General features: G+C 67.7%; 60 protein-coding genes (1 of these 60 only partly in view). 21 read left to right on the top strand and 39 right to left on the bottom strand.

Going from position 1 to position 55,398, the window contains the following annotated elements; translation table 11 throughout:
• The first annotated feature begins 737 nt into the window (after positions 1–737).
• Positions 738–1,391, top strand: coding sequence for a hypothetical protein (locus C5B97_RS03235; protein ID WP_104310731.1), 654 nt, complete (start codon positions 738–740; stop codon positions 1,389–1,391).
• 9 nt (positions 1,392–1,400) lie between these two features.
• Here the strand turns inward: C5B97_RS03235 and C5B97_RS03240 are convergent, their stop codons facing one another.
• A complete protein-coding gene (locus C5B97_RS03240) occupies positions 1,401–2,777 on the bottom strand; it encodes an Imm61 family immunity protein (protein WP_104310732.1) in 1,377 nt (458 codons plus the stop codon).
• 1,034 nt (positions 2,778–3,811) lie between these two features.
• Between C5B97_RS03240 and C5B97_RS03245 the strand changes: the two genes are divergently transcribed.
• Positions 3,812–4,123, top strand: a complete 312-nt coding sequence (locus C5B97_RS03245; protein ID WP_258067893.1) for a helix-turn-helix transcriptional regulator — start codon at positions 3,812–3,814, stop codon at positions 4,121–4,123.
• Positions 4,120–4,416: a hypothetical protein gene (locus tag C5B97_RS17870; protein ID WP_181026891.1), complete on the top strand. Its 297-nt coding sequence runs from the start codon at positions 4,120–4,122 to the stop codon at positions 4,414–4,416. Before C5B97_RS03245 ends, C5B97_RS17870 begins: the two co-directional genes overlap by 4 nt.
• A 271-nt stretch (positions 4,417–4,687) precedes the next feature.
• Here C5B97_RS17870 and C5B97_RS03255 read toward each other — a convergent pair whose 3' ends face one another.
• Complete coding sequence (locus tag C5B97_RS03255) at positions 4,688–5,407, bottom strand: CPBP family intramembrane glutamic endopeptidase (protein ID WP_181026892.1); 720 nt, start codon at positions 5,405–5,407, stop codon at positions 4,688–4,690.
• 130 nt (positions 5,408–5,537) lie between these two features.
• On the opposite strand from C5B97_RS03255, the gene C5B97_RS03260 reads away from it, so the two are divergent.
• Positions 5,538–6,011 (top strand): hypothetical protein, encoded by a 474-nt coding sequence (locus C5B97_RS03260; RefSeq protein ID WP_104310735.1) that lies wholly within the window; start codon positions 5,538–5,540, stop codon positions 6,009–6,011.
• Positions 6,008–7,048, top strand: coding sequence for a hypothetical protein (locus C5B97_RS03265; RefSeq protein WP_104310736.1), 1,041 nt, complete (start codon positions 6,008–6,010; stop codon positions 7,046–7,048). The genes C5B97_RS03260 and C5B97_RS03265 overlap by 4 nt, the downstream gene beginning before the upstream one ends.
• 85 nt (positions 7,049–7,133) lie before the next feature.
• On the opposite strand, the gene C5B97_RS03270 is transcribed toward C5B97_RS03265, so the two are convergent.
• The 11 genes from C5B97_RS03270 to C5B97_RS03320 form a co-directional block, all read right to left on the bottom strand.
• The gene (locus C5B97_RS03270) at positions 7,134–8,102 is read right to left on the bottom strand and encodes an alpha/beta fold hydrolase (RefSeq protein WP_104310737.1); all 969 of its coding nucleotides are present in this window, start codon (positions 8,100–8,102) and stop codon (positions 7,134–7,136) included.
• A gap of 15 nt (positions 8,103–8,117) precedes the next feature.
• Positions 8,118–8,930, bottom strand: coding sequence for a FadR/GntR family transcriptional regulator (locus tag C5B97_RS03275; protein WP_104310738.1), 813 nt, complete (start codon positions 8,928–8,930; stop codon positions 8,118–8,120).
• Between the two features lie 142 nt (positions 8,931–9,072).
• A complete protein-coding gene (locus C5B97_RS03280; protein WP_104310739.1) occupies positions 9,073–9,837 on the bottom strand; it encodes an MIP/aquaporin family protein in 765 nt (254 codons plus the stop codon).
• A gap of 145 nt (positions 9,838–9,982) precedes the next feature.
• Positions 9,983–10,738, bottom strand: coding sequence for an SDR family NAD(P)-dependent oxidoreductase (locus tag C5B97_RS03285; protein WP_104310740.1), 756 nt, complete (start codon positions 10,736–10,738; stop codon positions 9,983–9,985).
• A 51-nt stretch (positions 10,739–10,789) separates the two neighbouring features.
• Entirely contained in the window at positions 10,790–12,352 is a 1,563-nt protein-coding gene (locus tag C5B97_RS03290; RefSeq protein WP_104310741.1) for an FGGY-family carbohydrate kinase, read from the bottom strand.
• 99 nt (positions 12,353–12,451) lie between these two features.
• Positions 12,452–13,900, bottom strand: a complete 1,449-nt coding sequence (locus C5B97_RS03295; protein ID WP_104310742.1) for an aldehyde dehydrogenase family protein — start codon at positions 13,898–13,900, stop codon at positions 12,452–12,454.
• A complete protein-coding gene (gene rpiA, locus C5B97_RS03300) occupies positions 13,897–14,676 on the bottom strand; it encodes a ribose 5-phosphate isomerase A (protein WP_104310743.1) in 780 nt (259 codons plus the stop codon). Before rpiA ends, C5B97_RS03295 begins: the two co-directional genes overlap by 4 nt.
• A complete protein-coding gene (locus C5B97_RS03305; RefSeq protein WP_104310744.1) occupies positions 14,673–15,350 on the bottom strand; it encodes an HAD family hydrolase in 678 nt (225 codons plus the stop codon). Before C5B97_RS03305 ends, rpiA begins: the two co-directional genes overlap by 4 nt.
• A complete protein-coding gene (locus C5B97_RS03310) occupies positions 15,347–16,780 on the bottom strand; it encodes an aldehyde dehydrogenase (protein ID WP_104310745.1) in 1,434 nt (477 codons plus the stop codon). Before C5B97_RS03310 ends, C5B97_RS03305 begins: the two co-directional genes overlap by 4 nt.
• Complete coding sequence (locus C5B97_RS03315) at positions 16,777–17,745, bottom strand: C-terminal binding protein (RefSeq protein WP_104310746.1); 969 nt, start codon at positions 17,743–17,745, stop codon at positions 16,777–16,779. Before C5B97_RS03315 ends, C5B97_RS03310 begins: the two co-directional genes overlap by 4 nt.
• The gene (locus C5B97_RS03320) at positions 17,742–18,917 is read right to left on the bottom strand and encodes a fumarylacetoacetate hydrolase family protein (RefSeq protein WP_258067897.1); all 1,176 of its coding nucleotides are present in this window, start codon (positions 18,915–18,917) and stop codon (positions 17,742–17,744) included. Before C5B97_RS03320 ends, C5B97_RS03315 begins: the two co-directional genes overlap by 4 nt.
• 280 nt (positions 18,918–19,197) lie before the next feature.
• Here C5B97_RS03320 and C5B97_RS03325 point away from each other — a divergent pair, with 280 nt between their 5' ends.
• Positions 19,198–19,950, top strand: coding sequence for an SUMF1/EgtB/PvdO family nonheme iron enzyme (locus C5B97_RS03325; RefSeq protein ID WP_104310747.1), 753 nt, complete (start codon positions 19,198–19,200; stop codon positions 19,948–19,950).
• Between the two features lie 58 nt (positions 19,951–20,008).
• On the opposite strand, the gene C5B97_RS03330 is transcribed toward C5B97_RS03325, so the two are convergent.
• Positions 20,009–20,503 (bottom strand): small multidrug efflux protein, encoded by a 495-nt coding sequence (locus tag C5B97_RS03330; protein ID WP_104310748.1) that lies wholly within the window; start codon positions 20,501–20,503, stop codon positions 20,009–20,011.
• A 181-nt stretch (positions 20,504–20,684) separates the two neighbouring features.
• Here C5B97_RS03330 and C5B97_RS03335 point away from each other — a divergent pair, with 181 nt between their 5' ends.
• Positions 20,685–21,959 carry a sensor histidine kinase gene (locus C5B97_RS03335; RefSeq protein ID WP_104310749.1) on the top strand — a complete coding sequence of 425 codons (1,275 nt, stop codon included), beginning with the start codon at positions 20,685–20,687 and terminating at the stop codon, positions 21,957–21,959.
• Positions 21,956–22,558, top strand: coding sequence for a response regulator transcription factor (locus C5B97_RS03340; RefSeq protein ID WP_104310750.1), 603 nt, complete (start codon positions 21,956–21,958; stop codon positions 22,556–22,558). Before C5B97_RS03335 ends, C5B97_RS03340 begins: the two co-directional genes overlap by 4 nt.
• A 292-nt stretch (positions 22,559–22,850) precedes the next feature.
• Here C5B97_RS03340 and C5B97_RS03345 read toward each other — a convergent pair whose 3' ends face one another.
• Complete coding sequence (locus C5B97_RS03345; RefSeq protein ID WP_104310751.1) at positions 22,851–24,974, bottom strand: FtsX-like permease family protein; 2,124 nt, start codon at positions 24,972–24,974, stop codon at positions 22,851–22,853.
• Positions 24,971–25,762 (bottom strand): ABC transporter ATP-binding protein, encoded by a 792-nt coding sequence (locus tag C5B97_RS03350; RefSeq protein WP_104310953.1) that lies wholly within the window; start codon positions 25,760–25,762, stop codon positions 24,971–24,973. Before C5B97_RS03350 ends, C5B97_RS03345 begins: the two co-directional genes overlap by 4 nt.
• A 133-nt stretch (positions 25,763–25,895) precedes the next feature.
• Here C5B97_RS03350 and C5B97_RS03355 point away from each other — a divergent pair, with 133 nt between their 5' ends.
• Entirely contained in the window at positions 25,896–27,098 is a 1,203-nt protein-coding gene (locus C5B97_RS03355) for a sensor histidine kinase (RefSeq protein ID WP_181026893.1), read from the top strand.
• Complete coding sequence (locus C5B97_RS03360; protein ID WP_104310753.1) at positions 27,095–27,739, top strand: response regulator transcription factor; 645 nt, start codon at positions 27,095–27,097, stop codon at positions 27,737–27,739. The genes C5B97_RS03355 and C5B97_RS03360 overlap by 4 nt, the downstream gene beginning before the upstream one ends.
• Positions 27,740–27,977: 238 nt before the next feature.
• Here the strand turns inward: C5B97_RS03360 and C5B97_RS03365 are convergent, their stop codons facing one another.
• Positions 27,978–28,874, bottom strand: a complete 897-nt coding sequence (locus C5B97_RS03365; RefSeq protein ID WP_104310754.1) for a LysR substrate-binding domain-containing protein — start codon at positions 28,872–28,874, stop codon at positions 27,978–27,980.
• A 125-nt stretch (positions 28,875–28,999) separates the two neighbouring features.
• Here C5B97_RS03365 and C5B97_RS03370 point away from each other — a divergent pair, with 125 nt between their 5' ends.
• Positions 29,000–29,995 (top strand): DMT family transporter, encoded by a 996-nt coding sequence (locus C5B97_RS03370; RefSeq protein WP_219819758.1) that lies wholly within the window; start codon positions 29,000–29,002, stop codon positions 29,993–29,995.
• On the opposite strand, the gene C5B97_RS03375 is transcribed toward C5B97_RS03370, so the two are convergent.
• The 4 genes from C5B97_RS03375 to C5B97_RS17710 all read right to left on the bottom strand — a co-directional run bounded on the left by C5B97_RS03375 (position 29,936) and on the right by C5B97_RS17710 (position 32,786).
• The gene (locus C5B97_RS03375) at positions 29,936–30,748 is read right to left on the bottom strand and encodes a tyrosine-protein phosphatase (RefSeq protein ID WP_104310755.1); all 813 of its coding nucleotides are present in this window, start codon (positions 30,746–30,748) and stop codon (positions 29,936–29,938) included. The two genes, C5B97_RS03370 and C5B97_RS03375, sit on opposite strands and share 60 nt — an antisense overlap.
• Positions 30,749–30,999: 251 nt before the next feature.
• Positions 31,000–31,197 (bottom strand): hypothetical protein, encoded by a 198-nt coding sequence (locus C5B97_RS03385; protein ID WP_104310757.1) that lies wholly within the window; start codon positions 31,195–31,197, stop codon positions 31,000–31,002.
• A gap of 91 nt (positions 31,198–31,288) precedes the next feature.
• The gene (locus C5B97_RS03390; RefSeq protein WP_104310758.1) at positions 31,289–32,266 is read right to left on the bottom strand and encodes an AraC family transcriptional regulator; all 978 of its coding nucleotides are present in this window, start codon (positions 32,264–32,266) and stop codon (positions 31,289–31,291) included.
• A gap of 211 nt (positions 32,267–32,477) precedes the next feature.
• Entirely contained in the window at positions 32,478–32,786 is a 309-nt protein-coding gene (locus C5B97_RS17710) for a hypothetical protein (RefSeq protein WP_146080707.1), read from the bottom strand.
• On the opposite strand from C5B97_RS17710, the gene C5B97_RS03395 reads away from it, so the two are divergent.
• Genes C5B97_RS03395 through C5B97_RS03415 form a run of 5 tightly spaced genes read left to right on the top strand, consistent with a single transcriptional unit; the run spans position 32,776 to position 34,982 of the window.
• The gene (locus C5B97_RS03395; protein ID WP_104310759.1) at positions 32,776–33,228 is read left to right on the top strand and encodes an Asp23/Gls24 family envelope stress response protein; all 453 of its coding nucleotides are present in this window, start codon (positions 32,776–32,778) and stop codon (positions 33,226–33,228) included. The two genes, C5B97_RS17710 and C5B97_RS03395, sit on opposite strands and share 11 nt — an antisense overlap.
• Positions 33,225–33,425, top strand: a complete 201-nt coding sequence (locus C5B97_RS03400) for a DUF2273 domain-containing protein (protein ID WP_104310760.1) — start codon at positions 33,225–33,227, stop codon at positions 33,423–33,425. Before C5B97_RS03395 ends, C5B97_RS03400 begins: the two co-directional genes overlap by 4 nt.
• Positions 33,422–33,802, top strand: a complete 381-nt coding sequence (locus C5B97_RS03405; RefSeq protein WP_104310761.1) for a hypothetical protein — start codon at positions 33,422–33,424, stop codon at positions 33,800–33,802. Before C5B97_RS03400 ends, C5B97_RS03405 begins: the two co-directional genes overlap by 4 nt.
• The gene (locus C5B97_RS03410; RefSeq protein ID WP_104310762.1) at positions 33,799–34,380 is read left to right on the top strand and encodes a DUF6286 domain-containing protein; all 582 of its coding nucleotides are present in this window, start codon (positions 33,799–33,801) and stop codon (positions 34,378–34,380) included. Before C5B97_RS03405 ends, C5B97_RS03410 begins: the two co-directional genes overlap by 4 nt.
• Positions 34,377–34,982, top strand: coding sequence for a hypothetical protein (locus tag C5B97_RS03415; protein ID WP_104310763.1), 606 nt, complete (start codon positions 34,377–34,379; stop codon positions 34,980–34,982). Before C5B97_RS03410 ends, C5B97_RS03415 begins: the two co-directional genes overlap by 4 nt.
• Positions 34,983–35,174: 192 nt before the next feature.
• Here C5B97_RS03415 and C5B97_RS03420 read toward each other — a convergent pair whose 3' ends face one another.
• The 6 genes from C5B97_RS03420 to C5B97_RS03445 are packed head-to-tail and all read right to left on the bottom strand — an operon-like array spanning position 35,175 to position 38,136.
• A complete protein-coding gene (locus tag C5B97_RS03420) occupies positions 35,175–35,585 on the bottom strand; it encodes a type II toxin-antitoxin system VapC family toxin (RefSeq protein ID WP_104310764.1) in 411 nt (136 codons plus the stop codon).
• Entirely contained in the window at positions 35,582–35,809 is a 228-nt protein-coding gene (locus tag C5B97_RS03425; RefSeq protein WP_104310765.1) for an Arc family DNA-binding protein, read from the bottom strand. Before C5B97_RS03425 ends, C5B97_RS03420 begins: the two co-directional genes overlap by 4 nt.
• 54 nt (positions 35,810–35,863) lie before the next feature.
• Positions 35,864–36,625: an ABC transporter permease gene (locus C5B97_RS03430; RefSeq protein WP_104310766.1), complete on the bottom strand. Its 762-nt coding sequence runs from the start codon at positions 36,623–36,625 to the stop codon at positions 35,864–35,866.
• Complete coding sequence (locus C5B97_RS03435) at positions 36,622–37,401, bottom strand: ABC transporter ATP-binding protein (protein WP_104310767.1); 780 nt, start codon at positions 37,399–37,401, stop codon at positions 36,622–36,624. The genes C5B97_RS03430 and C5B97_RS03435 overlap by 4 nt, the downstream gene beginning before the upstream one ends.
• Positions 37,402–37,403: 2 nt before the next feature.
• The gene (locus C5B97_RS03440) at positions 37,404–37,766 is read right to left on the bottom strand and encodes a DUF1048 domain-containing protein (RefSeq protein WP_104310768.1); all 363 of its coding nucleotides are present in this window, start codon (positions 37,764–37,766) and stop codon (positions 37,404–37,406) included.
• Between the two features lies 1 nt (position 37,767).
• Positions 37,768–38,136: a PadR family transcriptional regulator gene (locus C5B97_RS03445; protein ID WP_104254615.1), complete on the bottom strand. Its 369-nt coding sequence runs from the start codon at positions 38,134–38,136 to the stop codon at positions 37,768–37,770.
• A gap of 187 nt (positions 38,137–38,323) precedes the next feature.
• Here C5B97_RS03445 and C5B97_RS03450 point away from each other — a divergent pair, with 187 nt between their 5' ends.
• Both C5B97_RS03450 and C5B97_RS03455 read left to right on the top strand, forming a co-directional pair.
• Complete coding sequence (locus C5B97_RS03450) at positions 38,324–38,860, top strand: PadR family transcriptional regulator (RefSeq protein ID WP_249312289.1); 537 nt, start codon at positions 38,324–38,326, stop codon at positions 38,858–38,860.
• Positions 38,861–39,036: 176 nt separating this feature from the next.
• Complete coding sequence (locus C5B97_RS03455) at positions 39,037–40,707, top strand: AarF/ABC1/UbiB kinase family protein (protein ID WP_104310955.1); 1,671 nt, start codon at positions 39,037–39,039, stop codon at positions 40,705–40,707.
• Positions 40,708–40,727: 20 nt separating this feature from the next.
• Here C5B97_RS03455 and C5B97_RS03460 read toward each other — a convergent pair whose 3' ends face one another.
• Positions 40,728–41,354 (bottom strand): YdeI/OmpD-associated family protein, encoded by a 627-nt coding sequence (locus tag C5B97_RS03460; protein WP_104310769.1) that lies wholly within the window; start codon positions 41,352–41,354, stop codon positions 40,728–40,730.
• A gap of 85 nt (positions 41,355–41,439) precedes the next feature.
• Between C5B97_RS03460 and C5B97_RS03465 the strand changes: the two genes are divergently transcribed.
• Positions 41,440–43,146: an FAD-dependent oxidoreductase gene (locus C5B97_RS03465; RefSeq protein ID WP_104310770.1), complete on the top strand. Its 1,707-nt coding sequence runs from the start codon at positions 41,440–41,442 to the stop codon at positions 43,144–43,146.
• A gap of 81 nt (positions 43,147–43,227) precedes the next feature.
• Here the strand turns inward: C5B97_RS03465 and nhaA are convergent, their stop codons facing one another.
• From nhaA to rpsF, 10 genes are all read right to left on the bottom strand, one after another.
• Positions 43,228–45,069, bottom strand: coding sequence for a Na+/H+ antiporter NhaA (nhaA, locus tag C5B97_RS03470; RefSeq protein WP_218854853.1), 1,842 nt, complete (start codon positions 45,067–45,069; stop codon positions 43,228–43,230).
• 135 nt (positions 45,070–45,204) lie between these two features.
• Positions 45,205–45,957 (bottom strand): S9 family peptidase, encoded by a 753-nt coding sequence (locus C5B97_RS03475; RefSeq protein ID WP_146080708.1) that lies wholly within the window; start codon positions 45,955–45,957, stop codon positions 45,205–45,207.
• A gap of 10 nt (positions 45,958–45,967) precedes the next feature.
• The gene (locus C5B97_RS03480; protein ID WP_104310773.1) at positions 45,968–46,447 is read right to left on the bottom strand and encodes a cupin domain-containing protein; all 480 of its coding nucleotides are present in this window, start codon (positions 46,445–46,447) and stop codon (positions 45,968–45,970) included.
• A 71-nt stretch (positions 46,448–46,518) separates the two neighbouring features.
• Positions 46,519–46,743: a hypothetical protein gene (locus C5B97_RS03485; RefSeq protein ID WP_104310774.1), complete on the bottom strand. Its 225-nt coding sequence runs from the start codon at positions 46,741–46,743 to the stop codon at positions 46,519–46,521.
• Positions 46,744–46,869: 126 nt separating this feature from the next.
• Positions 46,870–48,255, bottom strand: coding sequence for a replicative DNA helicase (dnaB, locus tag C5B97_RS03490; RefSeq protein ID WP_104254411.1), 1,386 nt, complete (start codon positions 48,253–48,255; stop codon positions 46,870–46,872).
• Positions 48,256–48,613: 358 nt separating this feature from the next.
• The gene (mptB, locus tag C5B97_RS03495) at positions 48,614–50,182 is read right to left on the bottom strand and encodes a polyprenol phosphomannose-dependent alpha 1,6 mannosyltransferase MptB (RefSeq protein ID WP_104310775.1); all 1,569 of its coding nucleotides are present in this window, start codon (positions 50,180–50,182) and stop codon (positions 48,614–48,616) included.
• A gap of 179 nt (positions 50,183–50,361) precedes the next feature.
• Positions 50,362–50,814 (bottom strand): 50S ribosomal protein L9, encoded by a 453-nt coding sequence (gene rplI, locus C5B97_RS03500; protein ID WP_104254413.1) that lies wholly within the window; start codon positions 50,812–50,814, stop codon positions 50,362–50,364.
• Between the two features lie 12 nt (positions 50,815–50,826).
• Entirely contained in the window at positions 50,827–51,087 is a 261-nt protein-coding gene (rpsR, locus tag C5B97_RS03505) for a 30S ribosomal protein S18 (RefSeq protein ID WP_068482210.1), read from the bottom strand.
• Positions 51,088–51,125: 38 nt separating this feature from the next.
• Positions 51,126–51,719: a single-stranded DNA-binding protein gene (locus tag C5B97_RS03510; protein WP_104254414.1), complete on the bottom strand. Its 594-nt coding sequence runs from the start codon at positions 51,717–51,719 to the stop codon at positions 51,126–51,128.
• A 2-nt stretch (positions 51,720–51,721) separates the two neighbouring features.
• Positions 51,722–52,111, bottom strand: coding sequence for a 30S ribosomal protein S6 (rpsF, locus tag C5B97_RS03515; RefSeq protein ID WP_104244003.1), 390 nt, complete (start codon positions 52,109–52,111; stop codon positions 51,722–51,724).
• 227 nt (positions 52,112–52,338) lie between these two features.
• Between rpsF and C5B97_RS03520 the strand changes: the two genes are divergently transcribed.
• A complete protein-coding gene (locus tag C5B97_RS03520; protein WP_104310776.1) occupies positions 52,339–53,727 on the top strand; it encodes a DUF308 domain-containing protein in 1,389 nt (462 codons plus the stop codon).
• A gap of 98 nt (positions 53,728–53,825) precedes the next feature.
• Here the strand turns inward: C5B97_RS03520 and C5B97_RS03525 are convergent, their stop codons facing one another.
• The gene (locus C5B97_RS03525; protein ID WP_104310777.1) at positions 53,826–55,256 is read right to left on the bottom strand and encodes a CCA tRNA nucleotidyltransferase; all 1,431 of its coding nucleotides are present in this window, start codon (positions 55,254–55,256) and stop codon (positions 53,826–53,828) included.
• Between the two features lie 92 nt (positions 55,257–55,348).
• Between C5B97_RS03525 and C5B97_RS03530 the strand changes: the two genes are divergently transcribed.
• Positions 55,349–55,398: the 5' portion of a DUF6049 family protein gene (locus tag C5B97_RS03530; RefSeq protein ID WP_104310778.1), read on the top strand. It continues 2,374 nt past the right edge of the window; 50 of the gene's 2,424 nt are visible here — the first part of the coding sequence; its start codon is at positions 55,349–55,351; the stop codon falls past the right edge of the window.

Raw genomic sequence — 55,398 nt, forward strand, 5'->3', positions numbered from 1 at the left:
GCAGGGAACGCCGAGAGACGAAGCCAGGAGTCCGCGAAAACGTCGCATCGTAGAGAGCCACACCCCAGCATCCCAGGCCTGCGAGCCTGCTGCCTGAGCAGGCCGATCGGAAGATGCGCGGTCAATTGCTCGTAGCGGGAGGGACTCGCAGGCGTGACGTTGGTCAGCGCTCTCGCACTGGCGTGATCAGGACTCCGCCGAATCGCGCCTCGGAGTAGTCCCGCTCGCGTCCATCAACCCACACCCGCGCCGAAATGCAGGGCAGTGGTTCGTGCTCGCCGTTCGGCCAGTGCAACACGAACCCGCCGCCGTACGACGCGTTCGATCCAGCCACGCGTGCACCGTTCGCATCTACGGCGCGAGCCTCGCATTCGAGGCACAAGTATTCGGTGTAGCGATCGGATTGGGCGACGTGGGTGCCGCAGTTCGGGCAGGGCTGCATTCCGCGGGCACCAGGGAGGAACGGACTCATCTGACGAGCGTATGCCGAACGGCGCGCGAGCTGTTCGCGTACGGCCGGCTGATTGCCATCGGGCACGGCCCGGAATGGTGGAGCTGGGTTCGGAGTGTCCCGCTCCCCCAGCCTGGCCCGCTGAGGCATCGCAAAACCCGCGGGTTGTGAGAGTGAGGGTGATCCCCACGAGTACGGGATTCCTCGCCCGCCTTCCGCTAGTCGTCGTGGACACGCCGCCGGACCGTGTCCGCCCTAGGCCAGCTGGAGGGGAGAGTATGGGGCGGTGAGCACCCATTTCGACAAAACGTTCCGGGCCGATCCGCGGTTTGCGCGCAAACGAGTCGCAGGTCTCACCTGGTTCGGGATCGCGCTCATCCTGGCGGGCTTCGTCTGCATCGTGTTCACTGCGCAGAACTTCATCCCTCTCGCCGAGTGGGCCCGCGAGGGAGGCGAGGACTCGGCACTGGTTCGCAATCGCATGGCGGGCATCACGCCGCTTGTCATGATCGCGATCGAACTCGTTGGCATCGCTTGGGGGGTGTACCTCCTCATCGTCGGCGCTCGCCCGTGGCATGTCGCTGCGACCGGGACCCGGCTGCGCAAGCGCTACTACGGCTTCCATCTCAGCGATCAGACCTTCTCTCACGAGGCGCACCGGCGATTCGCGACCGGTGATCCGTCAGTGTTCGCGCCCTTTCCTCACCAAGTAGATGGCGGGCAGACGGTCGTGATGATCTGGACAGCCGACGCCGACCAGACCGCGTTCGTCGGCATCTCCTGGGACCAGAATCGGCGACGCACGCACAATCTGCCACTCATCTCGCACACTGGCCCGCGCTATCAGGCACTCGACGCCGCGCTCCGGAACAAGCTGTACAAGCCGCTGCCCGACGAGCACAATCCACTGCTGCGCCCCGGCACTCGACCAGCAGACTGAGCGAGCCGATCAGCCGCCGAACGAGTCCAGCGGTGTCCGCTGCCCTTCTCGAAACTCGTCTAGGGCCCGCTCGAAGGAGTACGACGAGGACCGGTAGAGCACGGATCCATCGTGCGCGACGAGGATCATGCCGCCGCCGCGAATCGATCGGAACACCGCGACTCCCCCATCGAACGGGGCCGCGGACACGGGATCTTCAAAGACCTTCCCCCGCTTCTCGTTGACGGTGCAGAAGAGACGAAATCCCGAGTCCGCGAGTCGGCGGTCCGATGCCGAGAGCCGTCCCCAATCGACCGAGGGTGGCACGGCATCCCCACGGCTGACGGGAACGAGGATGGGCGATAGGGCCGGTGATCCCGCCGCGTCGAGGTACGACTCGCGGATCTCCTGCGGCGTCGAGCGCAGCAGGTGGGTGAAGTCGCGGGCATCCCTTGCTGCGGTGATTCCAGCATCGGCGATCTCGATGCCCCGTTCGGAGCCGTCTGTCCCGCGCACGGACACCCACCCGGGTGCGACGGGCTCAAACCGCAGGCCTTCCGCGATCTCGACGGGAGGAGCGGGCTCGACGAGGAGGGGGAGCCTGAGCTGGGGAGCGTGCCGGGCAGCCGGACCGAACTGCAGCAGCAGATAGCGCTCAACGTCCTCGGCGCCGCGAACTCGCATCCTCGTGTCATGTAGGCCACGGGAGTACCGGCGGACGCACCACCATCCGTCAGCGTCCGAGACTTCATAGCCGGTCTCGAAGTCACCGACGAGCACCGTGTCGCCACGTGCGGTCACCTCGGCGCCGCCGAGCGCGACGAACTCCCGGAAGGCCGTCGAGAACAGCCACTCGGGCGACCACGACAGAACGACGGGCGGGTTCACCTGGGGTTGACCGACGTCGAAGACGGGAGATCCGTGTGGGTCCAGCAGTGCTCGTCGAAGGGTCCCGAGGGGCACGGCCATGAGGTGACTGAACGTTTGGGGCTCCCAGGGAACCCCGCGAAGGAAGGTCACTGTTCGGCTCGGATCGGCCACGCTCCAGAGACGAACGTTTCCCTTGCCGTCGGTCGCCGACTCGGTGCCAGCGGAGAGCGCTGGCTGAGTGCTTGTCGCCAGCAGCCCGAATCCGTGCGTCCCCCGGACTGATGCGTTGCCGATGAGGAAGGTCAGGTAGCGCTCGACGTCCTCGAGTCGTGACGCCTGAAACTCCGTGACATAGCTTCCCGATCGCGACGCTCCGGCCACCAGATAGCCGGCATCGCTTGATCGGACTCGGTGGCGCTCCTCGCCACCCCTGCTCCACACTTCGACGCCCTCACCGTCGCTGCCGACCGCGTACCCAGCCAGCCCGATGAACTCGGCGAACATCGACGAGGGACCGAGTGCGTTGAGAAGCGTCACGCAAGCGACGGTAGCGTGCCCGGGCCGAGGGAACCCTGCCGGGTCTACCCGACCCCACCGTGCCTCGAGTGCCTGCAGTCGAGGCACGGTGGGGTTTACTCGGCCGCGTGAAGCAATGTGGTCGATGCAGCCCCTTGCAGGCGGTGCATCTGTCTCAGAACCTCTGTCGCCTCGAAACCCATGGGTTACGAGAGGAGGTAGCTCGTTCTGGTTCGCTAACCCGCGCGGTCTCGAGGAGGCGCCGAAGGTCGCAGACCTAGACTGCGGCTATGTACGACGGTTCGTTCCTTCCCCTGCCCGTAATGATCATCGCACTTGTCGTTGTCTTGATTGTCGGTGGCTTCCTGGCCTACCGATCCCGGAAGAACCGATAGTCAGCAGCGCGTTCACAGACCATCAAGAGACTGGTCGAGTTTGAGTGGCGGGCGATATAGCCTCCGTCTTGGTCGGTGTTGACTCGCCTGTTCCTTGAGTGTCTGCGCTCCTGGTCAGTCGCTCGCGGGAGCGACGGGACTACTGGATCAATCATCTAGCGCATCGAAAACACTCTGAGGCCTCTGTGGAGCTGTACGTCTCATAACCTCAACGTCTCGAAACCCATGGGTTTTGCGAGCATACTTCTGCAGTGAGTCGATCTAGCCTGGGTCGAAGATGTGCCCCAGGATGCCGCTGGTCAGCGTGAGCCAGACGAGCACGACCGCTGCTCCTAGGCTCACAAGCAGCGTGAGTATTTTCCTGTTCTCGTTCGTTGGCATGTCACCAGCTTGCATGCTCGCCATCTGCAGGCAGCCATGACGGTTGCGGGAACCGAGGCGCAGTCGTCGTGGTGACGTCGCGCGCCGAGGTGTGTTGGGGTTCGTTCTCTACTGCGTGAGACACCTCAAAACCCATGGGTTTTGCTCCGGGGCGCGCCTCCGGAGATCACCTGCGGCGGGTGGGTTGCCCCGGGACGGCGCGAATCTGTCTAAAAACATTCGAGTATTGCAACTTGTGCATATGTGTGGTGGACTGGCGTCGTGAACGCACGAGATGGCTTGTCTGAAACTGCCCAGCTCTTCAAGGTGCTGGGTTCGGAATCGCGCCTGCTGCTCGTGCGGCTTATCAGCGAGGGCCCATCGCCGGTGAACTCACTCGTGGAACGCAGCGGCTTGTCCCAGCCGCTCGTCTCGCAGCACCTCAGGAACTTGCGCTCTGCCGGTGTCGTCACCTCGACGAGATCTGGACGCGAGGTGCTCTACCAATTGGCAGACCACCACATCGCGCACGTGATCGACGACGCCATCACGCACGTTCTCGAAGAGCACTCCCCCCAACTGCAATCTGAACCCAAGGAGCACCACGCATGAGCACCACAGACCTGCACGCCGAGCATTCCGTCGACGAGCACGCGCACGGCGAGAACTGCGGCCACGACGCCGTCCAGCACGGCGACCACGTCGACTACGTGCACGGCACGCACAAGCACGCCCTGCACGAGGATCACTACGACGAGCACGAGAGCGTCGCAGAGCACTCCCCTGAGCAGCACGCGCACGGCGAGAACTGCGGCCACGAGGCGGTCCAGCACGACGATCACGTCGACTACGTGCACGATGGCCACAAGCATGCAGCGCACGAGGGTCACTACGACGAGCACTGAGCTCGACACGTGAGCCAGGGGTTGGGACGGCAAGCCGTCCCAACCCCCTTCGCTTGCCCGAAGGCCGTTGAAACTCATCGCGCTGGCCTGAGGAAGAAGCTGGTGAACTCCACCCGCACCACGACCCGCCCAACTCGCGTCACGAGAGCGTCGGCTACTGGGCGTCATGGATGCGTGACGCCGGTGCGAGGCCTGGTCAGCCGTCGCCATCGGCCATCGGCCATCGGCAGGCCTTCCACGCGTTCCACCGTGTTCGCGCCCCGGTTTTGGGTCAGCGAAGTGAGGTGACGAGCACGGCGGAGGCGATGCTGTTCACCGTCACGTGGAGGACCAGCGCACCCCACAGGGACCGATGGAAGACGCGCAGGCCGCTCAATGCGAATCCGAGAACGAGGTAGTAGGGCACGAAGATCAGGTAGCCGTGCACCGCGGCGAAGATCCCTGCAGTTGCAATGACCGCTGCCAGCGTGCCCCAGCGTTGCGTGATGCGAGCTTGCAGCAGGCCGCGGAAGTACAGCTCTTCCCACAGCGGCGTCAGCACTGCGATCGCGAGTACCGCGACGACGAGCACTCCCGGTTGCGCTCCATGGATCGCGGTGTCCAGACGCCTCCCACCGGTGACCTCCCCTCCAGCGATGAGGGCCGCAACGAGCGCCTGCATTCCGACAGCCGCGACGATGGTGGCAGGAACCTGCCACGCGAGGTGCAAGAGCCGCCAGCTGGGGCGCGTGACCCCGAGGGAACGGGCGGTAACCCCTGTGGCCTTGATGACTGCGCAGAGGGCGCCGAGACACCCGAGCGAGTGAACTGCAAGGCCTGCAGCGACGACCTCCGGGAGGAGAGCGCGTGGCTGCGGGGCAGAGGTCAGCACAACCGCAACCCCGATGGCAACGAGCAGCGTCACCCCCAGCACGGCACCTGTGGCCAGAAGCACCGTGCGCCATGAGGATTCCGCGGCGCCGAGCCGGTTCGGGTCGAGAGTGGTTGTCACGGAAGAAGTCTGCCCTCCCGTGAGGGAGCAGACATCGCCTCTTCGACTCATTGAACTCCGCTAGCCACCGTGATAGCGCCTTCGTTGCCGCACCGACTCGGAGCCCGGACAAGTCGGTACCCTTGAGAGGATGAAATCTCTCCCCGTCGTCTGGGGCACCCTGGTCGGGATCTTCCTCGCCGCCGTGTGCACGGCTTCAGCCATGATGCTTCCACTCGGCCGACGGACTCGGTTCCTGGACCCGGAGCTCGCCATCGCCATCGCGATGCCTGCGGCGGTCGTGGCACTGACCGTCGGTCTGCTCCTCGTCGCGCTTCGACCACCCTCCCGACAGGGCTTTGCGGCGACCGCGGAGACGTTCGGGATCACCGTGGGGGTCCTTCATATGCTGATCTTCGGGTACCGCTTGATTGTGGGCGCGGGAGATGGGCGAGGCTTCACCCCTGGCATCGTCCACGTTTGGTGGGCGTATGCCGCCGCTGCGTCAGCGCTGCTCGCCGTGTTCGCGCTCCGCGTGGACAGAGCGAGACGCTCCCTCACCCCCAGACACGGCCCAGGCAAGCGAGGAATTCGGGCGATGGCCGGCAGGAGGAGAAGCAGATGACGAACCCCGGTGAAGTGGGCGTCCATGTCGGCGCTGGTCGCAGCTTCGCGCAGCATCCCGCGGGATCTGCCGACACCCCGATCGAGGCGATCCTCGACGCCGCCGTCGTTTCGTGGTACCCGCCGTACCGCGCCAAAGTGCTTGGCGCGCGTGAGCGACTGCGCAGCGACGCGAAGAGCACGTTCGCCGCAAAGACGGCCGAACTGCTCGCAGAAGACCCGAGCCGCCGAGATCTGCTGGCGCCCGCCAGCTGGCGAAACGCCCTCCGCATCATCGGGTTCCTCGCAGCGGCCACCGCACTCGCGAGCATCGTCACCGGGCTCGGCTTCACGCGAGGCAGCCAGGACCCCATCGACGCGACAACGGTCGCCATCACCGCCGGAGTCGCGAGCGTGATCGCGCTCAGCACCCTGGGCTCCTCACTCCTCTTCCCCTCACGCATGGGCACCCCTGGGCGCCTCGTCGCGCTGAGCCTCTGGCTCGGCACGGTCGGCTCCCTCGGATCAGTCGCCGCGCTGATGACTCGAAGGGAGACATGGGAGGCATCGACGCCGGTCTGGGTCACCCTCACGACCGTTGCCGGTGTCCTCCTGTTCGTGCTCGCAGTCCTGGTGATGCTCGCACGTCGCCCGCGCGCACATGGGCTTGCCCGCATGACCGAAGACGACGTGCGCGCGTTGCGCCTGCGCGCCCTCGCGGCGGCCCTCGATGACGCGACGCGGACCGTGGGATCGGCCTGGCAGCGGCTGCCCCCGGAGGTGCGCCGCGCACTGGAACGAGAGCGCGATGATGCGATCGCAGTGCTCCAGGAACGGGATTCGGAACGCATCGATGCGGACTGGCTGCGATCCGTCCCACCTGGCGTGCATGGATTGCCGCACGCGGCCGACGAGGCGCACGCGGTCATGCACCTCGGAGGCGCGCAGCTCAGCGCTCGAACACAACCAGGGCGCTACGGATACTTCGTAAAGCGAAGCCGCCTTGAACACCCGAGAGACTCAGAGCGGCGCCTGCGCTCAACCCTCCCGGCCGAGTAGCTGAGCGTCTTGGAATCCATTAGCTTTCCAAGACACCCCCATTCGTCGGACATCCCGTGTGGCGTATCGCCTACGTGCAGGTTCGTCAGAGTCTCGGAAACTCGTCTCGCCGCGGAACGTTTCGGCCTGCGTTCGTGTCGGTCTTTTTGAAGCACCCAGATCGAGCGAGCGACACCAATGCACTCGAGTCGACACCGCTGTCCTCGACGTGCAGGGCCAGCTCAAGGGCCTGCCGCGCCACGAGCCCCGGCTCGCTGGCGGTGACGACGTGCCCTGACTCCTCGGCCCGAACGTGCACGGCCCCCGGATGCGCGGCGACCGTCTCGTGGTGCGCCGCGATGAGCGGCCCGCGCGTGCGATCCGCTGACGTCTCCTTCATGCCCGAGATCACCCGCATCGGCAGGTCGCCGAGCCTCGGTGGGCGCGACCGCAACCCGGCGAGCTCGCTTCCAACCACGCGCTGCTCCGCGGATGCCGCGCGCGCCGCCACCGGGTTCGCGGATGCATCCAGGGCCTGCGCCGCCGCGACCGGTTCCATCCCCTCGACGAGACTGCGCAGCTGCACGCGCAGCAGACCGAGACGGGCGGCCGGCTCCAGCACCGACGCCGCGAATGCGAAGAGGCGCCGAGTCGACGGCCGGAAGTACAGCGACGCGTGCTCATCGCTCTGGTCGACGAGCACGAGCCCGTCCATCGGCGCGCCAGCCGACAGGCGGCGAGCTGCCAGGCGCCGAACGATCGGCCCGCCCCAACTGTGGCCGACGAGCACCAGCCGTGACGGCTCCTGCGCGTTCACGACCACGTCGAGGTCGTCGGCGAGGCGGTCCAGCGTGCGCGGTGCAGGATCCGGCGTGCTCTCCCCGTACCCCGCCCGCTCGTAGGCGACGACCCGCACGCGCTCCGCGAGCATCCCGTGCACGAGCCCCCAGTACAGGCCGCTCGCACCCAGGCCCGCCTCGAGCACGACCACGGCGCCCGAGTCGCGCGGCCCGCTCGCGAACGTGCGCAGGCAACGACCATCTGGGGTCGTCACGAAGGCGGCGGAGTCGATCATCCCGGCAGACACCTGCTAGGAGATATCCGAACCAGAGGGAGCGCCTTCGGCCTCCGCCGGCGTCGCACGCGAATCGTCCTGGGCGCTGAGTTGACGAACACTGGGCGACTGGAACCCGTCCGGCACTGTCCTCCAGCGACGTGTCAGCCGACGGAGATGCTCTTCAACTGCCTGGCGCGCACCGAGCGTGTCGCGTCGCCGAAGTGCGTCGAGGATCTCTCGGTGCTCTTCGAGTGTTCGTGCGGGGTCCGAGGGGTACCCGTCTCGGTGTTGGTAGTGAGAGCGCAGAAAAGTGTTGATCGGTCGGCAAACAAGCTCGAAGAACGGGTTCCCGCTCGCGAGCGCCATCGTCTCGTGGAACCGCATGTCCGCATCGAGGAACTCCTCGCGGTCGATCTCGTCGCCTCGATCGAGCGCAGCTTCTCCCTGTGCGAGGCTCTCTTCGAGCTCCTGCAACGCCTGTGTCGGGGGGTCGATGGCGACCGCGGAGGCCACCTGCACCTCCAGCGCGAGCCGCAGCTCGAGCAGTTGATCGAAAGTTCCAGCGCTCGCGAGCATGAGCAACGAGAACTGCTCTGCGATACGCGCGCCATCGAACTTCGCGACCGTCATGCCCCGGCCCGGCGAGACGGTCACGAGCCCCCGCTGCTCGAGCACCTTGGCAGCCTCGCGAACGACCGAGCGGCTAACCCCGTACCTTTCCATGAGCTCGAGTTCGGTGGGCAACCGCAGGTTGGGGATGAGTCCCTGGCTGACGATCTCATGCTGAAGGTCGTGGGCGATGCGCTCCGACAGTCGCCGCCGGCTTTCCGTCACACCCTGGGTCATATCTCGACTGTACGGGGTCTGCAGACCGCCTCGTGTGAAACGAGCAGACCCCCTCCCAGCTGACTCGAGCTCTCCGGCGGGTGGCGCGGACGCGTCACCCTCGACCCCCTGAAGGTGTCCATGAGGCTTCCTTCCAAAGTCGTCAGGCGAGCGAGCTGGCCGTGGCGAGATAGAGGAGGCTGGCGGCGATGGCACCCAGGAACGGGCCGAGGACTGGTACCCAAGCGTAAGCCCAGTCGGCGCCACCCTTTCCCTTGATGGGCATGACCGCATATGCGAGGCGCGCACCGAAGTCTCGGGCGGGGTTGAGTGAGTAGCCGGTCGGGCCACCGAGCGAGGAACCGATTCCGATGATGACGAACGCGACTGCGGCGTAGCCGAGACCCGAATTGCCGAAGCTGAGGCTCGCCGGGTCAGCCGGATCGGTCAGACCGAGCCCTGGAGAGACCAGCAGCCAGGTGATCAGCACGAAGGTGGCGATCGCCTCGGTGACGAGGTTCCAACCGTAGCTGCGGACCGCCGGACCAGTAGCGAAGATGCCGAGGGTCGCCTCGGGATTCGGTTCCTCGTCAAAGTTCTTCTTGAACGCCAGCCAGCACAGGAACGAGCCGATGAAGGCACCGACGAGCTGCGCAACCCAGTAGAACGGCACGAGATCCCAGGGCGTCTTGTCACTGATGGCGAGAGCCAGAGTGACCGCGGGGTTGATATGTGCACCTGACTTCCAGGCGACACTCGCCCCGATGAACACTGCGAGACCCCAGCCGAAGTTGATGAGCAGCCAACCGCCGCCCGAACCTTTCGACTTCGCGAGAACGACGTTCGCGACCACGCCGCAACCCACTACTAAGAGCAGAGCGGTGCCGATGGTCTCCCAGATGAGGATCTGGCTGATTGTAGGTTCCAATTCAGGCCTCCTTGCCTGCGGCCGTCGACGTCTGCGACGGCGCGTTCGAGCTCGCGACGGCCGGGGACCTCGGTGTCCCCTTCACGCCATGTCGCGAGTTGCTGCCTCGGGAGAGATCACGCTGGCCCGCCCGGGCAGAATGCTTCTACTCGTGCACCGTCCAGCCACCGTCGACGAGCATGTTCTGGCCCGTGATGCCGCTCGTGCTCGGTGATGCGAGGAAGAGCACGGCGTTGGTGACTTCGCTCATCGTGAGCAGGCGTCCGATGGGGATGCGCGATTGCAGACGAGTGAGCCATTCGTCGTTCTCGAGGTTGTGCTCAGTCATCGGTGTCAGAACGTAGCCCGGGCTGACCGTGTTGACGTCGATGCCGTGCTGCCCTCCGGCGACAGCGAGGTCCCGGGAGATGGCCTGCACGCCCGCCTTCGTAGCGGCGTAGACGAGATGGTGGCCGTCCGTCGTGGTCGCTCGATGCGATGCGATGTTGATGATCTTGCCCGACTTCTGAGCGACCATGACCCGGTAGGCGTGCTGCGCGACGAAGAATGTCGCCTTGAGGTTCACGTCGTTGAGCAGATCCCATTCCGCTTCCGTGATGTCCTCGGCCGCTGTCCGATTCGCCAGTCCCGCTGCGTTCACGAGCACATCGACGCGCCCGAAGCGCTCGACGACGGCCGACATCGTCGTCTCGATCTCGACGACCGAGCGCAGGTCGCATGCGAACGCGGTTGCAGACCCCGGGCCCTCATCGCAGATCTGCCCGGCAGCCTCTTCAGCTTTCGCGAGCTGCACGTCGAGTATCGCGACGGTCGCCCCACGTGATGCGAGACTTCGTGCGATCTCCCGACCGATGCCGCTCGCGGCCCCCGTGACGACACAGATTCTTCCATCGAATTCCATGTGCGGACTTCCTTTCCTCGTGATGGTGGCCTGCGCGTGTGCGAGGCGCGCTCAGCGCGCCAGCTGCTGATGGAGAGCCCGGAAGAAACCACCGTCTGCGAGCGACTCGTATCCCAGGACGAAGCGCTCGTATGCCTTGTCGTAGGCGTCGTAGTTGTCGGGGTTCGGCTCGTACACCTCTCTGATCCGAACGGCGCGTTCGGCAGCTTCATCGAGCGACGAATAGACGCCGAGGCCGATCCCGGCGTACATGGCAGCCCCGAGACAGCCCGTCTCCGAGACCTCGAGAACCGACACCGGGACCTTGTACATGTCTGCCTGGATCTGGTTCCACACTGGCGAGTTCGTGGCCCCACCAACGGCGCGAATCTCGTTCACCGGGATACCCACCTTGCGGATGGACTCGATGTTGTCGCGCATCTCCAACGTGATGCCCTCAAGAACGGCACGGGCCATTTCCGCTTTCGTGGTTCCGAGTGTGACGCCGAGGAAGGCGCCCTTCGCGTAGGGATCCGACCGCGGACCACTGCCGGCACCCTGGAGGTACGGGAGGAAGACGAGTCCATTCGAACCGGGACTCACGGCCTCGATGGCCTTGTTGATGAGGATGTACGCGTTGCCGTCAGGGCCGAACTCCTTCGCCATGGCCATCTCGAGCGAGCAGATCGTGTCACGGAACCACCGGTAGCAGCTTGCCGAAGCGATGGAAGCGGCCTCGACGGTGAAGTTGTCGGAGCCGGAGTTGTTCTTGAAGATGAGGGTGCCGTTGGGGTCTCGTCGCGATTCCTCTGACGCGACGAAGGTCGCGCCATAGGTGCCGATGACCGTGATCGCGGTGCCCTCGTGGACGAGCCCCCCGCCCATGGTCGAACAATTCTGGTCCATCGCTCCGACGCAGAGGAGCGTGCCCTCGGCGAGACCGGTCCGGATGGCGACGTCCCGCGGAACTCGCCCCGCGATCGAACCGGCCTTGACGATGCGGGGGAGCAGGTCGATGTCCAGGCCGAGCGCGTCGACGATCTCCTGGCTCCATTCACCGGCGTCGATGTCGAAGATGCCAGTTCGGGATGCAGTGGCGGTGTCGTTGACGAACCAGTCTTCAGCGCCGAACTCCTTGAGGAAGAAATCCTGATGGTGAGAGATTCGCCTCGTGCGGCTGAAGCTGTCCGGCTCATGGTCTTTGAACCAGAGGTATTTCGTCAGGCACGGGACCGTCGCAACCGGGTACCCCGATATCTGGTACAGGCGTTCTGGGTCGATGTACTCACCGTCTCGGATCCGCTCCACGTACTCGACTCCGCGCACGTCCTGCCAGCCGATGAACGGTCGAATGAGTTGGTCGGTCTCGTCGAGCGCGCCGAACACGGAGCCCTGTGTGGAGATCGCGAGGGCTTTGATTTCCTCTGCTGGAACACCCGCGTCGCGGATGGCAGCGCGCACGGATTCGAACAGCGCTGGGGTCAGGTCCTCCGGGAGCTGCTCGACCCAACCCGGTTGAGGGTAGTAGCAGGGGTACTCGCGATAGTCAGTTCCGACGAGGTGTCCTTCCAGGTCGAAGACGCACGTCTTGCAACCCGTCGTGCCCGCATCGATGCCGATGAGATAAGTGGCCATTGGAATTCTCCTTCGAATTCGTGAGGTTTTCTGCCGGATGGTCGAGAGTCGGTCGGCCTGCAACCAGCAGGCATCGGGAAGGTTGTGGTGGCGGTTCTGCTACACGTTGGCGTTCACGTAGGCCGTCTTGTGGAGTGTGTAGAACTCCCGTGCAGCACGGCCCTGTTCGCGGTGTCCGTAGGAGGAGCCCTTCCGTCCGCCGAAAGAGACGTGATAATCGACGCCAGCAGTCGGTGCGTTGACCATGACCATGCCGGCTCGTGAATTCCGCTTGAAGTGTGCTGCGTGAGAGAGCGAGTTGGTGCAGATGCCTGCTGACAGGCCGAACTCCGTGTCGTTCGCGAGCGCGAGCGCCTCGTCGTAGTCGGCGGCTCGGATGACGGAGGCGACGGGACCGAAGACCTCATCTCGGCTGATCGCGTGTTCTTGGCGCGGGTCGAGGACGATCGTAGGCGACATGTAGTGGCCTCTCGCCTCGAGCTCGAGGCGCTCACCGCCCACGACCTCCGCACCTGCGATTCTGGCTTCAGCGATGAACTCGAGATTCTTCTCGAGTTGCGACTCGCTCACAACGGGTCCGATGATCGTTCCCTCGTCGAGCGCGCCTCCCACCGTCAGCTGCAGGAGGCGAGCCGTGAGCGCTGCGACGAACGTGTCATGCACGTCGTCGGTGACGATGATGCGGGATGAGGCCGTGCATCGCTGTCCGGTGGAGTAGTAGGCACCGTTAACTGCGGCCTCGACGGCGAGGTCCATATTTGCATCACCGAGGACGACGAGCGGGTTCTTGCCACCCATCTCGCACTGCACCCGCACTCCGTTCGCGGCAGCATCCCTCGCAATCTGACGGCCGGTTCCCACCGAGCCCGTGAAAGTCACGGCATCTACCCGGCCGCTGTTCAACAGCGCCGGACCGACTTCCCGCCCCGGCCCCATGACGAGGTTGAAGACACCATCTGGCAGGCCAGCCTCGTCGAGCATGAAGGCAAGCTCCCATGAGCATCCTGGAGCGATGTCTGCGGGCTTCATGACGACGGTGTTGCCGTAGGCGAGGGCCGGCGCGATCTTCCACGCAGGAATTGCCATGGGGAAATTCCACGGCGTGATGATCCCCACCACTCCGACGGGTTCGTGGGTCATCTCGACCGTGAGTCCGGGCCGAGTCGAGTCGAGCAGCTCACCTGCGTTGCGAATGGCCTCGCCAGCGAAGAACTTGAAGAGCTGCGAAGCGCGCAAGACCTCTCCACGCGCCTCGCCGATCGGCTTGCCCTCCTCGCGAGCGAGCAGGACAGACAGCTCCTCGGAACGTTGCGCGATCCGCGTGCCGACGGCGTCGAGCACGTCAAAGCGCTTCTGCACGCCGACGGCAGACCAAGCGGGCAGCGCGGCGTTCGCCGCCTCGAGCGCCGCGTCCACCGTTTCGGGTCCGCCGCGCGCGTACCGCCCGATCACGTCGGAGACGTCGGAGGGGTTGATGTTCTCGGTGCCGCGGCCGTCATCGAGGAAACGTCCACCGATGTAGTGGCCCTTGATGTCGTTCACGCTCATGCGCCCGCTCCTTCGGCGTTCGGCTTCTGCAGAGGCATCGCGAACGGAAAGGAGAAAGCTCCGGCCGTGCCGTCGGGCCAGCCGAATACGATCTCGTGGGCCATGCCGACGAAGAACCCGTTCTCGACGACACCGGGGATGCAGTTGAGCTCGACCGTCAGTTCCTCGATGTCACGAGCGATGTCGAGCTGCACGTCGATGATGAAGTTGCCGTTGTCGGTGACGACGGGAGCCCCATCGCGCTCGCGTCTGCGCACACCGACCTGCTCGGGGTAACCGTGCTCGACGAGCAGGCTGCGAATGGCCTTCGCCGTCGTGCCCCAGGAGAACTGAACGACTTCGATCGGGAGCGGGAACGCGCCCAGGGTCCCCACCGCCTTGGTGGCGTCCGCGACGACGACGAACTTGGCCGTGGCCCTCTCGACGAGCTTCTCCCAGAGCAGGCAAGCTCCGCCGCCCTTGATCATGGCCCCCGCAGGGTCTACTTCATCGGGTCCGTCGATGCACACGTCGAGCCGGTCGATGTCGTCAAGGTCGACGAGTGTGATGCCGAGCTCGAGTGCGAGGTCGCGAGTCCCCTTCGAGGTAGGAACTCCGACGACATCGAGTCCGTCATGCACTTTCTCTGCGAGTGCGCGCACGAAGTAATGCGAGGTCGTACCCGAGCCGAGGCCGAGCTTCGCACCCTCGAAGCAGTACTTTTCGGCCGCATAGCGCCCCGCTGCGAGCTTGGCGCGGTCTTGGTCGTCGTGTGTCCGAATAGGGCGGCGGGTCATTTCTGCTCCTCAGGAGTGGACGTGTGGGAAGGCGCGGCGGTGCCGAGCACGATGTCTGGAAGATCCTTGAAGGCTCGGAGTCGGGGGCCGTCGACCTCGGGGGGCGCCCAGGGCACAGCGAAGAACGGAACATCCGCGTTGCGCGCGCATCGCTGATCGATGGTCGAGTCGCCCACCAGCATGCTCAGGGCCGGGTCAGCACCCAGCTCGGCGATCGCAGTCAGCAGATGCTCTGCGTGCGGTTTGCTGTTCACGGGGCGGTCGCTGCCCACGACAGTCGAGAAGTACTGACCGACTCGCAGCCCGTCCAGCACGATCCGGGAGATCAGCTCAGTCTTGTTCGTGCAGACTGCGAGGGGAATTCCTGCCTCAGCGAGTATGGCAAGTACGTCGGCGACCCCCTCGTACAACGCCGTGTCGTCGAGTGGCCGCTGGCGATAGTCGGCCAGGTAGGCGTCGGCGATCTTGCGTTCATCTGGCACGCTCGCACCAGACGCGCGAATCGCGCCGGAGACAAGATGGGCAGGCCCTTCACCGAGCAACGGAACTACCTGCGCCGCTTCGAGCCTGTTCGCGCCGTAGGGGGCCAGCACTCTGTTGAGCGCATTGGCGATGTCCTGGCTCGAGTCGACCAGTGTTCCGTCAAGATCAAAGATGACACTCGTGTAGGTCATCGCGAGTACTTGATTCGGAGGTGCTTGGCAACGAGGTAGCCCCGCAGGCCCTCTCGGCCGTGCTCATACCCGTGGCCGGAGCCCTTTCTGCCACCGTAGGGCGCATTCATGATGCCGGCGTCAGGGTTGTTGACCGCGACGTTGCCGAATTCGAGCGCATGCCCGATGGTGAAGACCTCGTTGAGGTCGAGCGCGTAGAGATAGGCCGCGAGCCCGGCGTCCGTGCCATTCGCGAACGCGACGACCTCCTCCGTCGTCTCGTATGGAGTCACACCTACGACAGGGCCGAAGGTCTCCACCGTGGCCAAGACGGAGTCGGCGGGCACGTGGTCCACCACCGTGGGGGCAAACCATGTGCCAGGCCGGTCGAGGGGTGCGCCGCCCGTCGTGACCATGCCACCATCGCGGACGGCCGCGGCGACGTGCTCCGAGCAGCGTTCGACTATGTCGCGGTTCGTGACGGGGCCAACGTCGGGATCGTCGAGCCCCGGTGCGACGCTCAGCTTCGAGACCGCCTCTGTGAGCTTGTCGACGAACTCACGATGCACGGAGGAGTGCACGTAGACACGATTGATCGCTATGCAGATCTGGCCGGCATTGCGGAAGCCGCGCCGGAGACAACCGGCCACCGCAGCATCGACATCGGCGCTTGCCGTGACGATGAGCGGGCAGGATCCGCCGAGCTCCATCGATGTCGGCAACGCCTTCGCGAGTGAACGCGTTATGGCGGCTCCAGTATCCGTCGAACCCGTGAAGGCGAGCTTGTCGATGCCCGGATGCTCAGCGAGGGCGCGTCCCGCGACGTCAGCTCCGAGCACGAGGTTGGCGACGCCTGGCGGGATTCCAGCTGGCTCGAGGAGCGCAAAGAGACGCACGGCGCTCGACGGCACGTACTCGGACGGTTTGACCACGATCGTGCACCCAGCGGCCAGGGCTGCCGCGACCTTCCAGCCGATGAGTTCAAGCGGGTAGTTCCAGGGCGTGATCGCGCCGACGACTCCCACCGGCTCGTAGCGAATGATGCTCGTGACACCAGCTGCTTCGTTGGGGATGGTCTCGCCATAGACCCTGACCGCCTCTTCGGCGTAGTAGTCGAACGCGTCCGCTAGTTTGGCGGTCTCACCGCGTGACTCACCGATGGGCTTGCCCATCTCGACGGTGATGAGCCGTGAGAGCTCGTCGAGGTCCCCTCGCACGAGGTCGGCAAGTCGGTGCAGAAGCTTCGCGCGCTCGAACTCGGACACCTCGCCCCAGTACACGAATGCCCGTCGTGCGGCGGCGACGGCCGCATCTACTCCGTCGGCAGGCGTGTCTGGGATGCGTGTGACGACCTCCCCCGTCGCAGGATCGAGCACATCGATGGTCGGCGGCGCAGGCTCCACCCATTCACCTGCGATGAGGTTGCGGGGCACTGGCATGGTGGCGCTCATGGGTTCTCCTTGGTGATGATGGGGCAGCGCAACGGCTGCCCGGTCAGTGCGCGCTCCGCCTCTTCGGCTGCGAGACGCTGCAGGTTGTCGAGCGACGACGTGGAGTAGAAGGCCGCATGCGGTGTGAGCACGACATTCGGGCAGGCGCGCAGCGGTGAGTCCGGGGCGAGCGGCTCGGGTTCGAACACGTCGAGTCCGGCTCCACCGATGCGGCCGTCTCGGATGGCGTTCGCGAGCGCGTGCTCGTCGATGAGCGGGCCGCGTGAGGTGTTGACGATGATGCATCCTGGCCGGAGAGTGGCCAGGAACTCGCTGTCCACGAGGTGCTGCGTCTTCGGCGTGAGCGGCAAGTGGAGTGAGATCGCGTCGGCCTGGTCGACCAACTCGTTCGACTCGACGAGTTCGATGCCATGCTCGGCGACCGCCTGCGACGAGGCGTAGGGGTCGCTCGCTATGACGCGGAACCCGAAGGGCTTCAGCCGGTCCGCGAGCGATCTCGCGATGCGCCCGGCGCCGAGCAGCCCCACGGTGACCGATGGGAAGGAGCGGATCGGCCCCACGCTCCCGGGAGTCACCCAGCCGGCGTCTCGGATGCCCCGGTCATAGACAGGCAGGCGACGCAGCAGGCCCAACAGCAATGAGGCTGCGTGATCGGCAACCGTGTCGACTCCGTAGTCGGGCACGTTTGCGACAGCGATTCCGAGCCGGCGGGCCGCTTCGATATCGACGTTGTCGTAGCCGACTCCGTAGCGGATGACGGTTGCGTCGGTCGACATCGCGGCCAGCTGCTCTTCGCCCATGGGCGCGAAGTTGACGATCGCGACATCGGCGCCGCGCACCGCCTCCGTCGTCTCGTCCGATGACACGCACTGATGCACGTCGAGCTCGGCCCCCGTGCGTTCCGCGGCTCCCGCCTCGTGTTCGGTGTCGATGAAGGCATGGTCGGTGATGACGATGCGTGTCACTTGAGGAGCCCCCGATCGGCGAGGTTCGCCATGAGGCTCCTCGCGCCGAACGTCCACGGCGCGAGCGACTCGGCTGGTCGGACCTCGTTCACGAGCGCACCGATCAACGGATTGCTGATGAGCACCTCGTCACCGACGTGGTGCGTGAAGCCCTCGCCGTCGCCATCACGGTCTTCCGTCGGGGCGAACATCGTGCCCGTGAAGAGTGCGAAGCCGTCCGGATACTGATGATGTGGCCCCCAGGTGTGCGAGATGAGCTCCTCGAAGGTCCGGCTCATCTCGTTCACGCGCGACACTGCCTCCACGACGAAGCCGTCGCGGCCTGTGATGCGCATGCTGACTTCGCTCTGTCGTAGTTCCTCCAAGCCGAAGTCCTCGGTGAAGAGGCGGATGAAGGGTCCGAGAGCGCAGGACGCGTTGTTGTCCTTCGCTTCCGCGAGCAGAAGCGCGCTCCTCCCCTCGAAGTCCCGGAGGTTCACGTCGTTCCCAAGGGTCGCCCCCACGGCGCGTCCGGAAGCCGAGCATGCGAGCACCACCTCAGGCTCTGGGTTGTTCCATGTCGACCGCTCGAGCACTCCGACACAGGAACCGATCCCGACGGAGGAAAGGGGCTGGCCCTTCGTGAAGATCTCCGGGTCGGGGCCGATGCCGACTTCCAGGTATTGCGACCACAGACCCTCAGCGAGGAGACGCTGCTTGATCTCGGCAGATTCGGGGGAGCCTGGCGTGACCCGGGCGGCGTCGGCGACGGTCGCACCAAGCCGTTCACGGAGCGCCCGGGCGGCGCCTGGGTCACCCTTCGCGTGTTCCTCGATGACGCGCTCGACCATGCTCTTCGCGAAGGTCACGCCGGCGGCCTTGATTGCCGCCAGGTCGAAAGGCGCAAGGAGATGCGGCTGGGATGAGTCGCGGCTCAGGGATGCGCGAAGCACGTCGTGAAGCGACCAGGACCCCTCCCCGACTGCCTCGCGCACGTCGTCTGCCGGGTGGTCGAGATCGAGCAGGTCGCTCATGGTGGGGCCCATCGAGCGCGTGACATCGACGAGCACATCACCTCGCAGCGTGACGAGGTGCGGACCAACACCGGGGACCTCGAGACGACCGACGAGCACTGCTGCGGGGTCTGGCGGAATGGGCATGGATGGCTGGACGGATGTCATCAGCGGGGACATGGAACCTCCTTGGCGCTGCGTCGTTGCAAGAACCGTTTACATCTAAACATCCTATAATTAGGTCTGTCAATGTTGCCCATCAACCGGCGCCAACAGAAGCTAACTAATGCCAGTCAGCGCCTGAAATGCCGCATTTACCCCAACCCCGATCACTTGACAAGGGGGTTGCGCAGGCAAATCATCCGACAATGCAATCTCTCACGCGTCGTGGTCATCGCTGGCGGCGCCCATTTTGCCGGCGACATCCGCTCCGAACATGCAGGGTGCGAGGATGGCCGCAATGGATATCGAATTCTCGGCCATCGACGGCGGCACCGTCGAACTGCACGACGCGCGCCGCAAGCTCCGCCGCCGCGTGGAGCTCGAGCCGTTCGAGATCGGCGTCTACGCGGTCACCCAGTCGCAGCTCGGCGAGCTCCTCGGCGAGGCGACCGACGACGGGATGAGCCACCCCGACCGGCCCGCGACCGACGTCAGCTGGCTGCGCGCCATCCGCTTCTGCAACGCCGCCTCCGAATGGGAGGGCCTCGACCACGCCTACTCGTACGACGGCGAGCAGGTCACCTGGCACGTCGACTCCGACGGCATCCGCCTCCCCACCGAATCCGAGTGGGAGTTCGCGTGCCGGGCCGGGTCGACCGCAGCACAGTACGGGCCGCTCGCCGACGTCGCCTGGACCAGCCTCGACGGCGTCACCAGCCCGCAGCCGGTCGGCGGCAAGCACCCCAACCTCAACGGCCTCTTCGACACCCTCGGCAACACGTGGGAGTGGTGCTGGGACCTCCTCGACCCGGCCCGCTACGACGACTACCGCGTGTTCCGGGGCGGCGGTTACGCCGACGACACCTGGAGCGTGCGCGCATCCGTCCGCCGCGGCGGGGCGCCACGCATGCACCACGAGGACGTCGGGTTCCGTGTCGCCCGCGGTGGATTCGACGCCGAGAATGCGGCCCAGGGGTGGTCTGCCCGCGCGGACCGCGAGCGCGCAACACTCGAGGGGCCCACCCCGTTCGGGTGGACCCCGCTGCGCTGACGCATCCGCTGGCCTGACACGCGACTTAGTGGGCGGCTGAGCGGCTGCGAGCCCCGGATCAGACGGCGAAGGCGATGACCCCGGTGATGAAGAGGGTCAGCAGCGTCGTCCACAGCACGATGGCGACCGCCTGCCAGACGAGCACGCGCCCCTTCGAGATGCCGATTCCCGCGAGCGCCGCGGCCGTGAAGTGCGTCGGGAGCAGCAGCGGGCCGAGCAGGCTCACGCCGGCGACGCCGTAGCGGTTGAACGCGCGCTGGAACTTCTCGCGTCGGGCCGTCTTCGGCGTCGCGTCCTCGGGCGACTTCGCGAAGCGGGCCCGGATGGCAGCGCCGAGGTAGACGACAAGCGCCACGGCGATGAAGTTGCCGAGGGCACCCGCGATGGCGGCGATGACCGGGTTGATGCCGCCGATGATGCCGATCGTCGCGGCACCCTCACCCTCGATGAAGGGGACGGCACCGGCAAGCGCGACGACGAGCGGCTGCAGCCAGTCGGGCAGCTGCGCCATCAGGTCCTGGAAACCGAGGATGAGCTCTGCGATGGGGTTCATGGTGTGGCCTTTCGGAGCTGAGGTGGGCTGCCGCGTCGGGTGCCGCGGTGATGTCTCCATTCCACCCGGGATGCGCGGCGTGCGGCAGTGCCGCCGCGTCACCACTCCTCGTGAGGATGCGCGTGCGGGTTCGTGACAAATGTCACGGGCCGCTCGCCCACGCCTGGCCTACCGTGGTGGGATGAGCACTCCACGCATCGGCGAGACGGCGCTGGCCCGCGGCGTCACCGCCACCTGGTGGTACACGGCGGTGGGGGTCGCCTTCTTCGTCGCTCTCACAGCCCTGTTCTGGATCCTCTGGGCCTGGGCGGCGCCGGCACTCGACGCGCCCTGGCGGTTCCCCATCTCGATCGCCGGCAGTCTGGCCTGGATCGCCGCCAGCATCCTGCTGCTCCTCGACTACCGGCCGAGCGTGCTCGCAGCGCGCGACGGCGAACGGCACCCACCCTCGACGCTCACCATGACGGGGTTCGTGCTCGCGGCGCTCGGCGCGATCCTCCTCGGGCTCGGCACATCGTCGCTGCTGGCCGCCGCCGCGGTCGTCGCGTTTGTCCTCTCCGTCCGCCCCTGGACACCCGGGGTGCGGTGGCGGGTCGTCGTCGGCGCGACACTGCTCGTGCTCGTGCTCGTGTTCGTGGAGGCGTCGGCCTTCGCGACACAGGGCATCCCGGTGAGCGCGTTCTCGGCGCCCGCCTTCTTCGTCCTGATGGTGCCCTCAATGACCGCGTTCTCCCTCTGGTGGTGGGAGATCGTGCTCGAACTCGACTGGGCCCGCACCGCCGAGAGCCAGCTCGCCGCGACCCGCGAGCGCCTGCGCCTCGCCAACGACGTGCACGACCTGCAGGGCCACCACCTCCAGGTCATCGCACTGCAGCTCGAGCTCGCCGAGCGCCTCCTGGCGAAGGACCCTGCCGCGGCGGCCGAGCAGATCCGCGCCGCCCAGGGAGCCGTCAACGAGGCGCGCGCCGGCACGCGAGCCCTCGCCACGAGCTTCCGCGGCGTGCCCCTGCCCGACGAACTCGAGAACGCGGCCGACCTGCTGCGCGCCGCTGGCCACGACGTGCGGATGCACGTGGGAGCCGGTGCCGCATCCGCCCCCGCCGACGTGCTCGGCCCGATCGTGCGCGAGAGCGTCACCAACGTGCTCAAGCACGGCGACGGTGCCCGCGCCCGCATCGACCTCAGCCGCGACGGCGACACGTGGGTCTACCGCATGGTGAACGACGCGGCAGACCACGGCGGCGGTGCCGGAGGCGTGGGCGGAGCTGAGGGCGGGGCCGACGTCGCGTGGGGCAGTGGCCTGACCGGCATGGGCGAGCGACTCGAGGTCAGCGGCGGCAAGGTCGAGGCGTGGAACGACGGCACGAGCTTCACCGTGCAAGTGCGCCTGCCCGTCGGACACGCCCCGGTCGCCGGCACCTCCGACCTCCCCGCGACGACAGGAGAACACGCATGATCCGGGTGCTGCTCGCCGACGACGAGGACATGATCCGCACGGCCCTCGCCTCACTGCTCCGCCTCGAAGTCGACCTCGAGGTGATCGCCGAGTGCAGCACCGGCACCTCCGCCGTCGAAGAGGCGCTGCGCCTCAAGCCCGACATCTGCCTGCTCGACCTCGAGATGCCGGGCCTCGACGGCGTCGAAGTCGCCGAGCGCCTGCAAGGCCTGCCCGAGGTGCGATGCATCGTCGTCACCCGGCACGCCCGGCCCGGGGTGCTGCGCCGCGCGCTCGCCGCCGGAGTCCAGGGGTTCATCCCGAAGTCCCGCCGCGCCGAAGAGGTCGCCGACATCATCCGCCGAGTCGCCGCCGGTCGACGCTACGTCGACCCCGAGATCGCCGCGGACGCACTGGCCGACGAACGCAGCCCCCTCACCGACCGCGAGCTCGACGTGCTGCGCGCCGGACAGCGCGGCGAGACCATCGCCGAGATCGCCCGCAGCCTGCACCTCTCCCCCGGCACCGTGCGCAACTACGTGTCGTCGGTGCTCGGCAAGCTCGCCGTCTCGACGAGGCAGCAGGCGACCGTCGTCGCCCGCGAGCGCGGCTGGATCTAGCGCGGTGGCGCATCCGCCCACGCCGTCGCCTGGCGAACGTCTCGGGCTGGCGCTCGGCTCGGGATGGGATTCGTCTCGGGATGGCAACGTCACCTCGTTGAGGAAAACTTCCCTGAACGAAGCGAGGTTCCCATCCCAAGACAGCCGCGCCGCCGCCCCGCCGCGCGATCCCGGGCGGTGACCGCCACCCGGACCACATTTCGAGATGGCTTCCACGCACGCAGATGGCTTGCAACCCATCCCGAAGCGTGGAACCCATCCCGAAACCGCCGCGCAGCCGCGCAGCCGCGCCTCAGCGCGCGGCCACGCCAATGGCCGGCTGCACGCGGCTCGCGGCCCGCATAGGCGCGACTGAGGCGAGCACGGAGGTGGCGATCACGCCCACCCCGAGCACCGCGAGCGTGGCGAACGGTGGCATGCCGCCTGCCATTCCGAGGATGTGCAGGGCGAGCACCCCGTATCCGCAGCCCACGGTGACGCCGATCGCCGAGCCGACCGTGGCGGCGAGCGCGGCCTCGGCTGCGACGGAGCGGCGAGTCCCCGACCGGCTGACGCCCAGGGCGCGCAGCAGCGCGATCTCCTGGCGCCGCTCGGCGACCGAGAGCGCCAGCGTCACGGTCACCCCGATCATCGCGACGAGCAGCGTCACGCCGATCATGGCCACCCCGATGAGCTGCCCGATGAGGATGGTCTGCTCGATCCCGGCCTGGACGTCGGCGGCCCAGTAGACGGGGACGCCCGGGTCCACGCGGTCGAGCACGGCTGATCGCAGCGCCTCGGGCGTCACCCCGGGTGCCGGGTCGATGAGGATGTCGGACTCGCCGAGGCGTGCCTCCACTGACGGGTCCGCCGACAGGCGTTCGACGACCGCGTCGGGGTCGTCGACGAGGTCGACGGGGATGATGGCCGCGGTCGGGAAGTTGCGGGCGACGCTCTCCTCGGCGTCGGCGGACGCCCCTGGGACGCCGACGATGAGCGCGGCCGTGAGGCCGACGCCCAGCGTCAGCACGGTGGTCATGGCGGCGGTGCGACGTGATGCGCGACTCGCGTTGGACATCGTCAGTCGCAGCGCGACCGACCCGGATGCGAGCGGTCGCAGCAGGAGCGCCGACCAGCGGATGAGGAAGGGCCCGACGGCGACGAGCGCCGCGTAGACGAGCGTGCCGCTCAGCGCGGCGAGCGCGAGCCCGAGGAACTCGTCGGTGGATGCGACGGCCACCCCCGCGAACGCGGCGAGGGCCGCGACGACGAGCGCTGCGACTGCGAAGAGCAGGCGGGGCGCACCTCGCAGCGGGCGGGCATCCGAGGAGCGAGCCTCGCCGAGCGCGGCGACCGGTGAGGTCCTGCCCGCCGCCCGCGCAGCTGGCAGTGCGGCGACGATGGAGCAGCCCACGGCGAGGATGAGGCACGCGATGAGTCCCGCCGGCGCGGCGTCGAAGGGCGCATCGAGCAGCCCGGCGCCTCTGGCCGCCGCGACGAGCACCGCCGCGGCCGCGAGCCCGACCGCGACGCCCGCGGCACCGCCGACGAGGCCGATGAACGCCGCCTCGACGAGCACCGAGCGGCGCACCTGGGCGCGGGATGCTCCGACGCAGCGCAGCAGCGCGAGCTCGGCGGCCCGTCGGGCGAGCAGGATGCGGAAGGTCGAGCTGACGATCACGACGGCCGACAGCACGGCGAGGCCGACGAACACGGTGAGGGCACCGAAGACGCCTACGAGTGTGTCGGTCACCGAGCGGGCCTCCTCCGCGCGGCGCTCCTCGCCGCCCATGACGGTGCTCTCCCCCGCGACCGCGTTCAGCACGTCGAGGTCGGGGGCGCCCGTGACGAAGATCTGCACCGGGGCCATCGACCCGCCGAGCGCCACCGCATCCTCTTCCCGGATGAGGGCGACGTCCTGCCCGAACTCGTGCACCTGCCCGATCCCCGCGACCGTGAGCTCACGTCCGCCCGCGACGAAGACGTCGCCGACGGTCGCGCCGGAGCGCTCGGCCGTGCTCGTGCCGATGAACACCTCGCCGACCTCCGGTGCGGAGCCGGCCGACAGCTCGCCGATGCCGCTCAGGGGGCCGGAGCCGGGGTCGCTCGTCAGCTTCCAGACGGCGGTGGTGCCGCCGAGCTGCACCTCGACGTCGCCGAGGTACTCGACGGCGACCTCGTCCACGCCGGGGAGCGTGCGCGCCCGCTCGGCGATCTCCGTGGCCGCCTCCGATGTCAGATCGCTCGGCGGGATGACCACGGCACCCGCCGCCGCGGGCGTGCTCATGCCGAACGCGACGAGCGCGGTCCTCGCGTTGAGGGCGATGAGCAGCGACGCCGCCGCGAAGGCCGTCGCCGCGACGATCGCGATGCCGATGAGCACCGCCTGGCCCGGCCGCCGGAGCACGCTTCTCGCGGCCGCGCGGATGACGATCATGCGGGCACCCCGGCACCCGCCGCGAGCGCCGCGACGTGCTCGAGCACCCGACCGCGGGTGGGCGAGCTCAGGCTGCCGGCCGCCCTGCCGTCCTTGAGCAGCACGACCTCGTCGGTGACTGCCGCGGCCACCGGATCGTGGGTGACCATCACCACGGTCTGCCCGTACTCGTCGACGCACGCGCGCAGAAGTGCGAGCAGCGAGCTGCCCGACTCGCTGTCGAGGGCGCCCGTCGGCTCGTCGGCGACGATCAGGTCGGGGCGCCCGAGCAAGGCCCTCGCGACGGCGACCCGCTGGCGCTGGCCGCCGGAGAGCTGCGCCGGCAGGTGCCGGAGCCGGTCGGAGATGCCGAGGCGTTCGACGAGCTCAGCCCGCCAGCCGCGCTCGGGGCGACGCCTCGCAAGCGACGCGCCCAGGTCGATGTTCTCGCCCGCGGTGAGGTGCGGGAGCAGGTTGCCGTCCTGGAACACGAACCCGACCCGGTGGCGCCGCGCAGCCGTCAGGGCCGCGTCGTCGAGCCGCCCGAGGTCGGTATCGCCGAGCAGGATGCGGCCTGACGTCGGCTGGTCGAGCCCCGCGAGGCAGTGCAGCAGGGTCGACTTGCCAGAACCGGATGCGCCCATGATGGCCGTGAACCGCCTCGCGGGCAGGTCGAGGCTCAGCCCGTCGAGGGCGCGGACGCGGTTGCCAGTGTCGCCGTACTCGCGCACGACGTCGATGGCCCGGGCTGCCAGCGGAACCGGCGGAGCGGAGGGCGGGGAACGGAGGTCGCCGAGGTCTGAAGTCATGCATCCACCCTCTGAGGTGGGCACGGCTGCCCGCGTCGACCGAGGGGACGGTCATCGCCGGCGCACTCGTTCCTTCGAACGATTTGCCCGCGAAACGGGGTGTTGCTTGAGGCGCGTCCGCGAGGATGGAGGCGTGACGACAAGCAGCGACGGCGGACGGGGGCGGCTCGGGTCGCTTGCGGCCCGCCTCAAGGCCGCGCCGAAGATCGCCGAGTTCGCGGTGCTCGCGCTGCTGCTCGTGGTGGACTTCGAGCTCGCCGCCCGTCTTGCGGTCGTCCCGGAGACCGGTCCCGCCGACGGTCTCATCGCCGGGGCCCTGGCGACCGCGTTCGTCGCCGTCGTGGTGGCTGCGCTGGCCCTCGCCCGCGGCCGGCTGCCCGCCGCCTCGAGCGTGGGATCTGCCTTCGCGGTCTCGCTCCTCGGGTCCGGGGTCGCCGCATCCACCGGCGCCCCCTGGTCTTCGCTGACCGAGTCGGCAGCCCTCGTCGTGCTCACGGTGTTCGGCGTGCGCGCGGCTTCCCTCCGAGGCGCGATCGCAGTCGGCGCCGGCGCTCTGGTCGTCGCGCTCGCCGTTACCCTGCTGCGCATCGGCGTCGACGGAACCGCGATCCTCCTCGCCGTCCTCGTCTGGGGGTGCGCCGTCATCGGCGGCGTCGCCGGGCGGTTCGTGCGCCTGCGCCGCGAATCCGCCCTTGAGGCCGCCCGGCGAGCGGAGCGGCTGGAGCTGGCCCGGGAACTCCACGACGTGGTCGCGCACCAGGTCACCGGAATCGTCGTGCAGGCGCAGGCGGCGCTCGCGGTCGCCCGCGCCGACCCCGAACGCACCACCGAGGCCCTGGCCGCTATCGAGGCGGCCGGCACCGAGGCGCTCGCCGGCATGCGTCGCATGGTCGGCGCGATCCGCGACGAGCACGGCGATGGGGAGCCTGCTCCCCTGACCGTGCCATACGGCCTCGACGACATCCCGACGCTCGTCGACCGGTTCGACCCAGGCCACGAGCGCACGACCCTGCACCTCGAGGACGCGGACGCTCCCCTGCCGCCCGGCGTCGGCGAGTCCGCGTACCGCGTGGTCAGGGAGGCGCTCACGAACGCGCGCAAGCACGCGCCCGACGGGACAACCGCCGTGTCGGTGCGCGTGGTCGACGCCGAGCTGCTGCTCGAGATCGAGAACGACGGGGTGCGCGCCGGCAGCCGCGAGGAAGGCGCCGCCGGGTTCGGACTCACGGGCCTGTCCGAGCGGGTCACGGCGCTCGGCGGGGCCATGCGCGCGGGCGCCGACACCCCCGACACGTGGACGGTCTCGGTCACCCTGCCCCTGGAGCCGCAGCGATGATCACCGTCGTCCTCGCCGACGACCAGGAGATGGTGCGCGCGGGCTTCCGCATGATCCTCGAGGCGGAGGGCGACATCCGCGTGGTCGGCATCGCCGGTTCGGGTGACGAGGCGGTCGCCGCAGCCACGCGGCTGCTGCCGGACGTCGTGCTCATGGACATCCGCATGCCCGGGATGAACGGGCTCGACGCCACACGGATCATCACCGCCCGGCAGGACGCGCCGCGAGTGGTCATCGTCACGACCTTCGACACCGACGAGTACCTGCGCTCGGCGCTGCAGGCCGGCGCATCCGGGTTCATGCTCAAGGATGCGGGGCCCCGGCTGCTCGTCGAAGCGGTTCGCGCCGCGGCAGACGGGGACGCGCTCGTCTCGCCCTCGATCACGGTGCGGCTGCTCGGCGAACTCGCCGGGAGTGCCACCAGACGGCTTGCATCCGATGTTGAGCACGAGCTGTCCGACCGCGAGGTGGAGATCGCGGCCGCGATCGCGCGCGGCGGCACCAACGAGGAGATCGCGGCCGACCTCTTCGTCTCCGTCTCGACCGTGAAGACCCACGCGCGCAACATCAGCGTGAAGCTCGGCGCCCGCAACCGCGTCGAGATCGCGGCCTGGGCGTGGCGGATAGGCCTCGTCAGGTGACCGAGCGATGACGGAGTTTCTCCAGTCTCGGGATGGGAAAGTCACTTCGTTGCGGGAAACTTCCCAGAACGAAGCGACTTTCCCATCCCGAGACTGCCGTCGCGACCGCGGGCTCCCGTCAGGAGGCGCCCGACGTTTCGGGATGGCTTTCACGCACGCAGATGGCTTGCAAGCCATCCCGAAGCGTGCAACCCATCTCGAAGTTCACCTGGAGTCGGTCGGCGGCGAACGGCGGGACTCAGCCACCGGTGAGGCGGTCGAGCACGTGGCGCAGCAGCGGCCACTCCGCGGTGCCGCGGAGGTGGGTGGCGGATGCGCGCAGCATGGGCGGCTGCTGCATCCGCACGATCTGCACGTTGTCGCGCGGCGCTCGCGTGAGGGGGAGCATCCCGACCCCGAACTCGGCCGCGATGAGGTCTTCGACCAGCGCGAGGTCGTCGGACTGGTGGGTGACGTTCGGCTCGTAGTCGGCGAGCGACGCGAGCACGCCGATGGCGATCTCGTCGGCGTCGTTCCTGGAGTTGCCGATCCACTCCTGGTGGCGCAACGCGAGCATGAGGTCGCGGTTGGGCAGAGGCTCGAGGCCGCCGCCGGGGAGGGCCGCCGCGACGCTGTCCGGAACGCCGATCCCCCACTCCCCTTCCCACAGGCGCACGCTCTCGTAGCCTGGCGGGATGCGCAGGGGTGCAAGCGTGTAGTCGTACACCAGCGCGAGATCGATCCGGCCGGCGTCGACCAGCGCGAGTGCCTCGTCGGGTTCCTGTTCTTCGAGCACGAGCCGCACGCCGGGGTGTGATGCGGCGAGCTCGCGCATGATCGGGAACAGCGCTCGCGCGGCGGTCGCGAATCCCGCCACGCGCAGCGTGCCCTGCGGTTCCGCGTCCGGGTCGAAGTCGCGTCTCGCCTCGTCGAGGCTCGCGAGGATCCCGGATGCGCGTGCGGCGAGCCGCGAGCCGGCGGCGGTCAGCCGCACCCCGCGTCCCACCCGCTCGAGGAGGTGCGCGCCCAGTTCCTGCTGGAGGAGGGCAAGCTGCTGGGACACGACGGAGGTCGTCGTGAGGTGCTGATCGGCGACGGCGCGCATGGAACCGAGGCGCTCGAGGTCGACGAGGTACTCGAGCCGTCGCGTCTCCATGTGGACTCCCGCCGATCATCCGGACCGCGGGCCTGGCGCCCACGGAACCATTGTGCGCGAATCGCGAACAATGCGTTCGTATTTCTCGCGTGGACACGGATGCACGGGCGCGCCATCCTGGGTCCATGACCGCGTCCACGCCTCAGGCAGCTCCACGGGGCAGCGCCCGCTCTGGCACCCTCATGACGATCAGCGCCATGCTGTTCGTGCAGCTCGGACTGGCGCTCAGCACCGGTCTCTTCGAGCAGCTCGGGCCGCTCGGCACCGGCTGGATCCGCCTGGTGTTCGCGGCGGCACTCGTGCTGGTGATCGTGCGGCCGCGACGCGCGTGGTTCACGCGCAGCAGCTTCCTCGCGTGCGTCGTGCTCGGCGCGGCGACCTCCGGCATGACGTTGCTCTTCACGCTGGCGATCGACCGCATCCCGCTCGGCACTGCCGCTGCTCTCGAGTTCCTGGGCCCCCTCGCGGTCGCCGTGCTGCGCAGTCGGGGCCGGGCGCTCCTGTGGCCGCTCATCGCCGCCGTCGGTGTCGTGCTGCTGACGGAGCCGTGGACCGGGAACATCGACCCGATCGGCGTGCTGTACGCGCTCGCCGCGGCGGCCTGCTGGGCCGTCTACATCCTGTGCACGCAGCGTGTGGGCGACGAGCTGAGCGGGGTGCGCGGCCTGGCCGTCTCCATTCCTGTGGCGGCCGTCATCGCGAGCATCATCGCGGCGCCGAGCACCATTCCGCTGCTCACGTGGGAGGCGGCCCTCGCCGGCCTCGGCTTGGCCGTGCTCCTGCCGACCGTGCCGTTCATGCTCGAGATCCAGGCGCTGCGCCGCATTACGGCCGCCGCCTACGGAACTCTCACGAGCCTCGAGCCCGCGGTTGCGCTCGTCATTGGCTTGCTGCTGCTGCATCAGGTGCCCGGGTTGCTGCCGGTCGTCGGCCTCGTGCTGGTCATCGTCGCTGGCATCGGCGTCGAGCGCTCGGCCGGACGCGCACCCGCGGCCGCTGCGCCTCCGGATGAAGCTTCAGCTGCCGCCGCGACACCGAGTACTGATGCGGCGGCGGCACCCTCAGGCTCCGGTGAGGCGCCCCTTGAGCGCGGCGAGCTCCGCACCGGTGAGCCCGCCTGACTGCAGGTACGCGGCTGAGCCGCCCTGCGCATCCACCCACTCGAGCGCGTGCTCGATAGCGGATGGGGGCGTCGCGGCGACCAGGTCTTTGATCTGGTCGGTGAGCGGCAGCCCGTACTGCGCGACCATGCCGTACATGCGCTCGGCCCACTCCCCTGAGAGGTTCGCCCCGGAGGACGCGTAGTCAGCGATGATCGCCGACCGCTCGACCCCGACCGCGTCGAGCACCAGGGCCGAGCCGATGCCCGTGCGGTCCTTGCCGGCCGTGCAGTGGACGACCACAGCGTTCGGCGGGCTGACGGTCGCGGATGCGACGAGTCGCGCGAGCTCGGCGAACGTGGTCGCGCTGTGCTCGAGCATCTCCACGTAGAGGGCGCCCAAGGTCGGGATCTGCGCGAGCACCGCATCCATCGCCTTCGCCTGCTCGGCGGGGTCGCCGCCGCGCGCAGCCGACTGCAGGCCCTGCTGCACCAGTCCGGTCACGGCCCCTTCAAGCAGCGGCAGCTCGACGACGTGGAACTGCCGGCTCACGGGCAGGCGATCGGGCGCCATCTGCCGCTCGGCGGGTGTGCGGAAGTCGACGATCGTGCCGATGTCGCTCGCCGCGAGCTCCTCGAGCCCCTTCGGCGTGAGCGAGCTCAGCGCGTCGGACCTGTAGAAGACGCCGGAAGCGGTCGTGCCGCCGCCAGCCACCGGCAGGCCGCCGGTGTCGCGGAAGTTGAAGGTGCCCTCGAGGGAAGTCGCCGTCGTCATGCGATCACCTTAGACGCGGGCACCGACATCGAGCGAGGCGGGGTGGATCTGCGCCGCACGACGATCGACAGCCCCCCGCCACGATGCACAGCGCGGCACCTCCCCACCACGCGGAGGTGTACGTGCCGAGGGTGTCGCGGATGAGCCCCGCCCCGAGCGCAGCCGCGGCGGCCGGCGGCGAACCACGCACCTTCATCGCGCCGGGAAGCTGCATCTCACGTGTGGATGCATCGGGCGCGAGCTGAGAGGGGTCAGCCGCGGCGGCGGCGCATGCCGAACAGGGCCGCGATGACGGAAACGAGAAGTCCTGCCGCCCCGGTGACGAGGCCGACGATGATGAGGAAGCCCGCGCCGATGTTGGCGTCGAGGGCGGTCGGGTCGGTGATGAGGTGCGCTCCCGCGAGCGCGAGGAATCCGACGGCGAGCAGGACGGTGCCGAGGGTCTGCATTCGGGTTCTCGCTTTCGTCGCGGCGTTCGGGGGTCACTCCACCCAACAGCACCGGGATGCGCCGAAACCGAGAGTCGCTGCAGAAGCGGCGCTACGAGGAGGTCTCGATCGTCACCTCGACATCGACCACCTGCGCCGCCGACAGGGCGCTCCTCATCCGTCTGGCTGTGCCGAATCCCGAGCCCCGTGCGGCCGCTTCGGCACTCGCACCCTCCGCCAGCAGCCGCTGAGCGAGGCGCACCCGGGCCCGCCTCAGGTAGGCGGATGCGGTGTCGCCGGTCGCCGCGAACGCGCGGTACAGGTGCGCTCTCGATGCGCCGAGCGCGGTCGCCATGGAGTTCACCGTCGTCGATTCGTCGGACGCGAACCGGGAGACGTATTTCACCGCCTCGCTGTAGACGTGGGCCAGGTCGTTGCCGCTCTTCGCGAGCGTGCGCAGCTCGGTCTGCGTGGCCAGCGCCCAGATGAGCGCCTCGACACCGAGCCCGACCCGGGTGAATGCGGCGTCTTCGGCGCGCAGCCCGCCGCCGAGGATGGACGCGGACGCGTCGATGAGGACCTGCAGGTACGCGTCCGATTCCGACGTCGTGCCCACGTAGTTCTCGGTGAACGACTGGGGCCGCGGGAAGAAGACCAGCAGGCTGCTGACGGGCACCTCGGACCTCTTGCTGATGAGGTCCTCGGGGTTGACGAACAGCACGCTGCCTGGCGTGAGCGTCTCGGTCGTGCCCGCGATATCGACGACGACCTCGCCTTCCAGGCACGCGAGGAGGAGGCGCGCAGCACCCCCGGCGAAGGCGCGAGGGACCACGTACCGGAAGCTGGCAGCTGAGTGACGGTAGCGACTCAGCGCGAAGGTGTCGCTCTTCAGCACATCGCCCGCGACGGTGAACTCCTCCGCGGAGGACTGCACGTGCCAGCCCCAGCTGCGGACGGTCTCCACGGCACGCTGACCGGCCTCGTCGACGGTGAGCGACACCACCTTGGGGAGCTCTCCCGAAGCCCTGGATTCGACCTCGACCACTCCGAGATCGAAGTCGCTGCCACCCTGACTGACGTGCTCCTGCACCTTCCGACTCCGTCCATTCCGTATCGCTGCACGAACGCGATCCGTTCACGCGTCCGGCGACCAGCACCTGGGCAGGTGCGGCGCTCACAGATGAGACGACGCTCGGGGGCAGTTCGTCACGTTTCCCATTGTGGTCGATGACAAGAGCTCTCGCCGGAGGTGACCGGAATCATTTCCGTCGTGAGCGTGAGACAAAGTGGTACTTCCTCGCTCACAGCAAGCCAATTTCAAGATAATCCCTGCTCAGAAGCAGTTTATGTGCAGTGCTGACTCGCGCAGCACCGCGCAGTTCTCGGTTGCGGATGCAGTAGCCGTGCATATGCTCACCGGGCAGATCAGAATTCACTTCCCAGGGCGCCCCCTTCTCCTTGGATGCCAGCGGCACGACCGGTGAGCATCCAAGCGAAATCGTCGTCTGAAAACTTTTCTGTGACAAATCATGGACTTCACACGTCTCACCACCAAGCACCGCCGATGCGCCCGCATCGGCACACAACAAGGAGAAAGCAATGTCGAACACCACCCCGACCATCAGCACCACGTCCTCCGACCGCAAGGACCTGCAGCCGGCGCACGGCACGCACGGCAAGACCACGATCAACGACAGCGTCGTCGCCCGCGTCGCCGGCATCGCAGCTCGTGACGCCCGCGGCGTCCACGCCCTCGGCGGCGGGGCGGCTCGCGCCATCGGCGCCATCCGCGACGCCCTCAACGCCACCGACCAGGGCCAGGGCGTGAGCGTCGAGGTCGGCGAGAAGCAGGTCGCCGTCGACATCACCATCGTCGCCGAGTACCCCGTCTCGCTGCAGGATGTCGCTGACGGCGTCCGCGCCGACGTGATCGACGCGGTCGAGACCATCGTCGGGCTCGAGGTCACCGAGGTCAACGTCACCGTCAACGACGTGCACCTCCCCTCCGAGGACGACAACAACGATGACAAGGAAGAGGCACGAGTCCAGTGAGCAACTCGTCTCTCACCCGAACAGGCATCCTCATCGGCGCGGTCCTCGCGCTGAGCTGGACCATCCTGGGCTTCTGGGCGTTCTTCTTCGTCGCGATCGCGATGATCGTCGGCGGCATCATCGGGCGCATCCTCGAAGGAAAGCTCGACGCGAGCGCCCTCGTCGACGTCATTCGTGGACGGAACACGTCCTCATGAGCGCGGCCGCGACGGCTCCGGGCGGCGCGGCGCAGCGAGGCACGACACGACTCACCGCGAAGGCCCTGACTCGTCTTGCGTCAGCTGTCACCGGTGACGCGCTCGGGGTCGACGCTGGCAGCGTCAGCGTCGGCCTCGAAGACCACAAGGGCAGCCTCGCGCTGCGCATCAGCACCCCGATCCGCGTTCCGTCCCTCGAGCGCATCCGCTCGCAGGACGCGGCCGTCGAGCGGAGCGGCGGGCCGATCCTCCAACGTGTCGAGCAGGCAAAGGGAGAGATCAGGGATCGCTTTCAGTCACTGACCGACTCGCGCGTGGAACGCGTCATGCTGCGGGTCACCAGCCTCAACATCCGAGCCGAGGAACGCGTCAGATGAGCACCAACACCTCCCTGTACGCGCGCCTCTCCCGGCGAGAGACGCACTCGCCCCGCTCGGCGCTCGCGATCACCCTCGCCGTGCTCCTCATCCTCGTCGCGGCTTGGATCGGCACCGAGATCGTCCTGTCGCTGCTCGCCCTCCCGGCGCTCCTCGTCGCACCGGCGGACATGTTCGCCTCCGCGCTCGGCGTGCTCGAGCAGCCCGCCCAGTACGTCGGCATCGCCGGCGTGGTCGTCGCGATCATCGGGCTCGTGCTGCTCATCGCAGGCCTCGCCCCCGGACGCCGAGCCAGGCACACGCTCACCTCGACCCGCACCGCGACCGTCGCGGACAACGCGGTCATCGCCTCCGCCCTCGCCCGCCACGCAGCGCACGCCGGCAACGTCAGCCCCGACAACGTCACCGTGTCGGTCTCCCACCGACGCGCCGACGTGCACCTCACCCCCGCATCCGGGCTCCCGGTCGACGCGGCCGCCATCACGGCCGCCGTCAACCAGCAGCTCGAACGGTACGAACTCACCCCGCGCGTCACCGCCAAGGTGCGCGTCGCAGAGAACGGGAAGGTCGGCGCATGAACAGCACCAACCGAGGCCTGAACCGGCTCCTCATCACCGCCACCGGCCTCCTCCTCCTCATCATCGGCGCCGCCGCAGCCATCGGCGCATGGCTGCCCGGGGCGAAAGACACGTGGACTCCCATCTCCGAAGGCGTGAACACGAATGTCACGGGCTGGCTCCAGCAGACCCCGTTCCCCGGTGCCGACTTCAGCTGGCTCCTCATCGCCGTCGTCGCGGTCCTCGCGATCGCCATCATCCTGCTCCTCGTCTTCGCCCTCCGCCAGGGACAGGGACGGACCGGCACGATCGTGCACGAGCGCACCTCCGACGTCGGACCGACCGTCATCGACGTGACCGTCGCCCGGGCTGCACTCGACGACGCGCTGGCCGGCCGTGACGAGTTCGTCTCGACGAGCGTCTCCGCCTACGACGTGAAGCGCGCCCCTGTGCTGAAGGTCTCCGCGACCTGCCGCCGCGGGGTCTCGCCAAGGGACGCCGTCGACCTCGTGGAACGCGACCTCCGTGCCCTCGACGCGCTGCTCGGCAAGGAGCTCCCGGTGCTGCTGCAGCTGACGGGCGGCTTCCGAGCTCGGGTGCAGAAGTCGACGCGCCTCCAGTAACGCCAAGTCAGTCACCCCACCTGACCAACCCACCCAAGAAGAAGGACCCCATGTTCCTCCGCATCGTCACGTTCGTCCTCGGCCTCGTCGTCAAGCGCCGCAGCGCCAAGAAAAAGCAGCAGCAGCAAGATCCCGGCGCGCAGCGGTAGCCGCACCTCACCGGCGGCCACGGGCGCAGCGCCGGTGGCCAAGCTAGGCCCAGGGATCGACGAGTGACAGCCCCACGTCGTCGAAGTCTCCGACATTCCTCGTCGCGAGCGCGTACCCCCGGGCCAAGCAGATCGACGCGATCATGGTGTCCTCGACTGAGATCGACCTGCCCCGCGCTTCGCGTTCAGATCGAATCGCCGCGTAGGCGCGCGCGGCCTCCACATCGAAGGAGCAGACTCGGTCGCCTGCTTCAGCAACGAGTCGGTCCACAGCCAGCAGCAGGGCCGTGCGCCTGCTCCCCTCCGGCAGCCGCACGGCCCCGTATCGCAGTTCGGCGATGGTGATCGTCGTCAGGGCGAGCTGCCCGGCGTTGAGCGCGAGCCACTCCAGAACTCGCCGATCGGGTTCACGGCGCAGGGGTTCGGAGAGGACGTTCGTATCGACGACGATCACGAGAGATCTACCTCGCGTGGCTTCGACCGCGGCGGCAGATGGAAATCTCCCTCGAGATCGACGACGACGTTCACCCAGTTCGTCACGAAGTCCGGCGCAGGCACCAGGGACTCTTCCAGAATCGCGCGCACCTCGGCCTCCATGGACCTGTTGTGCTCGGCGGCGCGTGCTTTGAGGGCACGCCTCGTCTCTTCGGGCAGATTGCGGATCGTGAGCGTCGCCATAAGACCTCCCTGAGTGCTAGCAATGCTAGCACTCAGGGAGATCTACATATGCAGTCAGCTGATCTTGCGTCGGCAGATCACGTTCGCCGCGAGGTAGGCAGCAAGCAGGATGCCGGCGCACCACGCGAGCGCGACTCCGAGTTCCCCGCTCACCGGCTGCCCCTCGAGGAGCTGCCGGATGCTGTTGACGATGGACGTCACGGGCTGGTTCTCCGCGAACCACCGCACTGGGCCCGGCATCGTCTCGGTTGGCACGAACGCGGAGCTCACGAACGGCAGGAAGATGAGCGGGTAGGAGAAGGCGCTCGCGCCCTCGACGGTCTTCGCGGAGAGACCCGCGAGCACCGCCATCCAGGTGAGAGCGAGCGTGAAGAGCACGAGGATGCCCGCGACCGCGAGCCACTCGAGCAGTCCGGCACCCGACCGGAAGCCCATGATCAGGGCAGCGCCGACGACGACGGCCACCGAGACGAGGTTCGCGACCAGGGAGGTGAGCACGTGCGCCCACAGGGCTGACGATCTGGCGATGGGCATCGACTGGAACCGCTCGAAGATGCCGCCCTTCAGGTCGAGGAACAGCCGGTAGGCCGTGTAGGCGACGCCGGATGCGACGGTGATGAGCAGGATCCCTGGCAGCAGGTAGTCGACGTAGGCGCCCGCGCCGATGTCGATCGCCCCGCCGAACACGTAGACGAACATGAGCATGAACGCGATCGGCATGACGGCTGTCGTCACGATCGTGTCTGGGCTGCGGAGCACGTGGCGCAGCGAGCGACCCGTCAGGACGGCGGTGTCGCCGACGAAGTGCGCGGTCATGAGGCCAGCCCCCTTTCTCCGCCGGAATCCCCGACGACGGCGAGGAAGATCTCCTCGAGCGTCGGCTGCTTCTCCACGTATTCGACGTTGGCAGGCGGCAGCAGCCGCTTGAGCTCGGCGAGCGTGCCGTTCGCGATGATGCGTCCCTCGTTCAGGATCGCGATCCGATCGGCGAGCTGCTCCGCCTCGTCGAGGTACTGCGTCGTGAGCAGCACAGTCGTGCCGGTGGCGGCGAGCTCGCGCACCGCGCCCCACACCTCGAGCCTGGCCTGCGGGTCGAGTCCCGTCGTGGGTTCGTCGAGGAACACGACGGGTGGGTTGCCGATGAGACTCATCGCGATGTCGAGCCGACGCCGCATGCCGCCGGAATATGTCGCGGCGCGACGCCTGCCCGCGTCGGCCAACGAGAAGCGCTCGAGCAAGGCGTCCGCGACCTCGTTCGGCCGCGGAACGTGCCGCAAACGCGCGACGAGGGCGAGGTTCTCGCGACCCGTGAGCACCTCATCCACCGCCGCGAACTGGCCGGTGAGGCTGATGGATCCACGAACCTCGGACGCCTGCGACGCCACGTCGAAGCCGGTGACGACTGCCGACCCGTCGTCGGCGCGGAGGAGCGTCGAGAGGATGCGCACCAGTGTGGTCTTGCCGGCCCCGTTCGAGCCGAGGAGCGCGAAGATGCTGCCGCGCTCGACGGCGAAGTCGACGCCGGTCAGTACGGCGAGGTCGCCGTACGACTTCGTGATGCCATCGACGACGATGGCCGGAGGAGCGCTCATGGCTACTGCCCTCGCTCCGCTTCCTCGACGGCCTTCACCAGTCGCGCGCGCTCCTTGTCGATCCACTGCTTGCCGGAATACGACTGGCCGAAGGTCTCGGCGAAGTCGACCGGGTCGGAGCCCACGATGTCGTGGACGAGAGTGCCGTCGGCGGCCGCGCGCTCCCACAGGTCGGCGAGGTCCGCATTCATGCGCACCATCGACTCCCCATCGGTGACGCCGCCGTAGTACATGAGGTAGCGCTGGATGGCCTGCGCCACCTTCGCGTAGGGAGCCGGCAGCGCATCCAATCGCGCCTGTGCCTCCTTGTACAGCTTCTTCTCCTCGAGTGAGCCCGTGAGCGCTTCGATCCACTTGGCGGCCATGTCAGTTGCCTCTTCCTTCATCTGTGCTGGTTGCAGTTGGTTCTGCGGTGGTGGTGCGGAGCTGCTCGAGGCGCTCCGCGAGGAACCCCCAGGTGCGCCAGAACTCCGCGAGGTACTCGGTGCCTTCTGCGTTGATCGTGTAGACCTTCCGCGGCGGACCCTTCTCCGAGGGGACCTTCTCGACGTCGACCAGCCCCTTCTGCTCGATGCGCACAAGGAGCGCGTACACCGTGCCCTCGGCGATGTCCGCGAAGCCCTGTTCGCGAAGCCAGGTCGTGATCTCGTACCCGTAGGCGGAACGCGTGGCGAGAATCGCGAGCACGATGCCCTCGAGCGTGCCCTTGAGCATTTCGGTTGCTTGCTTGCCCACGATCACCCTCTCTACTCAGTAATGATGACTACCAGTACAAAGTAACACTGAGTACCAGTACCTAGCAACACTTGGTTCCCTCAGTTCAACCCGCATTCAGGAACCCCGGAATGCACAGCTTCACCGACATTCACCGATGTATCGTCGGGTGTCGTCAGGTATCGGCACCCCTTCGAAAGGAATGCTCATGGTCGCTCAGCACACCCCAGGCGGACTCGGCTTCGGCCTCCGCGAAGCCGTCGACGAGATCCGCGAGAGCTTCGCATCCCGTCCCACCACGTCCCGCGCCGGCCGCGGGGACGTCCGCACCGCACTGCTCGTCGCGCTGCTCGAAGGCCCCCAGCACGGCTACCAGCTCATCCAGGCCATCGAGGAGCGCACCAGCGGCGCGTGGAAGCCGAGCCCCGGCTCCGTCTATCCGACGCTGCAGCTCCTCTCCGACGAGGGCCTCGTCGTGCCGGAGGTCACCGGCGAGCGCAAGGTCTACGCGCTCACCGAAGAAGGCCGCGCCGTCGCCGTCGACGCTTCGACTGGCGACCTGCCGTGGGAGTCCCCCGCCGCACGCCGCGCCGAGCGCGCCGCGACCCTCCCGAAGGCCGGCGCCCGACTCGCGCAAGCCGTCGTTCAGGTGCAGAGCAGCGCAACCCCGGACCAGGCCGAGCGCGCCGCGGCCCTCCTCGACGAGACACGGCGCAAGCTGTACTCAATCCTCGCCGAGGACTGAACGTGACAGATGGCCCCGGCCTGACCGAAGAGCGAGCGGCGGCGAGCAGGCTGACCGCCGCCGCCGCACAGGCGCAAGCAGTCACTCGAGGCCGGGCCGCCCGGGACGGCGACACGAAGCTCTCGGCCGAGGGCCGCGCCAGGTACCGCAGGATCGTCCGCTTCGCGCAGCGCGCGATGCTGCAGATCTGGTGGTTCGAGATCTTCCTGCCGCGCATCCGCCTCGGCAAGCTCTCGGAGCGGGGACGTACCGTGCGTATGCAGCGGCTCGCCCGCCGCTTCCATGCACTCGCGGTCGACCTCGGCGGGCTCATGATCAAGGTGGGGCAGTTCATGTCGTCACGCCTCGACGTGCTGCCTCCCGAGATCACAGCCGAACTCGAGGGCCTGCAGGATGAGGTTCCGGCCGTCGCCTTCCCCGCCATCCGGGCGCAGGCCGAAGCTGAACTGGGCATGTCGCTCAGCCAGGCGTACGCGAGCTTCGACGAAGCCCCCATCGCGGCAGCCTCGTTCGGGCAGGCCCACCGCGCGACGCTCACGCCCGCCCTCGCGGAGGAGACGGGCTACACCAGCGTCGTCGTGAAGGTGCAGCGGCCGGGCATCGAGGACCTCGTCGAGACCGACCTGCGCGCGCTGCGCCGTGTCGGCCAGCTCCTCAAGCGAGTCGAGCTGGTGTCGAAGCGCGCCGACGCACCCGCCCTCGTGGAGGAATTCGCGGCGACCAGCCTCGAGGAGATCGACTACATCCACGAGGGCTCCAGCGCGGAGCGCTTCGCCGCCGACTTCGAGACCGACCCCCGCGTGGGCGCCGCGCAGGTCGTGTGGGAGCGCACGGCGTCCCGCATCCTCACCCTGTCGGATGTCACCGCGATCAAGATCACTGATGTCGATGCCCTCCGCGCCGCGGGCATCGACCCCGTCGAGGTCGCCAACGAGCTCGCGAGGGCCACGTTCCAGCAGCTCTTCGTCGCCGGCTTCTTCCACGCCGACCCGCACCCGGGCAACATCTTCGTGACGCCGCTGGCGACGCCGCGCATCCCAGCTCCATCGGACGTGGAGGGCGAGGCCACCGATGAGCGTCCCGCACCCGTCACATGGGAGCTGACCTACATCGACTTCGGCATGATGGGCGTCATCTCCGACACCCTGCGAGCCAGCCTGCGGGAGCTCATCTTCGCGATCGTGTCCCGCGACGGGCCTGGCCTCGTCAGGTCCATGCGCAGCGTCGGCGTGCTGCTGCCAGCCGGCGACACGATGGAGCTCGAACGGGCCATGACGGAACTGTTCGGTCGCTTCGGCGGCATGGGCGTGGCCGAGCTGCAGCGCGTCGACCCCGCAGAGCTCGGCGACTTCGCCGACCGCTTCAGGGACACCATCCGCGAGATGCCGTTCCAGCTGCCAGAGAACTTCCTGCTCATCATTCGCGCGATCTCCCTGGTCTCGGGCGTGACCTCGGCGCTCGACAAGAACTTCAACATGTGGGAGGCGGTCGACCCGTTCGCCCGCACCCTCACGCGCGACGAGGGCGGCAACACCATCCAGGCGGTGGCGAAACAAGCCGTCTCCGCACTGGCAACCGCAGTGACGCTGCCAGGGCGACTGGATGCGCTCACGACCCGCCTCGAAGCTGGCCAGCTGAAGGTGCAGACGCCGAGCGTCGACCGACACATGCGCTCCCTCGAGCGGATGCTGCGCGGCGTGGTGTCAGCAGTCGTGTTCGCCGCGCTGCTCATCGCGGGCGTCCTGCTGCTGCCTCAGCTCGCTCCGCTCGGCATCGTGCTCATGAGCGTCTCCGTCGTTCCGCTGCTTCACGCCGCGGCCGTCGCCCTCGGCCGACGGCGCCACTGACCGCTCGCCAAACGCATCAGTCAGACGGCGAGCTTGCCGCTCTTCGAGAGCTCGGGGTCGGTGCACGACGAGAGGTCGAAGCAGCACGGGCGCCGCTTTCCGGCCTCGAGCTTCGACAGGCCGACCTCGATGCGACGCTCTCGGGTCTTCACGACGCGCGTGGAGTTGATCCACCGCACCCACTCCCACCTCGCCATCGGCGTGATGTCACGCCAGGTCTCCGCAGAATCGGGGGCGTCGGCGAGCGCCTCGGCGAAGTCCGCCGGGATCTCGGGCTCAGGCCACTCGCCGCCCGGCCGCAGCTCGACGCTGACGGTGTCGCCGTCGGCGGCACCGGCTCCGAGTGCGGCGGCGACGTCGAGCCAGTGCCCGCGCAGGCCATCAGGCTCGATGACCGTCTCGAAAGCTCGCGGAGCAGCACCGGAGTCCGCGGTGGAGCCTGAGGCGGGCTCGGCGCGGATCACGCCCGCGACGGCGACCTGCCCACGCGACGGCAGCATCCGGCTCGCGTCCTCCGGAAGCCGGACGATGAGCCGTTCGCCCTCGTCGCCCACAACGGGGACGGCGATCACCCGGGCCGTGAACCGGACGGCGCTCGTGTCCGGAACCGCGGTGTCCTCGGCGAGCGCGCCCTGCTTGTCAGCCATGGCAGAAAGCGTACGCCCCACCGACGCGTGAACGCAGATTCCCGCAGTCGTCCACGAAAACCTCATCGCTCAGTACCCTGATTGCATGACTGACCAGCCCATCATCCTCATCGCCGCCGATGAGCGACTCGCGCGGATCGAAGCCGAATTCAGGGCAAGGTACGACCGTGACTACAGGATCATCACGGCAGAAGATGCTGAGGGCGCCCTGCAGCTCCTGAGGGAACTCGTCGATTCCGGTGCCGCTGTCGCCATGGTCGTCGCCGACGTCTCCGTCGGCGAGACCCCGGGCCCGACGTTCCTGCGCCGCACGCAATCGATCTCCCCGACAGCGCGCAGACTCGTCCTCGCGACACCCGGAGCTGGATATGCCGCGAACCTCGACGCTCTGCGGGAAGCAACCGTCCGTCGAGACATCGACACCTTCACCGGCATCCCGATGGGACCGCGCGACGAGGAGTTCCACACGGTCGTCACGGAACTGCTCTCCGAGTGGGGCTGGTCGGTCGCGCGGCCGGCGGTCAGCATGATCGATGTCGTCGCCGAACCGCATGACCGCGAGGCGGGCGCCATTCGGGACCTCCTCGAGCGACTCGGCTTCCCGAACCGCATCCTCACCCCGGACAGCATCGAGGGCGCCGCACTCATCACCGCGGCGACTGCTGAGTCCTCGGCGCCAGTCGTGCTCCCGATGGCCCGGGCATACGACGGCAGGCTCTTTCCCGCAGCAACGGCGAGGGGTCTCAACGAGCTGCTCTCGACCCGCTTCGACTTGGTGCCCGAAGGCGAGGTCTCGGATGTCCTGGTCATCGGAGCTGGCCCCGCAGGCCTCGCCGCCGCCGTCTACGCGGCCTCCGAAGGGCTCACCACGGCGGTACTCGAGCGGGATGCGATCGGCGGGCAGGCAGGTTCGAGCTCGATGATCCGCAACTACCTCGGCTTCCCACGGGGCATCTCGGGCATGCGCCTGGCGCAGCGCTCCCGCATTCAGGCCGGACGCTTCGGCGCGAAGTTCTACACGGGACGGTCCGTCACCGGACTGGAGCCCTGCACGCTCGACGGCGTCCCCAGCTACCGGGTGCATCTCGGCGACACCGAGCTGCGTGCACGGACCGTCCTCATCGCGACCGGGGTCGCGTATCGGCGCCTCGGCATCGAAGCGGTCGATGTGCACACGGGCGCCGGCGTCTACTACGGGGCGGCCACCTCGATGGCCAGGGAGATGCAGGGCAAAGACGTCATCGTCGTCGGCGGTGGCAACTCCGCCGGTCAGGCGGCCGTGCACCTCGCGAAGTTCGCGAAGCACGTCACCATCCTCATCCGGCGCGCATCGCTGAACGAGTCGATGTCCGAGTACCTGATCCGCGAGCTCGACTCGACCCCGAACGTCTCCGTCGCCAGCAACAGCGAGATCGCGGATGGCGGGGGTGAAGCCGCCCTCGAGTGGGTGACCGTGCGCGACCGGACCTCGGGCGAGGAGCATCGCTTCGACGTCGGCGGGCTCTTCTGCATGCTCGGCGCCCAGCCGGACTGCACGTGGCTGCCCGAGGGAATCGCGCTCGACAAGGCGGGCTTCGTCCTCACGGGACGAGATGTCCCCAAGGATGCTTGGACCGATGGCATGCCTCCCGCTGACCTCGAGACCACCCTGCCTGGCGTCTTCGTCGCCGGCGACGTGCGCTCCGGGTCGATGAAGCGCGTCGCCTCGGCCAGTGGGGAGGGCGCATCCTCACTGCCCCTCATCCACGCCCACCTCGCCGCCCTCCGCGCCCGCGAGTTCGGCGGGGAGTAGGCTCGCCGGCCCTCCCACGCGGCCGGCGGCGCATCCACACGAGAGATGGATGCGGCGCGCGGGGGTCAGGAGTACGCGCGCTCAGGACCGGCGACGGATGGCGGCTTCCTTGCGTTGCGCCTCGATCGTCGCGATGAGGGTTCGTGCGTCGTGGGCGCCGCTGTGCCGCGTCTCGCCGAGGAAGAACGTCGGGGTTCCGCGGGCTCCGCTGTCGATGGCGCTCTGCATGTCGGCGCGGATGCGCTGCGGCAGCGCCTCGTCGAGCATGTCCGCATCGAAGCGGTGGAGGTCGAGCCCTATCTCTTCCGCGTAGCCGCGCAGGTACTGCGCGTCGAGTCGCTCCTGGTTCGCGAAGAGCAGGTTGTGCATCTCCCAGAACTTGCCCTGGTTGGCGGCCGCCTCGGAGGCGATCGCGGCCTGGAAGGCGTGCGGATGGTAGTCCTCGAGCGGCAGGTGGCGCACGACGTAGCGCGCCCCGCCGTCGCTGAAGTGCTCGCCCAGGTCCTGCCACATGCCGGTCGCCCGAGCGCAGAACGGGCATTCGAAGTCCAGGTACTCGACGATCGTGACCTGCGCGTCCGGGTCGCCCAGCATGTGGTCGCGCTCCGGGTCGACCGGGCGGGAGAGGGTCGTCGGCAGGTCAGCCGTGGTCTCGTTCATCTTGACGCGCGCGAACGTGAACGTGAGCCAGCCGATGACCCAGGACAGCACCATGGCGATGAAGACGCCGACGATCGCCTGCCCGGCGACCTCACCCTCCAGGGCCAGAGAGATGATGAGCAGCGACATCGTGAAGCCGATGCCGCTGAGCGCGGCACCACCGAAGACGCTGCCCATGCCGACGCCCTGCGGGAGTGAGCCGAGACCGGCTCGGACCGCGATCCAGCTGCCGAGCGCGATGCCGCCGAACTTCCCAAGCACAAGACCCGCGACGACACCCCAGGTGACGGGTGACGTGAGCGCGTTGCCGAGCATCCCGCCCCGCAGGTCGACACCCGCATTGGCGAGCGCGAAGACTGGAACGATGAACAGCGCCACCGGGCTCAGCAGCACCTCGTGGAGGCGCTCGTTGACGGAGATCGACTTGGCGAGGCCGAGCCGCACGTTGCGTGCGGCGTCGGCGCGGGGCGACTGCCAGAAGTCTCGGAAGAGGCGCTTCGCACGGACCACGTCTTCGCGGTCAGGGTCGGAGGCGGGGATGAGCAGGCCGGCGGCCATGCCCGCGAGCGATGGATGAACGCCGGACAGCAGCGTCGCCGCCCACAGCACGACGATGATGACGATGTACGGCGTGCTGCGCCACTCGTTCGCTCGAGCGAGGAGGAAGAGGAGGACGAGGCAGACGACGGCGATCGCAAGCGGCATCCACTGCACCGACTCGGTGTAGACGATGCCGATGATGGAGACTGCGAGGAAGTCGTCGACGACGGTGAGCGTCAGCAGGAAGACGCGCAGCTGGCTCGACATCTTGGGGCCGACCAGTGCGAGCGCGCCGAGGAGGAAGGCGGTGTCGGTGCCGATGACGGCGCCCCATGCCTCCGGTGCCTCACGGCCGGCGATGGCCAGGTAGATCAGGGCCGGCAGGACGACGCCTGCCACTCCGGCGACGATCGGCACGAGGGCCTGGCGTCGGTCTCGCAGGGATCCGACGGCGAACTCCTGCCGCACCTCGAGTCCGATGAGGAAGAAGAAGATGACCATGAAGCCGTCGTTCACCCAGTGGTGGAGGCTCATGTCGATGCGGAAGTCGCCGATGCCGACGGCCGCGTGCGTCTCCCAGAGGTGCACGTATGACTCCGACCAGGGCGAGTTCGCCCAGAGGAGCGCGAAGACCGCGACTCCCACCAGCAGAAGCGCGCTTCCAGACTCTGTGCGAAGTCGGTCCGCGACCAGACGCACCCAGTCCTGTTTCTGCTTCCCCAATGGATCCCCCTCCACGTCGGCGCGGGTCTGCGTTCAGACCCCTCGCACCGGATGGAAAGCATACGTCCCAGCGGAGACACGCGGGGGCCTCAGGCGGGCCCTGCCAATCCCTCCCTGGCGTCGAGGTCGACCGCGTCAGCTGCGGCGAGCGGATGCGTCGAGCCAGGCATGCACGTCTGGCCAGTGCGGCGCGTCCGGCGCGATCGCGGCGCGGTGCTCGAGGCTCGCGGGCTCGATGAGCTCGATGTCGGCGCCCGCCTGCCTGGCGGCGGCGACGTAGGCCCGGGTGTGCTCGACCGGCACACGCGCGTCGTCGGCGCCGTGCACAAGCAGCGCTCGCGCCTGCAGGGGCAGATGCTCGATCGGTGACGCAGACGCGTAGACCTCCGGGGCTTGGGCAGGCGCCACGCGGAAGAATTCCGAGACGGCTCCGTCGCCGTTGCCTTCTTCGTAACCGCGCGCGAGGTCAGTGACCGGCGCGAGCGCTACAACCGCGTCGCCTGGTTCTCCGCCGAGCAGCGCGAGCTGCCCGCCAACCGAGTGCCCGACGATCACGAGCCGCGCATCCCGCGTCAACCGGAATGCCTCGCTGCGCGCCACCGAGAAGCCACGCAAGAGGTCCGCACGCGTCGCCGACCACCCATCGTCGCCTCGCCGGTACTCGAGATTCGCCACGGCCCAGCCGCGTCGGGTGAACTCCGGCACCAGCGGCAGCATGAGTTCGGCGGTGAACTGCGATCGCCAGTACCCACCGTGGATGAGCACCGTGAGCCCGCGAGCGGGCCCTGGAGGCGCCCAGAACGTCAGGTGCTGGTCTCCGTCCGGGCCGTATGTCTCGCGCCTTGCTTTCGGGTCGCCCGGCATGCCCCGGATGCTCGCATCCGTCACGTGCGCCGTCTCACGCGCCTTCCACGGCACCTTCTGGCAGGAAGTCGACGCCGTTCAGGGCTGAGAGACGCACGACTTCGGCCGGGTCGGTCACGTTGTGAAGCAAGCTGAAGAGGTTCGCGAGCTTGCCGCCTGGGCTCACCCAGAACAGCGACTTCGCTGCCTCGTCCTGCTTGTTGTAGTAGGCGTGCGGGATGCCCTTCGGCATCTGCACGAGGTCGCCCGGGCCGGCCGTGGTCCATTGGCCGTCGAGGTAGAGGGTGTAGACCCCCTCGAACACGTAGATGAACTCGTCCTGGGTGGGGTGCACGTGCGGCGGCACCCCGGTTCCGGCTGGGTCGAGCGAGAGCCATGAGTAGGTCGAGGCGCTCTCGGCCTTCGTGATGTAGGTGTGGCCGAGCACATTCCACACACGGCCGGCCACGGCCTCGTCAGCTCGGACGATACCTGCGGGCAGGTCGCCCAGGACGATCTCTTCAGAACTCACCATTGGGTTCCTCCAGTTGGGGTCGGTGCGCTCAGTCTGGCAGATGCCGCGCAGCCTCTGCGACCGCGTTCGGGCTACTTGCTGGCCCGTTGGCGAATCGCGAGGACGCCGGTCGTCCAGGCCGTGGCGATCGCGGCGCAACCGCTGCTGCCGGCGATGATCATGGGTGCAGAGCTGGCCATGACCCCGGTAACCAGCATGACGAGGACCGCGAGCAGCAGCACGCCCATGGCGATGGTGAGGATGCGGATCGCCCGGCGCTGCTTCGTGGTGGCCGGCTGCGTCGCGTCTGCGTTCATGATGTACCCCTTGTCTGTGTCACCGCGAGTAGGTGCTGCATTCAAGGTACGAAACGCAGGGGTTCCGGCGCTTCGGTCCTGGGGCTGAACTCGATAGCCGGAGGGATGAACCCGCGGCGCGTCCCCTTACTGACCCGTCGCGTACCCCGGCGCCATGTCCATGAAGCGCGAGAAGTGCCCCTGGAAGGTGACGGTGATGGTGTCGGTCGGACCGTTGCGGTGCTTCGCGAGGATGAAGTCGGCCTCGCCGCCTCGCGGGCTCTCCCGGTCGTACGCGCCTTCGCGGTGCAGCAGGATGATCATGTCGGCGTCCTGCTCGAGCGATCCGGACTCGCGGAGGTCGCTCGCAGCTGGCCGCTTGTCGGCACGCTGCTCGGGACCACGGTTCAGCTGGGACAGCGCGATGACGGGAACGTCGAGCTCCTTCGCGAGCAGCTTGAGCGCACGCGAGAACTCGGAGACCTCCTGCTGGCGGCTCTCGACGCGCTTGCCGCTCGTCATGAGCTGCAGGTAGTCGATGACGACGAGGTTGAGGCCGACCTTCTGCTTGAGCCTGCGGCACTTGGCGCGAATTTCGACGAGCGTCATGTTGGGGCTGTCGTCGATGTAGAGCGGTGCGTCGGAGATGTCGCCCTGCGTGCGCGCGATCTGCGTGAGGTCTTCCTGCGTGAGGCCTCCCGCGCGCATGTGCTGCAGGCGCACGCTCGCCTCAGCGGAGATGAGGCGCATGGCGATCTCGCTCTTGCCCATCTCCAGGCTGAAGAAGATCGACGGCTTGCCGTGGGTGATGGATGCTGAGCGCGCGAAGTCGAGGGCGACCGTCGACTTTCCGAGGCCGGGGCGGGCCGCGACGATGATGAGCTGACCGCCGTGGAAGCCGTTCGTGATGCGATCGAGGTCGCTGAACCCGGTCGGCACACCCGTCATGCCGCCGGACTTGTTCTGCGCGGCGTCGATGTCGTTCTGCGCCTCGAGGATGGCCTCGGCGAGGACGACGTAGTCCTCCTTTTCCACGGCGCCCGTGACACCGTAGATCTCCGCCTGCGCCTGGTTGACGAGGTCGACGACCTCACCTTCCGCGAGGTAGCCCATCTGCACGATGCGCGTGCCGGCCTCGACGAGGCGACGGAGCACGGCTCGCTCGGAGACGATCGCCGCGTAGTAGCCGGCGTTGGCTGCGGTGGGGACGATGCCGGCCAGGGTGTGGAGGTACTCGGCGCCCCCGGCACGCGAGAGCTCGCCCGACTTCGTCAGGTGGTCGGTGACCGTGATGACGTCGGTCGGCTCACCAGCCGCGTAGAGCGCGTGCACGGCGTCGAAGATGATCTCGTGCTTGGGCACGTAGAAGTCGATGCCGCGGACGGCTTCGACGACGTCGGCGACGGCGTCTTTCGAGAGCAGCATGCCGCCGAGGGCCGACTGCTCTGCAAGCAGATCGTGGGGAGGAGTGCGAACACCGTCGTGCGTTTCGCGCTCACCCTGTGGAGGGGAACCGAGGTGCGCGATCGACACGGATGCTCCTGACTGCGCTCGTAGGTCTGAGAGAGATTTCCCCACAGTAGCCCTCACCTCCCCCAGCGAGCGAACCCAAAACACGACGCCTGTGGATAACTCTGTGTGTAACTGTGGAGACGCGCCGGGCGGCTTGTGGAAACTGTGTGGAGAACGCCGCTACCGCTTGGAAGGTAATGTCCACGAAACAGCCACTGACCAGCGGTTTATACGGACACTCCAGTTGTGCACAAGTGACGTGAAGCAGCCCTTGAAGGTTGAGCCCCGAGCACGTCGCTGTGCATAACACCCGGCGGAGCACCCACGCAAACCGACGATATCCGGGCGTTTTCCACAGACTGTCGGCCCGACGGTGTCGTCAGAGGGGGCTCTCTGTGCGCTGCTGCAGCCTGCGTTCCCGGCGCGCGACGATCCGGTCGACGAGGACCTGCCCGTATGGCACGGCGATGAGCACGGCCCGACCAGAGACATTGTTCGAACGCCACCACCAGACGAGCACGGAGAGCGCGAACAGCACCGTGATGGACGCGACGACGATGCGCGTGTACGGCCCCTCGAAGAACGAGTCGGTCGGTTCGGCGAGCGTCACGGTCGTGAAGAAGATCGTCGCGAGCACGGCGAGGTGCTCCTGACCTCTGCGCCACGGACCAGCAACTGCGGCGAAGGGCAGTATCCACAAGACGTACCAGGGGTGAATGGCCGTCGAGGCGGCGACGATGACCGCGGTGCACAGCACGAGGCGGAGAACGGGATCGATGGGCCGCTTCGTGATGACCAGCCAGGAGGCGACGAGGCCGGCGATCGAGAAGGCGATGACCTTCAGGACCACTTCGAAGACGAATGGATCCAGGCCGACGAGTTCGGCGAGGCCGCGCACGGTGCCCACCATGAGGGTCAGCGGCGAGTACCAGTGCTGGATCGCGCCTGGCACCGTGAGCGCGGTCACCCAGCCGAAGCCGAGGCCGAGCACGAGCCCGAGCGCACCGACGAGCCCGATCGCGATGGCACCGTGAAGCGCCCAGCTCTTCACCCGGTCCCAGAGGGGGAGAGTGCTCGGTCTGCCGACGAGCGCCACGATGGGCAGGGCGATGAGCGCGATGGGCTTGATGGCGACGGCGAGTGCGATCAAGATGACCGCGAGGACGCGGCGCCCCTTGAGAGCGGACAGCAGACCGAACCCCATACCGGCGAGCATGAGGCCGTCGTTGTGCCCGGAGGCGATGAAGAGGAGCAGCGTGAGCGGGTTCGCAGCGATCATCCACGCAACGAACGCGCGGCTGCGTCCCCGAAGGGCCGCGATCTTGAGGAACGCGACCACCATGAGCACGGCGCCAGCGGTCGCGGCCAGACGATTCAGGAACAGCGCGTACTCGGGCGTCTGAGCTCCGAGCCAGGAGAACACGGCGGCGACGGCGATGAAGAGCGGACCGTATGGCGACTCGGTGCTCGACCAGAAGGGGTCGACCCCCAGCGAGTACCATCCGGCGATCTCGTTGACGCCGTGCTGGTACGGGTCGATGCCGGCTGCCATGAGTCGCCCCACGGCGACATACGAGAACATGTCGCGGCTGAACACGGGGACGCAGATCAGCAGAGGCAGTGCCCAGATGATGGAGGTCCTGATCACGCGTCGCAGGGACGCGTCGGTGTCGGAGACGCTCGATCGGAAGCGCAGCCAGGCGATGAGCAGCAGGAAGCCGCCGACGATCAGGAGCATCGTGCACAGCCGTGTCAGGTCGGGTGAGCTGCGGAGGAACGCGATGGGGAACCACTCACGCAGACCGAGCCCGTCGCCGATCCAGCCAGCACCGAACGAGCCGACGAGGATGCACAGCGACCCGATGAGGCCGAGGATCGTCGGGCTCACCGTCAACGGGAACCGGCGCGGCTCGCGCTCGGTCGCCCATCGGTGGACTTGCTGCGGCATGGTCGTGAATCAATCAGGAGAGGTTCTGGCGGGATGCTGGACTCCGCTGACCTTATAGCGTTCGTCCCTGCGTCTGCCCCACGGTGGCGTCGACGCGCCAGACGGTGTAACCGGGCGCGGTTGCAACGAGAACGGCCCCGGACATCGAGATGTCCGGGGCCGTTCTTCTGCTGCCGTGGTTATCGCTGGGCGATGACCTGGAGCTTGACCGTCGCAACGAGGTCGTCACGGAGGCGAACAGTCGCCTCGTGGTTGCCCGTGTACTTGATCGGGTTGGGGAACTCGACCTTGCGCTTGTCGATCTTGCCGAGGCCGGCTGCTTCCACAGCGGTCGCGACGTCGGCGCCGCGAACGGAACCGAAGAGGCGGCCTTCGGCACCCGACTTCACGTGGAGCTTGACGAGGGCGGACTCGAGCTTGTCCTTGAGCGCCTTCGCCTCTTCGAGGGTTGCGAGTTCGCGTGCGGCGCGAGCGGAACGGATCTGCTCGACCTGCTTCTCGCTGCCACGGGACCAGCTGACTGCGTAGCCCTTGGGGACGAGGTAGTTGCGGGCGTAGCCGCTCTTGACCTCGATGACGTCACCGGCTGCACCGAGGCCGGAGACCTCGTGCGTAAGAATTACCTTTGCCATGTCGACTACTCCTTAGCGGCCAGAGCCGGCGTAGGGCAGGAGCGCCATTTCACGTGCGTTCTTGACTGCACGTGCGATGAGGCGCTGCTCCTGGACGGAGACGCCGGTGATGCGACGTGCGCGAATCTTTCCGCGCTCCGAGATGAACTTGCGGAGGGTGTTGACATCCTTGTAGTCGATGACTCCGACCCGGATCTGCTTCGCGGGAGCAGCGGGCTTGCCGCCCTTCCCGCGTACACCCTTGCGGCGGTCGCCGCTTGACTTTCCAGCCATTGGGATCTTCTTTCGTTGAGTGTGCTTGCGAGCGCCCTTTAGAAGGGGGGCTCGTCAAAATCGTTCGATGCGCCGGGCGTCGCCCAGCCGGATGCGCCGTTGTCGCGAGGCTGGCCCGCGGGCTGTCCCCACGGCTCGTCCGCAGGGGCGGACTGACGTCCACCGCCACCGGCGTTGCCGCCGCCGCTGTTGCCGCCGAAGGAGCGCTGCTGGCCTCCACCGAAGCCGCCCTGGCCTCCGCCACCCTGCTGTCCGCCGGCGCCGCCGGAGGACGTGCGGGTGAGCTGAGCTGTGGCGTAGCGCAGGCTTGGTCCGATCTCTTCGATCTCGAGCTCGATGGAAGTGCGCTTCTCGCCTTCCTTCGTCTCGTAGGAGCGCTGCTTCAGGCGACCCTGCGCGATGACTCGCGAGCCCTTGGAGAGGCTCGAGGCGACATGCTCAGCGAATTCACGCCAGACGCTCGCCCGAAGGAAGAGTGCCTCGCCGTCCTTCCACTCGTTCGCCTGACGGTCGAACACGCGGGGGGTGGATGCGATGGTGAAGTTCGCGACTGCGAGCCCGTTCTGCGTGTAACGCAGTTCGGGGTCAGCCGTGAGGTTGCCCACCACGGTGATGATCGTGTCGCCGGCCATGACTACGCCTCGGTGGTCGCCGCGGGCTTCGCTGCGATAGCAGCGGCCTTGGCAGCCTTGCGAGCCTCGTCGCGCTTCGCCTCGGAGGCGACGCGTGCGATGGCCTCTTCTGCGCGGAGCACCTTGGTGCGCATGACAGCTTCGGACAGGTTCAGCTGGCGGTCGAGCTCGTTCGCCGTTGCCGAGGTCGACGTGAAGTCAACGACGGCGTAGATGCCTTCGCTCTTCTTGTTGATCTCGTAGGCGAGGCGACGACGGCCCCAGATGTCGGTCTTCTCGATGGTTCCACCGTCGTTGCGAATGACGTTGAGGAACTTATCGAGGCTCGGAGCTACGGTGCGCTCGTCGATCTCTGGATCGAGGATCACCATCAACTCATACTGATGCACGATAAACCCACCTCCTTCGGTCTAGAACGGCTGCAGACGATCTGCAGCAGGAGGGTTATTGCGCGTGTCTGGGCAGTTGATCGCACAGACAACCTCGCCAGCATAGTCGTTTCTTCCTCCTAAATGCCAGCCAATTGGAAGAACTCCCCTTCTCGCGAACGAATATGCTCGTTCCAGCACAACCGGCGGCCCCCGTGGTCCGCTGAAACGCACCACTACCTAGGGGAATCATGAGCGATCCAACAGGCGGCGCGGGCGAACGCGACCCGAACGCCCCAGTGCCACAGAACCCAGCGCCGCAGAACGGCGACTCGGCCGCACCGCAGGCGCCGCAGGCGTCCTTCGGCGACCAGCCCGCCAACGGCGAGCAGGGCGGCTACGGCGTCGGCAGCAGCTACGGCTCCAGCGGCGACAACTACCAGGCCCCGAGCAACTACTCAGCTCCTGGTGGTTCGTATGAGGCCCCCGGTTCGGCCTCCGACTACCAGGGCGGGCAGTCCTCGTACTCGGGCTCCACCGGATCGAGTGTGCCGAGCGCCTCGTCGAACTCCGGCTACTCGACCCCGAGCTACGGATCGTCGGGTGACTCCTCGTACTCGTCGCCGAGCGCAGGCTCGTACACGGGCGACACCTCGTACACGGCGCCATCCGCTTCCGGCAGCGACTACTCGGCTCCCGGGTACGGCAGCACCCCCGACTACACCTCCGGCAACAGCTACGGCAACGAGCCGAGCTCCTACGGATCCGCTCCGGCACCTGACGCGTATGGCGCCCCCGCGCAGAACGCGTACGGCTCGGCACCCCAGGACCAGAACGCCTACGGCGCATCCGCACCGAACGCGTACGGGTCCACTCCCCAGGACCAGAACGCAGCGGGCGCCTACGGTGCCGCTCCCGCGTACGGTGCGGCCGGCGGCGCTGGTGGCGGACAGCAGCAGTACGGCAACTACGCCCCGCAGGGTCAGGGCGGCTTCAACGTCCTCGGCCTCATTGCAACACTGGTCGGGGCGTTGGCGCTCCTGCTCTGCCTCATTCCATTCGTGGGCTACTTCATCGCCATCTTGTTTGCGCTGGTTGCGATCGGACTTGGCATCGCCGGGCTGGTCGCCAAGCGCTTCAACACGAAGAAGCTCCTCGCGATCATCGGTGTGGCTCTCGGAGGTATCGCCCTCCTGGGCGGGTGGGCGATCACACTAGCCACCAGCGCGGGAATCGCGCAGGACATCAGCAACGAGGCAATCACACAGGTGGATGAGCTGTCCGAAGAGACGACCGGTGAGCTCGAGATCGAGCTGACCATAACGAGCTCGGGTACATCTCCAGTCGACATTACGTACAACTACGAGAACGGTCTTGCCGGTTCGGACCGCGTACAAGTCGACACTGAGGCACTCGCGACGGCAGTGCCGTGGTCGGAAAGCGTCACGATGAAGTACGAGTCGTCGTACGGATATGACAGCACGCTCGCGTCAGTGTCCGCCAGCCAGAGTGACTACAACGACCAGTCCACGCTGTCCTGCACGCTGACCGTGAACGGAACGGTGGTCGTGGAGGCCAGCAGTTCCAGCTACGTCTCTTGCTACGACTCCAACCTGTCCCAGTACGCGGTTGCGGAGTAGGTACACCACAAGCGCGAACGGCCCCCTCTTCGGAGGGGGCCGTTCTGCGTTCACTCGGCAGACCGGACGCGCCGTCTTCCCCAGCGGCCGGGATGCACCTACGGGCGGTTCGCTTCCCACCAGTCGAGGAGGCGCTGCTTCGCATCGTCGTGCTCGAGCGGGCCCTCATCGAGTCGAACCTCGAGCATGTGCTTGTAGGCCTTCCCCACGAGCGGGCCGGGCGCGATCTCGAGGATCGCCATGATCTGCTCGCCATCCAGGCTGGGCCGCACCGAGTCGAGCTCTTCCTTCTCCTGCAGCTCCAGGATGCGCCGCTCGAGGTCGTCGATCGCGAAGAGCAGGCGGTCTGACTTCCGCTGGTTGCGAGTCGTGATGTCGGCGCGGATGAGGATGAGGAGACGCTGCAGCTCCGGGCCGGCATCCCGTGCGAAGCGACGCACGGCCGAGTCCGTCCATCCGGCGCCCTCGTAGTTGAAGACCCGCATGTGGAGTTCCACGAGGCGCGAGACCGACTTCATCGTGTCGTTGTCGAAGCGCAGCGAGGCGAGGCGCTTGCGCGCGAGCTTCGCTCCGACGACGTCGTGGTTGTAGAAGGTGACCTTGCGGTTCTCCCCGAAGCGGCGCGTCTTGGGCTTCCCGATGTCGTGCAGCAGTGCCGCGAGGCGGAGGACGATGTCGGCGTCGGCACCGGGGTTGCGCTCGCGCTCGAGTGCGATGGCCTGCTCGAGCACCGTGATCGAGTGCTCGTAGACATCCTTGTGGCGGTGCGCGTCGTCGCGCTCGAGCTGCAGGGCGGGGAGCTCTGGCAGCACGAGTTCGGCAAGTCCCGTCTCGACGAAGAGCTCGAGACCCGCGCGAGGCGTGTCGGTCTTGAGCAGCTTCACGAGTTCGTCTCTGACCCGCTCGGCGGAGATGTCGAGGATGCGTCGCCGCAGTTCGACGATCGCGTCGAATGAGGCGATGTCGAGCTGGAAGCCCAGCTGCGAGGTGAACCGCACGGCTCTGAGCATGCGCAGCGGATCGTCGCCGAAGGAGACGGCCGCCTCGATGGGCGTGCGCAGCGTCGCCTCCATGAGGTCCTTCGTGCCGTCGGAGGGGTCCACGAGCGTGAGGGCGGGCAGCTGCAGCGCGAGCGCGTTGACAGTGAAGTCGCGGCGGTGCAGGTCACCCTCGATCGTGTCCCCGAACGCGACCACCGGCTTGCGCGACGTGCCGTCGTAGCTGTCGGCCCGGTAGGTCGTGATCTCGACCGTCTCGCCGGAGAACCGGGCGCCGATCGTGCCGAACTCGCGGCCGATGTCCCAGTGCGCATCCGCGATGGGCGCGACGATGCGCAGGATGTCGTCGGGGCGCGCGTCGGTCGTGAAGTCGAGGTCGGTGACCTCCCTCCCGAGGAAGGCGTCGCGGACGGGCCCACCCACGAGGGCCAGCTCGAATCCGGCCGCCTCGAAGGCGGCGGCGAGCTCGGCGACGGGCGACGCGGTCGCGAGTCCGCGAAGGCGTTCCATGGCGGACTGCACGTTTTGCATCCGCTCATTCTACGAGCCGAGGCGGATGCTCGCCGTGCGCTTGAGGGCGCGTTCAGCTCGCCACTTCCCCGTCCGTCCTTACTATGGAGGTCATGGACCACGCACCGCGCGCAGCTGTGCCACGGTTCCTGCGTGCCTGTGC

The organism is Pseudoclavibacter sp. RFBB5 (assembly GCF_002931555.1).
Classification (GTDB): Bacteria; Actinomycetota; Actinomycetes; order Actinomycetales; family Microbacteriaceae; genus Pseudoclavibacter.

Bases quoted from the DNA above. Each gene is read 5' to 3' on its own strand.
- C5B97_RS03265 (WP_104310736.1), top strand. From the start codon at position 6,008: ATGACGAACCCCGGTGAAGTGGGCGTCCATGTCGGCGCTGGTCGCAGC.
- C5B97_RS03455 (WP_104310955.1), top strand. From the start codon at position 39,037: ATGCTGCAGATCTGGTGGTTCGAGATCTTCCTGCCGCGCATCCGCCTC.
- C5B97_RS03325 (WP_104310747.1), top strand. From the start codon at position 19,198: ATGGATATCGAATTCTCGGCCATCGACGGCGGCACCGTCGAACTGCAC.
- C5B97_RS03465 (WP_104310770.1), top strand. From the start codon at position 41,440: ATGACTGACCAGCCCATCATCCTCATCGCCGCCGATGAGCGACTCGCG.
- C5B97_RS03435 (WP_104310767.1), bottom strand. From the start codon at position 37,401: ATGAGCGCTCCTCCGGCCATCGTCGTCGATGGCATCACGAAGTCGTAC.
- C5B97_RS03485 (WP_104310774.1), bottom strand. From the start codon at position 46,743: ATGAACGCAGACGCGACGCAGCCGGCCACCACGAAGCAGCGCCGGGCG.
- C5B97_RS03270 (WP_104310737.1), bottom strand. From the start codon at position 8,102: ATGATCGACTCCGCCGCCTTCGTGACGACCCCAGATGGTCGTTGCCTG.
- C5B97_RS03275 (WP_104310738.1), bottom strand. From the start codon at position 8,930: ATGACCCAGGGTGTGACGGAAAGCCGGCGGCGACTGTCGGAGCGCATC.
- rpiA (WP_104310743.1), bottom strand. From the start codon at position 14,676: ATGACCCGCCGCCCTATTCGGACACACGACGACCAAGACCGCGCCAAG.
- mptB (WP_104310775.1), bottom strand. From the start codon at position 50,182: ATGCCGCAGCAAGTCCACCGATGGGCGACCGAGCGCGAGCCGCGCCGG.
- rplI (WP_104254413.1), bottom strand. From the start codon at position 50,814: ATGGCAAAGGTAATTCTTACGCACGAGGTCTCCGGCCTCGGTGCAGCC.
- C5B97_RS03375 (WP_104310755.1), bottom strand. From the start codon at position 30,748: ATGACGACGGCGACTTCCCTCGAGGGCACCTTCAACTTCCGCGACACC.
- C5B97_RS03385 (WP_104310757.1), bottom strand. From the start codon at position 31,197: ATGCAGACCCTCGGCACCGTCCTGCTCGCCGTCGGATTCCTCGCGCTC.
- C5B97_RS03340 (WP_104310750.1), top strand. From the start codon at position 21,956: ATGATCCGGGTGCTGCTCGCCGACGACGAGGACATGATCCGCACGGCC.
- C5B97_RS03405 (WP_104310761.1), top strand. From the start codon at position 33,422: ATGAGCGCGGCCGCGACGGCTCCGGGCGGCGCGGCGCAGCGAGGCACG.
- C5B97_RS03260 (WP_104310735.1), top strand. From the start codon at position 5,538: ATGAAATCTCTCCCCGTCGTCTGGGGCACCCTGGTCGGGATCTTCCTC.
- C5B97_RS03520 (WP_104310776.1), top strand. From the start codon at position 52,339: ATGAGCGATCCAACAGGCGGCGCGGGCGAACGCGACCCGAACGCCCCA.
- C5B97_RS03425 (WP_104310765.1), bottom strand. From the start codon at position 35,809: ATGGCGACGCTCACGATCCGCAATCTGCCCGAAGAGACGAGGCGTGCC.
- C5B97_RS03525 (WP_104310777.1), bottom strand. From the start codon at position 55,256: ATGCAAAACGTGCAGTCCGCCATGGAACGCCTTCGCGGACTCGCGACC.
- C5B97_RS03330 (WP_104310748.1), bottom strand. From the start codon at position 20,503: ATGAACCCCATCGCAGAGCTCATCCTCGGTTTCCAGGACCTGATGGCG.
- C5B97_RS03345 (WP_104310751.1), bottom strand. From the start codon at position 24,974: ATGATCGTCATCCGCGCGGCCGCGAGAAGCGTGCTCCGGCGGCCGGGC.
- C5B97_RS03450 (WP_249312289.1), top strand. From the start codon at position 38,324: ATGGTCGCTCAGCACACCCCAGGCGGACTCGGCTTCGGCCTCCGCGAA.
- C5B97_RS03415 (WP_104310763.1), top strand. From the start codon at position 34,377: ATGAACAGCACCAACCGAGGCCTGAACCGGCTCCTCATCACCGCCACC.
- C5B97_RS03310 (WP_104310745.1), bottom strand. From the start codon at position 16,780: ATGAGCGCCACCATGCCAGTGCCCCGCAACCTCATCGCAGGTGAATGG.
- C5B97_RS03320 (WP_258067897.1), bottom strand. From the start codon at position 18,917: ATGTCCCCGCTGATGACATCCGTCCAGCCATCCATGCCCATTCCGCCA.
- C5B97_RS03510 (WP_104254414.1), bottom strand. From the start codon at position 51,719: ATGGCCGGCGACACGATCATCACCGTGGTGGGCAACCTCACGGCTGAC.
- C5B97_RS17870 (WP_181026891.1), top strand. From the start codon at position 4,120: ATGAGCACCACAGACCTGCACGCCGAGCATTCCGTCGACGAGCACGCG.
- C5B97_RS03335 (WP_104310749.1), top strand. From the start codon at position 20,685: ATGAGCACTCCACGCATCGGCGAGACGGCGCTGGCCCGCGGCGTCACC.
- rpsR (WP_068482210.1), bottom strand. From the start codon at position 51,087: ATGGCTGGAAAGTCAAGCGGCGACCGCCGCAAGGGTGTACGCGGGAAG.
- C5B97_RS03285 (WP_104310740.1), bottom strand. From the start codon at position 10,738: ATGGAATTCGATGGAAGAATCTGTGTCGTCACGGGGGCCGCGAGCGGC.
- C5B97_RS03395 (WP_104310759.1), top strand. From the start codon at position 32,776: ATGTCGAACACCACCCCGACCATCAGCACCACGTCCTCCGACCGCAAG.
- C5B97_RS03365 (WP_104310754.1), bottom strand. From the start codon at position 28,874: ATGGAGACGCGACGGCTCGAGTACCTCGTCGACCTCGAGCGCCTCGGT.
- C5B97_RS03430 (WP_104310766.1), bottom strand. From the start codon at position 36,625: ATGACCGCGCACTTCGTCGGCGACACCGCCGTCCTGACGGGTCGCTCG.
- C5B97_RS03370 (WP_219819758.1), top strand. From the start codon at position 29,000: ATGACCGCGTCCACGCCTCAGGCAGCTCCACGGGGCAGCGCCCGCTCT.
- C5B97_RS03290 (WP_104310741.1), bottom strand. From the start codon at position 12,352: ATGGCCACTTATCTCATCGGCATCGATGCGGGCACGACGGGTTGCAAG.
- C5B97_RS03305 (WP_104310744.1), bottom strand. From the start codon at position 15,350: ATGACCTACACGAGTGTCATCTTTGATCTTGACGGAACACTGGTCGAC.
- C5B97_RS03460 (WP_104310769.1), bottom strand. From the start codon at position 41,354: ATGGCTGACAAGCAGGGCGCGCTCGCCGAGGACACCGCGGTTCCGGAC.
- C5B97_RS03350 (WP_104310953.1), bottom strand. From the start codon at position 25,762: ATGACTTCAGACCTCGGCGACCTCCGTTCCCCGCCCTCCGCTCCGCCG.
- C5B97_RS03295 (WP_104310742.1), bottom strand. From the start codon at position 13,900: ATGAGCGTGAACGACATCAAGGGCCACTACATCGGTGGACGTTTCCTC.
- C5B97_RS03410 (WP_104310762.1), top strand. From the start codon at position 33,799: ATGAGCACCAACACCTCCCTGTACGCGCGCCTCTCCCGGCGAGAGACG.
- C5B97_RS03480 (WP_104310773.1), bottom strand. From the start codon at position 46,447: ATGGTGAGTTCTGAAGAGATCGTCCTGGGCGACCTGCCCGCAGGTATC.
- C5B97_RS03360 (WP_104310753.1), top strand. From the start codon at position 27,095: ATGATCACCGTCGTCCTCGCCGACGACCAGGAGATGGTGCGCGCGGGC.
- C5B97_RS03440 (WP_104310768.1), bottom strand. From the start codon at position 37,766: ATGGCCGCCAAGTGGATCGAAGCGCTCACGGGCTCACTCGAGGAGAAG.